A 56,568-nucleotide genomic window follows, 5' to 3' on the forward strand; every position below is an offset into this window, starting at 1 on the left:
AGCTGTACGGACGGTGAGGAGATATTTAGGGGTAATGATGCGGAGTGTCGGCCTTTTATGGGGTGACAATCGGAGGGGAAGGGATATAAGAAAGAAAAAAGGGCGTGAGACACGTCCTTTCGGGAGAGGGGTTATTCGCTCCAGCTGACCCAGCCCAGCATCCAAGTAAGGAGAATCAGACCACCAAATACAATACGGTAGTAGGCAAAAGGAACATAGTTTTTACTGGAGACAAATTTCAGCAAAGCTTTTACTGCCAATAAACCGGCGATAAATGCTGCGATAAAACCGATGGCAATTTGTCCGACATCTTGCAAGGTAAAGAGTTTGTAATTTTTTAAGATGTCGTAACCTGTTGCCGCAATCATCATTGGTACAGCAAGGAAAAATGAAAATTCGGTAGCCGTTTTACGTTCCAGTCCCCACAACATACCTCCCATAATCGTACTGCCTGAACGTGATGTACCAGGGATAAGGGCGCAAATTTGGGCGCATCCTACAACAAATGCGTCGATTGGACGCATATCGTCTACATGATTGACTTTGGGTTTAGCTGTTGTTTGGCGTTTTTCAACCCATAAAATGAAGAAACCACCGAGTACCAGCATGGTAGCAACGGTAATTGGGTTGAAAAGGTGTAATTTGATTTGTTTGCTGAACAAGAGGCCAACAACCGCAGCAGGTATGAAGGCAATAAATAAATTCAGTACAAAGCGATTGGCTGTCCGTTCTTTACCGAGTCCTTTTATGATATGGGTAAATCGTTGGCGGTATTCGAATACGACAGCTAAAACTGCACCGAGTTGAATAGCAATTTCAAATACTTTTCCGTTGCTTTGAAAGTTCATTAAGTCACCGAATACAATCAAGTGGCCGGTACTTGAAATAGGGAGAAACTCGGTTAAACCTTCGATGATACCGAGAATAAGTGCTTTAAATAAAATCAGAATGTCCATAAGTTTTCAGACGGCCTTGAGGCCGTCTTTCTTTTGTTGAATAGTTAAAGTGGTTTTGAGGGTTGTTCGCGGCGGACTTTGACGATGAGCTCATCTATGGTTTTCATACCGGCTTTCCAGTCGGTACCGTTGAAATTGACTTTGTATTTACCACCGACGATGACAGTTGGTGTGTTTTCAATTCGATAAGTTTCCGTCAATTGCTGCATTTTTGCAGCAGCCGATGCGGCAGCAGGACTGTTGTAGGCTTGAAGCAGTTTTTTACTGTCAAAACTCGTCTGTTTACCCACCCATGATCGGAATACATTGGTATCGGCCAGGTTGATTTTTTGTTCGTAAACTGCTTTGAAGATGACCGGATTGGCTTGATATTTCAAACCTGAAAGATTGACGGCTGCGGCAACTTTGGCTAAACCCAACATTTCAGGTATCCAAACGACGTGCTCTGTCCGTAAGGAAACATCTTTAGCGAAGGTTTTGCTGTGTTGCAACAAAACCGGATCGAGATGGTAACAATGGACGCAGAAGTAGCCGAAAAACTCAAGTACTTCAATTTTCCCGGTTTGTTGCTGCGGAATAGGGCGACTGAGGACAGTATAGTCCACACCCTCGGTAGCAGCTTGCGCACTCAGACTGAGCAGGCTTAGGCTGAGTGCGACAATGGTTTGTTTTATACGCTGCTTCATCAGTGATTCCATTATTTGCTAGAACGAATCAAGCTGTTGATATTATGGCTTTGCAGGTTTTTTTGCAGTTTTACAGCGGCTTCCTGCGGCATGGTATTACTTTGAACTCGGTAAACGGTTTTGTCGCCGTTTTGCGATTCAACCACTTTGGAAGAAACACCTAAAATAGCCAGTTTTGCACGTTGTGAGTCAGCGCTGGAGCGGTCTGCATATGAACCAAGTTGCAGGAAGGCTTTTTTACCGCTGTTGGCAGCTACTTCAGCTTTTTCTGCTGACTGTTTACTTGCAGCGTTGCTGCTTTCTTTTGTTGCAGAGGCATTTGCTGCTTTACGTGCTTTTTCGATGCTGCCGCTGTTGAGGATTTGCTCAGGTGTCGGCTTGTTTTGCTTTTTGGCTTCAGCCGCTTTTTTCTCAGCCAGTTTGCGCTCGGCACGCTCTTTTTGTTTGGCAGTCAGCTGGTCGGCTGCTTTTTTGTCTTTAGTAGCTTTATCGGCAGCTTCTTTTTCCGCTTTGGCTTTTTCTGCGCGTTTTTTCTCTAACTCGGCTTTCTTCTCCGCCAGTTTTTTCTTAGCAGCTTCTTTTTCTGCTTCAGCTTTTGCAGCTTTTTCTTTGGCTTCGCGTTCGGCTTTGTCGGCAGCAGTTTTGTCTGCTCTTTCTTTTGCTTCACGTTCGGTTTTATCGGCAGCTTCTTTTTCCGCTTTTTCTTTAGCTTCGCGTTCGGCTTTATCGGCAGCGGCTTTCTCTGCTTTTTCTTTGGCTTCACGTTCGGCTTGTTCAGCTTTCTCCTGAGCTTCTTTTTCCGCTTGAGCTTTTTCTTCAGCTTCTTTGGCAGCCTTTTCAGCCTCTTCTTTAGCTTTTGCTTCTTTCTCTGCCGCTTCTTTTTCTGCTTTGGCTTTTTCTTCATCTGCTTGGGTAGATGAAGTGTCGGTAGCCGGGCGTTTCTCTGTTTTGTCTTGAGGTTTCAGGATTTCAGGTTCTTCGCTTTGTTTAGGCTGAGTCAGCTCTTTGAAAACGTTTTGGTTGCCTTGGTTCAAGAAGAACAAAATACCGGCAATAATACCTGTTGCCAGTATCAGGCCTAAAAAGAAACCAGCCAAGCCTTTGCCATATTGTGTAGATTTTTTCATGACTTACCTTGTAATAATGGGTTCAGACGGCCTGAAAGGAGACTGTCTGAGTTGGATTCGATATTTTATCAATAACCGTTATAGACGGCAAAATCCTGATGCTTTGTTTACTCTAGTTTTACTTAAACATAAAGATTCAGGCCGTCTGACAAGTTAAAGGGCGCGACGGAAGCCGATGGCTTTCATCACATGGGTTTTGCTGACTTCTTCGTCGCCTGCCAAATCGGCAAGAGTACGGGCAACGCGCATGATGCGGTGGAAACTTCGTGCGGAAAGGGACAGTTTTTCGAGCATGGTTCCCAAGGCTTCTTGCGCTTCTTTTTGGATGCGGGCTTTGCCATCGAGCTCGCCGACACTCAATTCGGCATTAACTTTGCCTTGTCGGCCGTATTGGATTTTGCGCGCGGCGGTAACGCGTTCCAATACGGTGGCACTGGATTCGCCTGCTTCTTGTTGCATCAATTCGGCAGCGGAAAGGCTGGGTACTTCGATGGTTAAATCAATACGGTCGAGCAATGGCCCTGAAATTTTGTTGCGGTAGCGGGCAACACTTTCAGGCGTGCAACGGCAAGGTTTGGACGGATGGCCAAGATAGCCACAAGGGCAGGGGTTCATGGCGGCGACAAGTTGGAACTTGGCCGGATAAACTGCTTGGCGTGCGGCGCGGGAAATATGGATTTCGCCGTTTTCCAAAGGTTCGCGCAACACTTCTAATACTTTACGGTCAAACTCGGGCAATTCGTCTAAAAATAACACACCATGGTGCGCCAAAGAAATTTCGCCCGGACGTGGGTCTGAACCACCGCCTACCATGGCAGCCGAGCTGGCGCTGTGATGAGGGCTGCGGAAAGGGCGGTTACTGTCGAGTTGCTGTTGATGGTTGGGTAGGAGCGAACGTAATGCCCATACTTCGACCAATTCGTCTTCAGTTAAGGGCGGAAGGATGCCGGGCAAACGTTGCGAAAGCATGGATTTGCCCGTACCCGGAGGGCCCATCATCAACAGGCTGTGTCCGCCTGCCGCTGCGATTTCTAAAGCAAGGCGGGCGGTGTGCTGGCCTTTAACATCGGCTAAATCAGGTATTTTACTTTGTTCAGACGGCCTTTGCGTCAGCTTGCATTCAGTTTGTGTCAACGGTTCGATACCGTTTAAATGCGCGGCCACTTCGCCTAAAGAACGTGCACCATAAACCGCGATACCGCGCATGACGGCAGCCTGTTCGGCATTTTCTTGCGGCAAGACGAACGAACGGCCTGCCTGCATTCCCTGCCATGCCATAGCCAGCGCACCGCGTACGGGACGCAGCAGGCCGGACAGCGCCAATTCCCCGGCAAACTCATATTGCGAGAGCTTTTCAGGATTGATTTGTCCCGATGCGGCAAGAATGCCTAAGGCAATCGGCAAATCGAAACGGCCGGATTCTTTTGGGAGGTCGGCCGGTGCGAGGTTGACGGTAATTTTCTTGGCGGGAAAGTCGAAGCCGCTTTGGATAATGGCGGCACGCACACGGTCGCGGCTTTCTTTGACTTCAGTATCGGGCAAACCGACGATATTGAAATGTGGCAAGCCGTTGGCAAGGTGGGCTTCCACTTCGACCAACGGCGCATTCATGCCGCTTAAGGCGCGGCTGTAAACCAAAGCAAGCGACATGTTTCAGACGGCCTTATTCGGCAGCTTCGGTTTGTTGTTTGATTTCGGCAACAGCTTCTTCCGCAGCGGCTTCAGCAGCTTTCAAAGCAGCTTCTTCAGGCTCTTGAGCGGCTTCGAGTTTGGCCAAACGGGTTTCCAATTCGGCCAGTTTGGTACGGGTTTTAATCAAAACCTGTTGTTGGATGTCGAATTCTTCGCGGGTCACCAAATCCATGCGGTTGAACGCGCTGCCGAGCATGGCTTTAACGTTTTTCTCTATGTCTTTGGCAGGGCTGTTGGCGATGGTTTCGCTGATTTTGGAGCTGACTTCTTCAAAAAGTTGTTTGCCGAACATAATCCGTATCCTTTATTCAGAATGTATATAGAAATTCAAGTGGCTATTGTATAAGGAAAAAGGCCGTCTGAAAACGTTTTGCTTTTCAGACGGCCTCAAATGCGGAAGTTTACACGCCTGCGGCTGCTTTTAATGCGGCTGCTTTGTCGGTGCGCTCCCAAGTAAATTCAGGCTCCTCGCGGCCGAAGTGGCCGTAGGCGGCGGATTTTCCGTAAATCGGGCGCAGCAGGTCGAGCATTTGGACGATGCCTTTAGGGCGCAGGTCGAAATGTTCGCGAACCAGGGCAATCAGTTTTTCTTCGCTGATTTTGCCGGTGCCGAAAGTATCGATGGAAATCGAAGTCGGTTCGGCAACGCCGATGGCGTAGGAAACTTGGATTTGGCATTGGGTTGCCAAACCGGCGGCGACGATGTTTTTCGCAACGTAGCGGCAGGCGTAAGCGGCGGAACGGTCCACTTTGGACGGGTCTTTGCCGGAGAATGCACCGCCGCCGTGCGGAGCAGCGCCGCCGTAGGTATCGACGATGATTTTACGGCCGGTCAAACCGCAGTCGCCTTGCGGGCCGCCGATAACGAAGCGGCCGGTCGGGTTGATCAGGTATTTTGTTTCGGCAGTCAGCATTTCGGGTGGCAGAACGGGCTTGATAATCTGCTCAATCACGGCTTTGCTCAGTTCTTCATGGCTGATGGCAGGGTCGTGCTGGGTGGACAGGACGACGGTGTCGATGCGTTTTACCTTGCCGGTTTCGCTGTCGTAAACCACGGTCAGTTGCGCTTTGGCATCAGGACGCAGCCAAGGCAGGCGGCCGTCTTTGCGCAATTCGCTTTGACGCTGCATCAGGCGGTGGCTGTAATAGATGGCAAACGGCATCAGGGTAGGGGTTTCGTCGCAGGCATAGCCGAACATCAAACCTTGGTCGCCCGCGCCTTGGTTCAAGTCGATGCCTTCGCCTTCGTTCACGCCTTGGGCGATGTCGGGGGATTGCTGGTCGTAGTACACGCCGACTGCGCAGCCGTTGGCGTCAAAGCCCAGCTCGGAGGAGTTGTAACCGATGCGTTTGATGGTTTCGCGTGCGACTTTGATGTAGTCTACTTGGGCGGTGGTGGTGATTTCGCCTGCCAATACGCACAAGCCTGTGTTGACCAAGGTTTCAGCGGCGACACGCGCTTTGGGGTCTTGCGCCAAGATGGCATCCAAAATTGCATCGGATACTTGGTCGGCAACTTTATCCGGATGGCCTTCAGATACCGATTCGGAAGTAAACAGATATTCGCTCATTGCTATTCTTTCATTAAAAACAGGCTACTGTGTTTTCAGACGGCCTTTTATTTCGGACAGCGGAAATCATAACAAAAACTCCGCTTTTTCTCTATACAAGTGAGAAACATTCGCACTTGCCTGCTGTTTCGGAATCCTGTTGCGCGTTTCTTACAGGCAAAAAAATTCCCGCATTAAGCGGGTTTGGATTGCTCTGGCGAGCCACATCGGTTTTTCAACCGTCCACCTTACCTTTCCGTTTGAAAAGCAGGTTGGCATGGAATTCCCAACTCTTAATGCAGCGCGGATAGTAGCAGAAAAGCAGGTGCGCCGCAATATATTTGCCCGAAGTCTGTTTTGTTCAGACGGCCTGTTTCGTTTACAATCTGTCCACTTCATTTTGGTAAAACCTTATGCAAACGCTTGTTACCTTTGTTTTTAAATTTTTGGCCGCGCTGCCTTTGGCTTGGTTGCACAAATTAGGCAACCTGCTGGGTAGTTTGGGTTTTCGTGTGCTGTCGAAAGATCGCCGGCGTGTTTTTGAAAACATGAAACTTGCCGGTTTGAACCCGACGGACGAGGCGGTGAAAAAAGTTTTCCGTGAAACGGCAAAAGGCGGCTTGGAATTGCCGGTGGCGTTTTTCAGACGGCCTGAGGAAATTGAAAACCTGTTTGTCAGCGTCAACGGTTGGGAACATGTTCAGACGGCCTTGAGCGCGGGCGAAGGTTTGCTGTTTATCACGCCGCACATCGGCAGCTATGATTTGGCAGGCCGCTACATCAGCCAGCAGCTGCCGTTTCCGCTGACGGCGATGTACAAACCGCCGAAAATCAAGGCTTTTGATGCGGTGATGCAGGCGGGGCGCGTGCGAGGTAAAGGCAAGACTGCGCCGACCAGCATTCAGGGCGTCAAACAAATCATCAAGGCCCTGCGCGGCAGCGAAGCGACCATTGTGTTGCCGGACCATGTACCGTCTCCAGAGGAAGGGGGCGACGGCGTGTGGGTGGACTTTTTCGGCAAACCTGCCTACACCATGACGTTGGCGGGCAAGCTGGCGCAAGTTAAAGGCGTGAAGGCTTTGTTTTTCTGCGGTGAGCGTCTGCCCAACGGGAAAGGCTTTGTCTTGCACATCGAGCCATTGCGCGGCGAGTTGAACGGCGATAAGGAGAACGATGCGCGCGTGATCAATGAAAATACCGAATATTGGATACGCCGTTTTCCGGAACAATATTTGTTTATGTACAACCGCTACAAACATCCCGAAGGCGCGCCTTTCCCGCCGCCGGAAGTATAGGCTTGCCGAATGTAAAAAACCTGCTTGGATTCAAGCAGGTTTTGTATTTGGTCGGAATGAGAGGATTCGAACCTCCGACCCCTTCGTCCCGAACGAAGTGCGCTACCGGGCTGCGCTACATTCCGAATGTGGGGAATTATAGGATAGGAGAAGCCGGTTTGTACAGGGGGTCGATAAATAATTAATAATTGGCTGCCGATGGATTTGTTTTGTTTTAGGCCGTCTGAAGCGATGTGTTTCAGACGGCCTGTGTTTTTGTTTGCCGCTTCTGCTGAAGCATTTGTCCTAATGGCATTATAATGTAGGCAATTGTTTTTTAGATTGTCTGCTATGTTTTATCTTTATCAGTCCGACCGTTTGGAAGCGCTTGCCGAAATGTGCGCGCATATTCATCAGGCCTTGCCTTTGGATGCGGTATTGGCGCAGGAAGAAGTGGTGGTGCAGAGCCAGGGGATGCGGCGTTATCTGAATGTGTTTTTTGCGCGCAAACTCGGCGTGGCGGCGAATTTGAAGTTCAGCCTGCCGGCCGGTTTGGCGTGGCAGCTGATGCGTAAATTGGTTCCCGATGTGCCGCCGCTCAGCCCGTTTTCGCCTGAGGTCATGCGTTGGCGTTTGCTGGATTTGTTCCGCAGCGAAGCGTTTCAGACGGCCCCGGAATACGAAAACGTGCGCCTGAAGCTGGAAAGTTATTTGCACAGTTCGGCATCGGCGGATTATCAGCTTGCCGGACAAATGGCGGATATTTTCGACCAATATTTGGTGTACCGGCCGGATTGGATTGATGCGTGGCAGGCCGGGAAGCTGCTGGGTTTGGGCGATGATGAGGATTGGCAGGCGCGGCTGTGGCGTTATTTGGACGATGGCAGCCAATCGGCGCCGCACCGCGTGGCCTTGTGGGAAAAGCTGTTGGCGCAGTTGGATAAATCGGTCTTGCCGCAAAGGTTGTTTGTATTCGGCATTTCGACAATGGCGCCGATGTATCTGCAACTGCTGCACCAAATTTCCAAGCATTGCGATGTGTTTGTGTTTGCGCTCAACCCGAGCAGCCAATATTGGGGCGAGGTCATCGACGAGGCGCAGATTTTGAAAAGGGGCGATGAGGCGGATTTGTCGCAGGCAGGGCATCTGCTGTTGGCTTCTTTGGGCAAGCAGGGGCGTGATTTCTTTGATTTTCTGTCGGAAGTGGAAACCGAGCAGGATATTCAGGTTTATGAAGAGGGAAAAGACGATACCTTGTTGCATTGCCTGCAAAACGATATCCAAAACTTAATCATGCCGTCTGAACGCTTATACCAACAGGAAGAAGGCGAAGCAGGCGCGCAGCAGGCTTGGGTTCAGGTTCACGATGCGGACGGAAATTCAGTGTGTGTCGAGCCGGACAAGCTGTTGAATGACGGCTCGGTCAAAATCGTCGCGGCACACAGTCCTTTGCGCGAACTGCAGATTTTGAAAGAAGAGCTGTCGCTGGTGTTGCAAAATAATCCTGACTGGCAGCCGCACGATATTGCCGTTTTGACGCCGAACATCGAGCCCTACAGCCCGTTTATCGAAGCCGTTTTTGGACAGGAGCAGGTGGGCAGCCAGGCTTTGCCGTATTCGATTTCGGATGTAAAACTCAGCCGCCGTCAGCCCTTGCTGTATGCTTTGGCGCAAACGTTGGACTTGCTGGAAAGCCGGTTTGAAGTGGACAAGGTTTTACCTTTGCTGGAAAGCCGGTTGGTGTTGCAACGCTTCGGTTTGAGCGAGGAAGATGTGCCGCTGCTGCATGAGGCTGTTGCCGGATTGAATGTGCATTGGGGTTTGGACCAAACCATGCGCGAGGGTAAAGACAACCTCTTTACTTGGCAGCAGGCGGTAGAGCGTTTGGCTTTGGGCTGGATGCTGCCCGAAGGCGGCAACGGCATGTGGCAGGGCGTGAGCGCGTGGCATAGCAACGTCAACCAGTTGGATGTGTTCAGCGGTTTTGCCGAATTTATCCGTACTTTGGCCGATATGGCGGCGCAATGGCAAGAACCTGCCGATGTGGAAGGCTGGGTGCAGCGTTGCCGCGATTTGCTGGAGAAACTGTTTGCTCCGGATACGGACGACCAATACGCCAAGCAGCAGTTTGAGCAGTCTTTGGCGAAATGGCAGGAAGAGGCGCAGTTGGCCGAATTTGACGGATTGTTGCCGTGTAAAACCGTTATCCGCCATATCCGTCGTTTTTTGGACAGCGAAAGTCAAGCCGGATTTTTGAGCGGCGGCATCACTTTTTGCAGTATGGTGCCGATGCGCAGCCTGCCGTTTAAAATGGTTTGCCTGTTGGGTTTGAATGACGGCGATTTTCCGCGCAATACCAAAGCGGCGGTGTTCGACCTGATTGCCAAACATCCGAAAAAAGGTGACCGCGCCCGCCGCGACGACGACCGTTATCTTTTCCTCGAAGCCTTAATCAGCGCGCGCGAAATGCTGTATTTGTCTTATATCGGCCGCGATATACGCAATGATGCTGAGTTTGCGCCGTCTTCGTTAATCAGCGAGCTGCTGGATACCATTGCCGCCATGACGGGGAAAAGCGGGCGCGAGTTGGCGGAGAAATGGGTGAAACATCATCCTTTGCAGGCGTTTTCGCGCCGTTATTTCCAAAAGGACGCGCTTTCAGACGGCCTCTTCAGTACGCGCCAAGATTACGCCGATGCGCTGAACCAACCGCCAGTGCAACCGCAGCCGTTTTTCCTTGAGGCTTTAAGTCAGGAAGAGCCGGGCAAAACCATTCAGCAGGGTGAGCTTATCAGTTTTTGGCGCAACCCTGTCAAAGTTTGGCTGAAGAAAAATTTAAGCTGGGATCAGCCGTATTTGGACGGCGCATGGGAATCTGCCGAACCGTTTGAGCCGCAACATGAAGGCCGGATTGCCGATGCCTATTTGGATGCGCGACGCAAAGGTGAAGATTTTGAAGATACGGCCATTCGGCTGAATGCAGAAAGCCTGATGCCGGTAGGCGAGTTGGGCGGCTTGTGGCAGAAGCAGTATCAGATATCTGCGAAAAACGTAGATGCCGAGTTGATACGCAGCAACAAAAGGCCGTCTGAACCTTATGAATTACACTTTGACGACTTGGTTTTACAAGGCACCATCGGCAATCTTTATGAATGCGGCCGCATTGTGTTCCAAAACCAAAAAGACAATGCGCCCAACCGCATTGCCCGTTTATTGGAGCATTTGATTTTTTGTGCCGTCGCCCCTCAATCCGTTGCAAACCGACAAACCCATATCGTCAGCCTGGGGCAGACCGAAACCTATGCCACCATCGGGCAAGAGGCGGCGAGAGAGCTTTTGAAAGAATGGTTGGTATATTTCCGAATCGGACAAAATACCCCCTTGCCGTTTTTCGCCAAAACCAGCCTTGCCGCTGCGGAGGAGTACGGCAAGAAAGAAGATTGGGATGCCGCCTTGAAAAAAGCCTATGATGTTTTTAACGGCAATAAAATGAACAAAGCGCAGAAAGAATATACCGAAGTGAAGCTGGTGTTTGGGTATTCGGACGAAGTGCCGCTTGAAGAGCCGCTATTTGAAAACCTCGTCGTCAATCTGCTTGTTCCGCTTTTGAACAGCGCGGCAGGGAAAAACAATGCAACAGAACAGGAGTAAAGCATGGCCACTTATACAGAATATTTGGATTTTGATACCGAAGAAGACAAATTGAAACAGCAGCAGCTCTATCAGGCGACCGAGCTGTCGGCGCAAACGGCAGCGGCGGTCAAAAAGATCAGCCGTCCGCAAAACTGGCTGCTTGCCGCTGCGCCATATTGTCCCGATTGCCGCGTGTTTGTGCCGTTTATTCAAAAAATAGCGGAGCTGAACCCCAATATCCGTGTCAACTATATTGCCCGTAGTGATTTTGACGACAGTAGCCGTTTCGATAATCCGCGCCAACAGGAAATTGTCCGCACCAACCAAAAAATCCCTGCGCTGTTTTTAATCGGACATGAAGAGGATGGGCCTGTGTTTAGCGAGTTTCCGCAAGTGGTGTTAAACCAAATTGCGGCAGATGAAACCCGTCGCACAGAATTGCGCGATGCGTACCGTGCCGGTGAGTTTAATGCCGATATTGAGGCTCAGATTGTAGCGGCGTTGGCATGGGCAGAGCAGCGTTGTTGAGCAAATAGTGCTGGTGTGTGCGCCTATGTTTTGAATCGCTTTGATATTTGCGTTGTCATAAAAAGGCCGTCTGAAAAGATTTCAGACGGCCTTTTTTGATATTTAACGCTTTATCAAATCTCGATTTTATTCGGCGTAAAGGTTTGCCATTTGTTGCAGGCAGGGCAGTGCCAGAAGAAGACTTGGGATTTGAAGTGGCAGTTACGGCAGCGGTACATAACGCTTTTTTGCAGCTGGCGGCCGATAATGGAACGAATCATATCGGTATCGGCTTTCCACTCCGGATTCATATTGCTGAGTTTCAAACCAAGCAGGCGGTACACGCCGTTGAGGTCGGGTTTTTGGCGGACGAGTTCGACAGCGATTTGCGCCGCTTCGGTTTCGCCTTTGAGCAACAGTGCTTTCTCGTAAATGACGTTGATCAGGTCAAGATCGGGGAAGGTTTGCATATAGCCGATGAGGCGGTTGAGGCCTTCTTCCTGTTTGCCTTGCGCGGCATAGGCTTCATAGAGTTTCTCGCCGACCATGCTCAAATAGGCGTGGTTTTGCTGCTCAATGGCGGAATACGCTTCCACGGCGGCAGGGAAGTTGCCCTGACGGTATTCGATGTCGCCGAGAATGATGTTGGCGCGCGTACATTTTTTGTTGGCTTCGAGCGCTTTGCCGATGTTGTAGCGGGCGGCATCGAAGTTGGATTTAAACAGCGCGGCTTGGGCGATTTCGCAATAGAACTGGGCGATTTCAAACTGGTAGGTTTGTTCGTCATGGCTTAAGAGCTGTGCCATCTCGATGGCTTTTTCCCAGTCGCGGTCTTGTTGATAAATGCTCAAAAGGTGTTGGCGGGCTTCGCGTGCCATATCGCCTTCCTGCAAGCCTAAAAAGATTTGTTCGGCACGGTCCACCAAGCCTGCGCTTTGGTAGTTTTGCGCCAATTCAAAAAGCACGCGTGCGCGTTTTTCGTTGACGGTGTCGGGCGAATCGAGCAGGGCGCGGTGCATATTGATGGCTTTGTCGTTTTCGCCGCGTTGGCGGTAGAGCTTGCCTAAGGTCAGGTTCAAGTCGTATGACTGCGGCTGCTGGTCGATGACTTCCGCCAATTCGCGCGCGGCGCGGCCGCTGTTGCGGTCAACGAGGGCGTCAAGGCTTTTGTAAAAGCCTGCCGGTATGCTTTTGGCCTGTTTCAGGACGGTCTTCATATCGACGCGCGCGGCAAACCAGCCCATAGCGAAGAAAACGGGGAGGAGGACGATGGGCAGTAAGATGACCCACAATTCGTTGTCCATGGTATTCCTTTATTGATTGGTGGCGTTACGCTTTGGGAGCGGTTTCGGAAGCCGTTGCCGGTGTTTCGGTTTTGACCGGGGTCAGGTCTTTTTCGGAAAGGTGGGCGTATTTTTTCACTTCGGCACGCAGACGGTTGTTTTCGCTGCGCAGGATCAGCAGACGGCCGAAGAGGGCAAACATACCGAACACGATGCCGATAATAAATGCACCGAAAAGTACGACAATCAGCGGCAGATTGATGTTTTGGCCGGGCAGGTAGAAGAAGGATACGGTGTGGGTATTGGTGATGGCCAGCAGGAGGAAAACAAGAAGAATCAGGATTTTGATGATGGTAGAGATGAGTTTCATGGGTTACTCCGGGTTGGCTGCGATTGGGGCAGGCCGTCTGAAAAATGGTATCAGTTTAAACGATTTGCCGGATTTCGGATAGGACGGCATGTTTCAGACGGCAGGGGGCGGTGTCTTTATGCTGACGGGTACTTGTCAAACCTATATTGAAAGGCGTATTGTTCAGTCTTTAATTAATTAATTTATTTTGCACATCAGAATAAGAAAGGCAATCATCATGAGCAGAACAGTTCCAGCCGTATTCGGCAGCGTTTTTCACGCTGAAATGCCCGTTATCGCTTATCGTGAAGGTAAATGGCAGCCGGTAGAATGGCAATCTTCCACAGACCTGACAATCGCCCCTGGCGCGCATGCTTTGCATTACGGCAGCGAATGTTTTGAGGGTTTGAAGGCATTCCGTCAGGCAAACGGCAAAATCGTGATGTTCCGCCCGACCGCCAACATCGCGCGTATGCAGCAAAGCGCAGATATTCTGCACCTGCCTCGTCCTGAAACGGAAGCTTATTTGAATGCTTTGATCGAATTGGTCAAACGTTCCGCCGAGGAAATCCCTGATGCGCCAGCTGCGTTGTACCTGCGTCCGACTTTGATCGGTACCGATCCTGTGATCGGTAAAGCTGGTTCTCCTTCTGAAACTGCTTTGCTGTACATTCTGGCTTCTCCTGTCGGCGACTATTTCAAAGCCGGTTCGCCCGTTAAAATCTTGGTGGAAACTGAACATATCCGTTGCGCCCCACATATGGGTCGTGTGAAATGCGGCGGCAACTACGCTTCCGCCATGCCTTGGGTATTGAAAGCCAAAGCAGAGCACGGTGCAAACCAAGTGCTGTTCTGTCCGAATGGCGATGTTCAGGAAACCGGCGCATCTAACTTTATCCTGATTAACGGCGATGAAATCATTACCAAACCGTTGACAGACGAATTCCTGCACGGCGTTACCCGTGATTCCGTGCTGACTGTTGCCAAAGATTTGGGCTACACTGTTACCGAGCGCAACTTTACCGTTGATGAGCTGAAAGCAGCTGTGGAAAATGGCGCAGAGGCGATTCTGACCGGTACGGCTGCAGTTATTTCTCCGGTAACTTCTTTCGTGATTGATGGCAAAGAAATCGAAGTGAAGAGCCAAGAGCGCGGTTACGCAATTCGTAAGGCGATTACCGACATTCAATACGGTTTGACAGAAGACAAACACGGCTGGTTGGTCGAAGTTTGTTAAATAGGACGCATTTAATAAAAAAGGCCGTCTGAAATATTTTTTCAGACGGCCTTTTTTTATTGGATTTTAGATAGGGAAAGCAATAATAAAATGCTAAATTTTACAAATAAGCGGTAGCATTTTAAGATAATCGGTATATAATGCGCAATTATGTTGTAAAAATACACATTGAAAATATCGAATTTTATTGATTTTTCGATGAAGTTAAAAACATTTATAGATATTTATTTTGTATATTTTGTAAATTTAGTTAAATGGGGAATGCTAAAAACATATTGTGTTAGAATTCCCCTCCTTTTTGGCTTCGCGGGATTAACTCTGTCCGCCAAAAAAGAAAAACAATGCAAGATAAAACCATTTTTATTTTGCTATAAAAATCAAAAATAACTTAACTTTGGATGAACTAATCAATTAAAAAGGGACTCTGATACATTTTCCGTCAAAAATAACCGGACACATGGTGCGCGGACAGATTGCCTATAAAAGTCATCCAAGGGTTCTGTCCAAGCACCATTACCGTTTTCAATCAGAAAATCGGCAGAAGGGGAAACGCTGCCGAGTTTCTCAAAGTGGCCAGCTTTATACAGGCAATTGCTGTTACGACAGAATCCGTCTTACCTCTTTATTCATCGAACTTTTTTGTTGCACGCTTGTGCGGTGGGAAAGGACGATATTTGATACAAGGAAATACGCTGATTATGTCACATAAACTTGCCCCTCTTGGCCGTACCCATATCCGTCAAGGCTCCTCAACTCCTGAAACCACTTCCGAATCATCTTCTCCTCTAAAAGAATGGATACACACCCAAAATTTTGGGGGAAGTCCGTCTGTTTTTCCTGAACCCAAGCAATTAAGCGGTAAAAATACTGTAACGAAAGAATCGGTTCATGTGGCTGAGGCGGCAAGATTGAACAGTACCTCATCATCTTCAGACGGCGTTGTAACAAAAATGCGTGTCGTACGGGCTAGTGTTGCTTCTGCAGGCAGCGTTTCCAGTAAAAATACCATTGCGTCTAAAGTAACGGACAAACAGGTTGTTTCAAAAGAGCCGGTAAACAAACCGGTTAATCAATCGATGGAAAAAATTTTGGCTGAAAAGCAAAAAAAATACGAAGAGGCTAAAGCAAAAAAAATAGCCGAAGCCGCCACAGCCAAAGCAAACGCCGTCGAGCATGCAAAAGAAGCGCATAAAGCAGCAGTCGAAAAAGCGATTGCAGAGCGTAAAGCCAAACAAGACGCTGCCCGCAAAGAAAAAGAGGCAGAAGACAGAATTGCCGAAGGAAAAAAAACAGTCGAAATTGTGCATAAAAAGATTTTGAACGATTCAGACGGCCATAATAAAGTCGTGAGCGTTTCTTCCAGCAAAAAAACAGCCATGAGTCACGATAGCCACCTCAGTTCAGTCAAAGAAAACAAAATTGACGATCATGCCGAAAGCAGGGCTGTTGTATCTGGAAAATACCGCGTGTATCAATCTAAAGAGTACGGTAATTATGTTCGCGTGAATGATTTTGGTGCCGATGCGCAGGGTAAAAAAGACAGCCTTCAGGCATTTAAAGCGGCTTTAGAAGCGGCTCATAAAGAAAAAGCCATGGTCTTCTTGGATGGTACCTACTATATTTCCAACCAGATTGTGATGGATAAAACCGTTTCCGGTGCACGCGGTTTGTTTGGTTCGGGGATGGGCAAAACCAAAGTAACGTTTGATAAGGTGCAGACGGGTGTGTTCAATCCGAACACCAACCATGATGATATTCGCCAATTTGCCGGTATCTTGATCGATGGACAAAACAATAAAACCATTGCCAACTTGTCGGTTCAATATACCAACCCTGATTTTTACCGCAAAGGCTTAAGCTATTTTGGCAAGGTAAACGGCATTTTGGTAAACGATGCGGACAATACTTTAATCAGTAAAGTAGAAGTTTCCGGTGCCAATCGTGCTGGTGTGATGTTTACGTCGACCGCTTCTTTGGAAAAGGAAAAAGGTCAAAAGCTGACCTTTAAAGAGCGCGTACAAAGCGGCGAAATTGATGAAAAATATGAAGCGCTGCCTTTGGGTGAAAACAACCGTATTGTTGATTCGTATCTGCACCACAACCGCGTTGCCGGTGCGCTGATCGGTTTCCAACAAAACTTTATCGGCGAGGGCAACCGTTTGGATTGGAACGGCCACGAAGCGGACGGCGGTACCGGCTACGGTATGGCTGTGGTTGCGGGCAGCTACAATTACGGTGTCACATACCGTAAAAACACGACCAACCACAACTACCGCAAAGGCTTGGATGTGCATGATGGTACAGGCATTGTCATTGAAGACAATGTGTTAACAGGTGATCGGCTGTATGGTATTGCTGCTTACAACCGCCAGTTTTCTATGGATAAAGTCAAAATTACCGGCAATACCATTATTCAAGACCCAAGCTTCCGTTTGAATGTTGATGATGACTTGGGCAAGCACTACCACATGTATTCAGGTATCCAGGTGCAAACCAATACCCAATACAAAGATTTACACTCGGCTGATAAAGGCTATTTCGATATCAGCAATAATGTCATTAAAAATCTGACGGTTTATCAAAACAATATTCAGACTTACGCGATTGAGTTCCGTAACCATGAAAGCAAAATGGATTACACGCTCAATATGGCAAACAACAAGATCAGCGGCGAATCCACCAAATATCTGATTGCCGTCATCAACGATACCTACGACCGCGTTTTATCTAAAAACGGCATTGGTAGCGGTACCATTACCATCAGCGGCAATGATGCCGATATCGGCAAGATCATGAAAGGCGCAGTACCGGTTTATGTGGAAGAACACCATGGTAATGTCGCTATGCATGGTGCGGTGACAATTCACAACAACAAAATTTCCGTGCGTGAAGCATCTGATGGCTATGTCGAATTTGCTTATTTGAAAAGCAATGCCAAAGAGTACAACATCACCAATAACACATTGAAACTTGGTGGTGCCCTGGATGATGCTTTGGTAGACGTACACAGTACCAACCCTAAGGGCAAGGTATCTTTAAATGTAGCCAACAATAAAATCATGACGGACATCAAAGATGAACTGTATGATTCATGGCTGCGCTTTGAAAATAACATCAAAACGTATTCAGAAGGCAATAGCCATAATGGTGCAGCACTGACAAAGGTGAATACGACCGGCAGTAAAGTTGCCTTGAGCGATATCTTGTCAGAAGCCAACTATATTGTCGCAACAACTAAAGATGCTGTGTATCACCATACTAAGAACGTGTATACATCAGGAGTGGAAGAACATCATATAACGACAGGGATTTTGTAAACTGTTGAATTCATGATATTTATTTTTTAAATATCGATAAATAAAAAAGGCCGTCTGAAAATTTTCAGACGGCCTTTCATCTAACTCACATTATTTAGCCAGTTCGGCACGCAGTTTGTGGGTTACGTTCATCATCACTTGGAGTTGTTCCAGAGTTTCTTTCCAGCCACGTGTTTTCAGGCCGCAGTCTGGGTTAACCCACAGACGTTCAACCGGTACAACCTCGATGGCTTTGCGCAACAGATGCTCAACTTCAGCTTCAGTCGGTACGCGTGGGCTGTGGATGTCGTAAACGCCCGGGCCGATGTCGTTCGGATATTTGAACTCGCCGAACGCAGTCAAGAGCTCCATGTCGGAACGTGAAGTTTCGATGGTGATGACGTCAGCGTCCATGGCGGCGATGGCAGGCAGGATGTCGTTGAACTCAGAGTAGCACATATGAGTGTGGATTTGGGTGCTGTCTTCGCAACCGGTAGAGGACAGGCGGAAAGATTCACCGGCCCAGTTCAGGTAGGCATCCCAATCGGCACGTTTCAAAGGCAGACCTTCGCGGATGGCAGGTTCGTCAATTTGGATGACTTTGATGCCGGCTTTTTCCAGATCCAATACTTCGTCGTTCAGAGCCAGTGCGATTTGTTTGCACACGGTAGAGCGAGGAATATCGTTGCGGACGAAAGACCATTGCAGAATGGTTACAGGACCGGTCAACATACCTTTCATCGGGCGGTTGGTCAGGCTTTGTGCGTAAGTAGACCAGGCGACAGTCATGGCTTCAGGACGGCTTACGTCACCGAAGATGATAGGTGGTTTAACGCAGCGTGAGCCGTAGCTTTGTACCCAGCCGTATTGGGTGAATGCAAAACCGCTCAACAGTTCGCCGAAGTATTCGACCATGTCGTTACGCTCGGCTTCGCCGTGTACCAGTACGTCCAAGTCCAGTTTTTCTTGCTCTTCAACCACCAAGGCGATTTCTTTTTTCATCGCGGCTTCGTAATCGGCGGCAGACAGTTCGCCTTTTTTGAAGGCTGCGCGTGCTTGGCGGATTTCGGTGGTTTGCGGGAAAGAACCGATGTTGGTAGTCGGCAGCAGCGGCAGGTTCAACCATGCTTGTTGCGCTTTGATACGGTCGGCAAATGGAGATTTGCGTTGGTCTGCGTTGGCAGGCAAATCGGCCAGGCGTTTGGCAACGTCTGCACGGTGGATTTCGCTGCTGTTGGCACGGGAGTCGGCGGCAGCTTGGCTGGCGGCCAGTTCTTCGGCAACAGAGTCACGACCTTCGTTCAATGCTGCTTTCAGAACGCGCAATTCTTGGGTTTTTTGCAGGGTGAATGCCAACCAAGAGTACAGATCAGGTTTGTTGGCTTTCAGTTTTTCTTCAACTGACAAGTCAAATGGAGTGTGCAGCAGAGAGCAAGAGCTGGAAATCCACAAACGGTCGCCCAGTTTGGCTTGCAGAGGCTCAACAGTTTCCAAAACTTTGTTCAGGTTGGCGCGCCAAATATTGCGGCCGTCGATAACGCCGGCAGACAGAACTTTGTCGTAGTCGGCAAATGCGTCCAGTTGCTCGGGAGCGCGTACCAAGTCGATGTGCAGACCGTCAACAGGCAGGGATTTCAGCAAAGCAGCGTGTTCTGCAACAGAGCCGAAGTAAGTGCTCAACAGGATTTTGGCGTTTACTTTGCTCAAAGTGGCGTAAACGTCTTTGTAGGCTTCTACCCATTCTTTTGGCAGGTCGACAGCCAAAGCAGGCTCGTCGATTTGAATCCATTCGGCACCGGCTTCAACCAAAGCGTTCAGGATTTCAACGTAAACAGGCAACAGTTTAGGCAACAGGCTCAGACGGTCGAATTCGACAGCGCCTTTTTCTTTACCTACCCACAGGAAAGTCAATGGGCCGACGATGGTCGGTTTGGCTTTCAGACCCAAAGCTTGGGCTTCTTGCAGTTGTTGAACGTAGTGTTTAGCGTTGGCTTTGAATTCGGTATCGGCGTGGAATTCAGGCACCAAGTAGTGGTAGTTGGTGTCGAACCATTTGGTCATTTCGATAGCGAATTGGTCTTTGTTACCACGGGCCAGTTGGAAGAATTGTTCCAAAGACAGGTTTTGGCTGTCGAAGCCGAAACGGGCAGGGATGGCACCGGTGGCAACTTGCAGGTCGAGGATGTGGTCGTAGAAAGTGAAATCGCCTACGGCAACGTAATCAGCGTTGGCCGCGGCTTGGTGTTTCCAGTTTTTCTCGCGCAAGTCTTTAGCAACAGCCAGCAATTCTTGCTCGCTGATTTCTTTGCGCCAGTATTTTTCTTGTGCGAATTTCAATTCGCGGAAGGCACCGACGCGCGGGAAGCCTGAAAAATGCAATGTTGTCATGTTAACTCTCCTAGTTGGAATTTTGAATCAGGCCGGTATGGCCTGAATGTTCGATATTGTAAATCAGAATGGGGAGGCCGTCTGTTTTATTAACGCGGACGCACGCCCAAAATATGGCAGATGGCGTAAGTCAGTTCGCTGCGGTTGAGGGTGTAGAAGTGGAAGTCTTTGACACCTTCGCGCGAGAGGACTTTGACCATGTCGATGGCGATGCTGGCGGCAACAAGGTTGCGCGTGCCTTGGTCATCATCCAAACCTTCGTACATTTTAGACAGCCAGCTTGGGATTTTGACGTTGGTCACTTGGGCCATTTTGGTCAATTGTTTGAAATTGGTTACGGGCAGGATGCCGGGAACGATTTCAACGTCAATGCCCATCATCACGCAACGGTCGCGGAAGCGCAGATAGCTTTCCACGTCGAAGAAGAATTGGGTAATAACGTTGTTTGCACCCGCATCGATTTTGCGTTTCAGATTAATCAAGTCGGCTTGTGCGGATTTGGCTTCAGGGTGAACCTCAGGGTATGCTGCTACAGAAATGTCAAAGTCGGCAACGGAGCGCAACAGTTTGACCAAATCTTCGGCATAGAAAGGTTTTTTTTCGTAGCCGGGCGGCTCGTCGCCACGCAGGGCAACAATGCGGCGGATACCGCTGTCCCAATAATCTTTGGCGATTTGGCGCAACTCGTCAGGGCTGGCATCGATACCGGTCAGGTGGGGGGCGGCGTCAAGGCCGGTTTCTTGTTTGATGCGTTTGACGATACTGTGTGTGCGGTCGCGTTCGCCGGAGTTTGCACCGTAGGTTACGGAAACGAATTTCGGATGCAAGGTTTGCAGGCGATGGATGGAATCCCACAGCATGGTTTCCATTTGTTCGTTTTTCGGCGGGAAAAATTCGAACGAAACATTGATGTCGCCTTTCAAATCGGAAAGGCTGTTGTTTAAAGCAGCGATTTCTCGAGCATGATTCATGGTTATGCACCTTCTGCATATCTTTTATTTGTTGTCAGACTGCATAATAAGTTTGAGGTTGGTATGAGTCAATTTCGAAATTTTCCGAAATTGTATGAATAGATTTAATAAAGACCTCAGGCCGTCTGAAAAACAGCCTGAGGTCTTGTTTGATGAAAAGGGAAAAGGTTATTCCGCTTCATCTATCCAGGCTTGTTGCACGGCTTCGAGAATGCGTTCGCCGCAACGCGCCGGATCATCGTCAAATTCAGGCAGTGCCATAATCAAATCACGCAGTTGGGTAAAACGCACGGTTTTCGGGTCGATGCTGTCGCCGTGTAAATCGTAGAGTTCTTCGGCGATGCGTTGAGTATCTGTCCATTTCATGATGTGTTCCTTTATTGGGGTTCGACTATTGCCAATTATTTTAATCAAGAAGAAGTCGGACTGCCAGATTGTTTTACGGAAGATGGGCAGATAAATAATGATGTTATTTTTTAATAAAATAGCATATTTGCGTTAAAATACGGCAAGACACTTAAAACTTAAGGCATATTCTCTTTGAATCTGCTGCATTGCACTTTTTATTCCGTTTTGAATGATTTGGTTTTCATGCAAAATTTACATTTAGCTATGCAACCAAATTTTTTAGAATGGCTCTTAAGAAAATCCATCGCTTAAAAATAAAAGGAAAAAAGATGAATAACGCACTCAACGCCAAGCTGTCCAAACTGATTTACTCGCTTGCTTCCGATGATCCGGAGTATCTGGCTAAAGCAGACGCATTCGACCGTTTGCTGTTGTTGGTTCGCGAATTTTATCGGATGCTGGACGAAACAGAAGGTTTGAAACAGCTGGTGTTCCGTCTGTATTACGGCAAGCACTATGGCTTGATTAAACTGGATGCTGCTTCACCCAATGACGATGCAGGCGCATTGAGGTTGAAACGTTGGATGGTTTATTCGCGTATCGCAGAGCGTATCGAAAATTGTGGCAAGCATTTGTCGGTTGTGCTTGAAGATGCGGTGTTAGAAAATAGTGCGGACAAATCTCATTATATAGATGAAGCCAATGCTATCATCGCGCGTTTCGGTTTGGTAAGGGATGAAGCTGCACTTTCGGCCATCGAGGAAGAGGAAGCATTGAAAGCAGAGGCCGAACTGTCGGCAGCAAACAAGCCCCAGAACGCGGCTCCCCGTTATAACGGCAATATGCATCAAATCAGAATGCAAGAAAAAATTGAAAATTATTCAGCTACGCAGAAAGTGGCCTCCATGCAAATTTCGCGTATGCGTTTTATTTTTCCTCATATCAAATAGTTTGCTGCATCACCAAAAGGCCGTCTGAAAACCATGAATTTGTGGTTTCAGACGGCCTTTTTCATTAAGCCTTGTTCTAGTGGTCTTCACGCGCATGGTTGATCGTATATTTGGGGATTTCTACGACCAAATCTTCATCGGCAACGACTGCCTGACAGCTCAAACGTGAATCGGCTTCCAAACCCCATGCCTGGTCGAGCAGATCTTCTTCCAATTCGGTCGGCTCTTCCAGGCTGTCAAAACCTTTGCGGATAATCACGTGGCAGGTGGTGCAGGCGCAGGATTTTTCGCAGGCATGATCGACTTCGATATCGTGGTCGAGCAGTACGTCAAGGACGGTTTGACCTTCCGGTGCGTCTTCGATAACCGCGCCTTCGGGGCATAATGTCGCGTGTGGGAGTACGGTAATTTTTGGCATTTTTATTGTCTCGGTTGTTTAAGAGTGGTTGTGGTTAAAGTGGTTTCAGACGGCCTTGGGTATTCAATATTCAGGCCGTCTGAAAAATGGGTTTATAACATGATGCCTTTACTTTTTAAATTTTCCAGACATTCGTCCAAGTAAGCATCATCATGTTCGGCATAAATCGGCGAAGTGGCTGTTTCAGCCGCGTGCGAATGGTATGGGGCAACGGCTTTGCCGCGATATAGCGGATCTTTCCATAAAACATCCGGTTTGTAACCGCGCTTTTCCATCTCTTCCATAATCAACGCGTGATACAGATAGAGTTTGTAGGGTGAGTGGATAAAAACGTAATTAACCGTCGCATGCGGCCTGCCCCAGCCCGCTCCGCGTAAAGCAGCGCATTCGCGGTGTTGCCCCAAAAGCTGGGCACGGGGGAGTAGGGGGATAAGGGTTTGGTGCCAGAGTCTCATTGTGATTCAAATAATTTTGAATATTCTGCGTAAGCTTTCTCTAAATTTTCTTTTGAGTAGGTAGTATAAATATGAAGACCTTCTTCAATTTCAGTAGTTAGCTTTGTTCCACTTTTCCCAAAGTATTCGTCTTTATAGAGACGGACTTTGGAATTTTTAGGTTTATGTGTATTTTTCGAAGAGATGAGATTTCTTAATATAGAAGGATTTTGTTGGTGCTTTTCTTTGATAAAGGAGATAAATGCACTTCTGTCTATTTCAAAAATTTTTTCTTGATGATGTTCTTCGACAGTTTTTTCAAAACCCAACTCTGCTATTTCATTTTTAGGAAATACAATTTCGCCTCTTAATGAGAGAAAAAGCCTTTTCACAAGATTTTCATCAATTGCAAAAAGCTCAGTTTCTCCTATTCGGCTTTTGCCGAAAATTTCATGAAGTAAGGTTTCTTTTTCTTTATAGTTGTCGGTTTTAATGGCTAGAATGCGCTCTAACCCAGCAACGTTTGCGTAGCCGTTGTTTTCCAAATGGCGCATTCTAATTTCAAAATTATTTTCGTCAGTAATACCAATTTTATATACACCTTTGATGACGGTTTTCATCAGGTAGACAATGCCTGCTTTTTCCATTGTTGTTCTTTATTTTTATTTCTTTAAGAGGATATCTTTTCAGACGACCTCTCTATTTCCAAAGGCCGTCTGAAACCATTTGCCGTCAAATATTATCAACGCTTTGGCCTGTCAACGCGCGTTGGATGTTGCGGTTCATGCGTTTGGCGGCGAAGTTGTCGGTGCTGTAGCTGAGTTTGGCGACGGCGGCACGGATGTCTTCGGCTTTACCGTCTTTCAGATAGCTTTGCAAAGCGGCGATGTCTTGTTGAATCTGTTGCAATTCTTCGGCTTCCAATAAATCGCTGTCCAACTCAAGGGCGGCATTGACGGCGTCGGTCAGGCTTTCGGCTTCGATGACGGCTTCGGCACGGGTGCGTGCGGCCATGTCTTCGGCGGCGTTGCTCATGCTGTCTTTGAGCATTTGGGTAATGGTGCCGTCGTCTAAACCGTAGGAAGGTTTGACTTCGATTTGCGCCTGTACGCCGGTGCTTTGTTCTTGTGCAGAAATGGACAGCAAACCGTCGGCGTCAACTTGGAAGGTTACGCGGATACGCGCCGCGCCTGCGGCCATCGGCGGAATGCCGCGCAGGGTAAATTTGGCCAGGCTGCGGCAGCCGGAAACGAGTTCGCGCTCGCCTTGTACGACGTGTATCGTCATGGCAGTTTGACCGTCTTTGAAAGTGGTGAAATCCTGCGCGCGCGCGGTAGGAATGGTGGAATTGCGCGGGATGATTTTTTCGGCAAGGCCGCCGTAGGTCTCCAGGCCAAGTGATAAAGGTGTAACGTCAAGCAGCAGCCATTCGCCGTCGGTTTTGTTGCCGGCAAGGACGTTCGCCTGGATGGCGGCGCCGAGTGCGACGACTTCGTCGGGGTTGAGGTTGTTCAACGGGGTTTGTCCGAAGAAGGTGGCGACCGCTTGTTGAACATGCAACATGCGGGTCGAACCGCCGACCATAATCACGCCTTTGACATCTGCCTTGGTCACGCCTGCGTCTTTCAAAGCCTGTTTGACGGGTTCGATGGTTTTTTGTACCAGATTTTGGGTCAGATTGTGAAACTCTTGGCGGGTAATGACAGTATGGACTTTATGGCCGTCTGAAAGTGTGGTTTCGATAACGGCTTCGGTTTGAGTGGTCAGTTTTTCTTTGGTGGCACGGACAAGGGAAAGCAGAAGCTGGCTGTCTTGTTCGTTGAGTTTGGAAAGGTCGTTTTGTTCCAGCAGGTGGCAGAACAAGCGATGGTCGAAGTCGTCGCCGCCCAATGCGCTGTTGCCGCCGGTGGCTTTGACTTCAAATAATCCTTTGGTCAGTTGTAATACGGATACGTCGAATGTGCCGCCGCCCAGGTCGTAAACGACAAACGTGCCTTCCGAGGCGTTGTCCAGCCCATAGGCGATTGCGGCGGCGGTCGGCTCGTTGAGCAGGCGCAAGACATTCAAGCCTGTCAAACGCGCGGCATCTTTGGTGGCTTGACGTTGGGCATCGTCGAAATAGGCGGGAACGGTAATGACGGCGCCGACCAAATCGCCGCCTAATGTTTCTTCGGCGCGCAATTTAAGGGCTTTGAGGATTTCTGCCGATACTTCGATAGGCGTTTTCGCACCTTGACGGGTGTTTAATTCGACCACGCGCTCATTGGGTGTAAATTGATAGGGCAGGTATTGCGCGTCTTGTGTGAGGTCGGTAAGGGTGCGGCCGATCAGGCGTTTGGCGGAGCTGACGGTATTTAGCGGATCGGTTTTTTGTGCGGAAAGGGCGTTTTTGCCGACTTCGACTCCGCCATCCAAATAGCGGACAACCGAAGGCAGGGTAGTACGACCGTCTGAATCGGGCAGACAGACTGCGCTACCGCTGCGTACGGTGGCCACCAAGCTGTTGGTTGTACCTAAATCAATGCCTACGGCGAGGCGGTGTTGATGGGGGGCGGCGGACATGCCGGGTTCGGAAATCTGCAAAAGAGCCATGATTGTGTGCCTTCTGATGCTGTATTTATTAGGATGGGGCAGATTTTAGCAGATTTTTGGCAGATAGTTGAGTGGTTTGCTAGGAAATAACCCTAAGGCCTAATGTTGTTTTTTAATTGAAAAGAAAGTGGATTTTGAATCCGGACTTGTATTTTTTAAGAAATGCGGATAAAATTCAGCCTCTTTGCCTTGCCTTTTACTTCGCATGGTGAAAGGCTGTTTTTAATCATCCATAAGGAGATAACATGCGTCATTACGAGATCGTGTTTATCGTTCATCCTGATCAAAGCGAGCAAGTGCCTGCTATGGTTGAGCGTTACAAAACCATGATTACCGAAGCTAACGGTAAAATCCACCGTTTGGAAGACTGGGGCCGTCGTCAATTGGCTTACCCAATCAACAAAATCCACAAAGCACACTATGTTTTGATGAATATCGAAACTACTCCTGAAGTGGTTGAAGAGTTGGAAACTGCTTTCCGCTTCAATGATGCCGTACTGCGTCACCTGACCATCAAAACAAAACACGCTGTAACTGAAGCTTCCCCAATGCTGGGCGGCGAAAAAGCAAAAAACTTGCTGAACGGTGCGGCTGAAGAAGTTGCAGCAGCCGAATAAGATTGAATAATCTGATTAAGCTTACCGCCCGTATCTTACAGGTTCAGCCTTTGAGATATACGCCGGCAGGAATTCCTGTTTTAGATGTTGTGTTGCAACATGAATCTTGGCAGGAAGAAAACGGACAGAAATGTCTGGTCAAGTTTGAAATTCCCGCGCGGATTTTAGGTAAGCAGGCTGAAGAATGGCAGTATCGGCAAGATGCCGTCATCGAGTCGGAAGGTTTTTTGGCGCAACGCAGCCAACGCTTCCCCAAGCCGGTACTACGCATACAGAACATTAAAGAATATAAAGGTTAAACGACAATGGCTCGTCAATCATTCAAACGTAGAAAATTCTGCCGCTTTACGGCTGAAAAAATCCAAGAAGTTGATTACAAACAAGTTGATTTGTTGAAAGACTTCATCTCTGAAAACGGCAAAATCATCCCTGCCCGCATTACTGGTACTAAAGCACACTACCAACGTCAGTTGGCTACTGCTGTGAAACGTGCCCGTTTCCTGGCTCTGTTGCCTTACACCGATCAACACAAATAATTTTGGAGTTTAAATCATGCAAATTATTCTGTTAGAAAAAATCGGCGGTCTGGGTAACTTGGGTGATATCGTTACCGTTAAAAACGGTTACGCACGCAACTTCCTGATCCCTGCCGGTAAAGCAAAACGTGCAACCGAAGCCAACATGAAAGAATTCGAAGCACGCCGCGCTGAATTGGAAGCCAAACAAGCTGAAATCTTGGCTGATGCTAAAGCCCGTCAAGAAAAACTGGAAGGCCAAACCATTACTGTTGCTCAAAAAGCCGGTGTTGATGGTCGTCTGTTCGGTTCTGTTACCAATGCTGACATCGCTGAAGCGATTGTTGCTGCCGGTATCCAAGCTGCTAAAGCAAACGTACGTCTGCCTAATGGCCCATTGAAAGCTGTTGGCGAATACGAAGTTGAAGTGGCTCTGCACACTGACGCTGTTGCTAAAATTACCGTTGCTGTTGTTGCAGCCGCTGAGTAATTGATTCATTTAAGGCCGTCTGAAAATCAAGGGTTTCCTTGGATTTCAGACGGCCTTGTTTATGTGCTTGAGCCGAAGCAAATAGGTGTCGAGTTGCCTATATTTTGGGCTGATTAAAAAGTATGGCGGTTGGCATAGAGAGATGATGTGTTGGACGAATATTCTTTCGTACTCGGATTTGTCATAGTATTTAATAAAGAGATTATTTATGAATAAAATCAAAATCTTTGGGATGGGTCTGGCTGCTTTGGCTTTAGCTTCATGCGGCACTCCGCAAAAGCCTGCTGTTGATACGGCAAAACCTGTCGAGCCTGTTTCCTCTGCAAAACGACCTGTATTTGATGCTGCGGCTGAATCTGTTGCCAGCAGCGGTTTTAATGAAAACGTCAATGTTCAGCAGTTTATCCAATATGAAGTGAAAAACCGTCGTTTCAGTGCGGAAGAATTGCGTAACTTCTTTAATGGTGTGGTGTATAAAGGCAATATTATTACCATTATGTACCGCCCAAGCACTTCGCGTCCTTGGTATGAATTCCGCACCGGTAACTCCGGTGCAGCCAAATTTAACGGCGGCAGACAATTCTATGCGGCAAACCGTGCCGTAATTGATGATGCGGCACGCAAATACGGCGTACCTGCCGAATTGATTGTGGCGATTCTCGGTATTGAAACCAATTACGGCAAAAATACGGGCAGCTTCCGCGTTGCCGATGCCTTGAGTACATTGGCCTTTGATTATCCCCGCCGTGCCGAATTTTTCCAAAACGAATTGAGCGAACTTTTGCTGATGGCAAAAGAAGAAAAAGAAAATATCTTTGACTTCAAAGGCAGCTATGCCGGCGCGATGGGTATGCCGCAATTTATGCCTTCAAGCTACCGTAAATGGGCGGTGGACTATGATGGTGATGGTCATCGCGATATTTGGAATAATGTCGGCGATGTGGCGGCTTCTGTCGCCAATTATATGAAACAGCATGGCTGGCAGACCGGCGGTAAGATGGTTGTGCCGGTCAGTCTGACGATTACGCCGCACTTGCAGGCAATTATCGATGAGAAAACTGCTTTGACACGCACTGTCGCAGATTTCAAAGCCTTGGGCGTCGTGCCTCAAACTACTGTTGCCGATAATGAGAAAGCTGTATTGTATGCTTTGGAAACCAGTCCTGGCGTATTTGAATACTATTTGGGCCTGAATAACTTCTACACTGTATGGCAATACAACCACAGCCGTATGTATGTAACAGCGGTACGCGATATTGCGAATGCAATCAACAACAATGGCCTGTAAGCCATAAGAAAACCACCCTTCGGGGTGGTTTTTAGATATTGAGGATTTGTAAGGGAGTTAAGCCATCAGTCTGATTTTCATGGCGTAACGTTTTTTACTGTGCCCTGAAACAAATTGTCCGCCTCGGGCAGGGGATAAAAATGCATTGCCTTCTGCGGTTGGCTCTGCACAAGTATATTGGCCGTTTCGATCGCTCCAGAGTGCGTACACAGGCAGATTGTGGGTACGGATATCCAGTTTCAAGCCGTCAAATGCAACGTGTGCATCCTGGTCGGAGGAAACAAATTCGGTATGGGAGATATAGTCGGCATCGTATGGCGCGCCGTTGAAATCAAATTGTGTACCGGCGGCGGTAAAGTAGGGGTGGAATCCTGGAGAGGTGCGGACAGGCGATTCGCCGTAATTGCAGACGGTCAGGATGGCGATGGCTTCATTTTCGTTAGGCAGGCTGTAATCGAGCAACCATTCGACGTGTTCATAGCCTTTTTCTGTGCTGATTAATTTCAAGCCGATATCTGATTCATTTTGATGGCGGATTTCCCAGTCTGAGGTTCTGCCGAAACCATGTTGGGCCAGATGATTTTTGCTGTCAGGTCCGAATTGGGGTAGGCAGACGTGCATGCCACCGCGTAATTTTGTGTCATCGCCGACTTGAACGCTGGTTTTCGGAAATAAGACTTCCCGTCCTTTTAGAATCAGGGAATCAATATATCCGCCCATTGTATTGACTTGCATAGTGGCTGATTGTTTGCGTAGTATGATTTCAGACATGATGTTTCAAACTTCAAATTACTTATCATTTATGTAGCATTCTAACATTGCAATAACATGCTGTCGCCGTAGCCTTGATAGAAAATCCTTAATAAAAATCAAAAAAATGCTAGAATATATGCCATTTTCTGAGGTCGTCTGAAGAGCAGATCATTCTTTTCAGACGGCCTTCCGATTTATTTCCCGTAGAGAAACAACATGGCTTATCAAGTTCTTGCACGAAAATGGCGTCCGAAAACCTTTGCCGATTTGGTCGGTCAGGAACACGTCGTCAAAGCCCTGCGCAACGCGCTGGACGAAGGCCGTCTGCACCATGCCTATCTGCTGACAGGGACACGCGGTGTGGGTAAGACCACGATTGCCAGGATTTTGGCCAAGAGCTTGAACTGCGAAAATGCCGTGCATGGCGAACCATGCGGTCAGTGTGAAAGCTGTACGCAAATCGACAGCGGCCGTTATGTGGATCTATTGGAAATCGACGCGGCATCGAATACCGGTATCGACAATATCCGCGAAGTGTTGGAAAACGCGCAATACGCGCCGACTGCGGGTAAATACAAAGTCTATATCATCGACGAAGTGCATATGCTTTCCAAAAGCGCGTTCAATGCCATGCTGAAGACTTTGGAAGAACCGCCTGAACACGTTAAATTTATTTTGGCGACCACCGATCCGCATAAAGTCCCCATTACCGTATTGAGCCGCTGTTTGCAGTTCGTTTTGCGCAACATGACAACGCAGCAGGTTGCCGAGCATTTGGCGCATGTCCTGGACCGTGAAAACGTTCCTTATCAGCCGCAGGCCTTGCAGCTTTTAGGCCGTGCCGCCGCCGGCTCGATGCGCGATGCGTTGAGCCTTTTGGATCAGGCGATTGCCATGGGTTCGGGTAAAGTTGCCGAACAAGATGTCCGCCAGATGATCGGAGCGGTCGATAAACAATATTTGTTTGAATTGCTTGAAGGAATCATTAATCAAAACGGTGAGGCTTTGCTGGAAAAAGCTCAGGAAATGTCTGCCAGAGCGATTGGTTTTGACAGCGCATTGGCAGAATTGGCCATGCTGTTGCAACGTTTGGCTTTGATTCAAACCATTCCTTCTGCCTTGGCAAATGACGACCCTGAACGTGAAACCTTGCTTCGTTTAAGTCAGGCCTTGAGTGGTGAGCAGATTCAGCTTTATTATCAATGTGTTATTCATGGTAAACAGGATTTGCCGCTGGCTCCGGACGAGTATGCCGGTTTTGTCATGACGCTTTTGCGCATGCTTGCATTTGCGCCATTGGCCGCTTCGGGTTGCGATACGCAAAGTCAGATTGAACACACGGATTTGCATTCCGATTATCAGAAAGCTGAGGCTGAAAAAAAGCCTTTTCAGCTGCCGAAATCTGAGCCGATAGCAGCACCGGCGGTTGAGAAAGAGGCTGTTCCGACCAAACAGGATACCGTTGAAAGGCCGTCTGAAGAAACCGTTCAGCCAGTTCAGCAACAACAGACGGATGTACCGCCTTGGGAGGAAATGCCGAGCCAAGTATCGGCTGAGCCACCTCAAATTCAAGCGGCGCAGAAGCAAGAAGCTGCGGAACCATTGCCTGTTGCACAAGTTCAGAGGGCCCCTGAGCCGGAAGAATATCTGCACATGGATGAGGAAATTCCGCCTCCGTATTTTGATGAAGTATATGTATATGAAGATTCGCATCGTGCTGATGTAATGGAAGTACCGCAGCCGGGTGCATCTGCTGAGTCTGAAGAAGAGGAGGGGGATGAAGAAGAGCTTCAGTTCGCTCCTTTGCCTGAGTTTAAAACAGAGAATTGGCACAGCATTATCGAACGCTTCGCCCGTAAATTAGGCGCGGCGCAGATGTTGGCGCAAAATGCGGCATGGACGAGTTATGATGCGGAAGCAGGTTTAATCATGCTGTCGTTGACGGATGAGGCCAAAGCCACGGCCAATAAAGAGCGCTTGGATAAAATCTGCCAGACGTTGAGCGAGGCTTACCATCTTGGCAATTTAAGGCTGCAAACCGAGCCTTGGCAAGATGATAAAGGCTGGGAAACGCCGGTGATGCGCCGTAAACGTATTCAAGAAGAAGGGCGGCAGCAGGCGCAAGATTTGCTGGAAGCGGATACAACGGCGCAGAAAATCTTGCAAACCTTTGAAGCGCAATGGCTGCCGGATTCTTTAGAATTGGCAGGACATTCTTAACATACTGATATACAAGGCCGTCTGAAAGGCAATAGCGTTTTCAGACGGCATGAGTGAAACCCATTTATTCAAACCCATAGGAGTAAAACATGTTTGGAAAAGCCGGATTAGGCGGCCTGATGAAACAGGCCCAACAAATGCAGGAAAACATGAAAAAGGCACAAGCCAAGCTGGCTGAAACCGAAGTTGAAGGTGAGGCAGGCAATGGTTTGGTGAAAGTTGTGATGACGTGTTCGCACGTTGTCCGCAAACTTGAAATCAGCCCTGATTTGATTCAAGAAGCCGCTGACGACAAAGAAATGTTGGAAGATTTGGTATTGGCCGCCATCAATGCCGCTTCTGAAAAAGCCGAAGAAATGACCAACAAAACCATGGGCGCATTTACCCAAGGTCTGCCAGCAGGCATGGGAGATTTCTTCCGTTGATTTAAAATCAATAAAAGGCCGTCTGAAGCCAGATTTGGGTTTCAGACGGCCTTTTTTATTATGAGGATTCAGGGCTTTCTTTGGGGAAGAACAATCGTTCTTTATTGATGTAAAAAAGCCTGAACAGAAGTTCAGGCTTTTAAAATTTGGCTCCCCGACCTGGGCTCGAACCAGGGACCTGCGGATTAACAGTCCGTCGCTCTACCGACTGAGCTATCGGGGAATGGGGCGTATTATAATGGCTGGAAAAAATGTGTCAATCCATATTTTCAAGAAAATGGTGCAAAATATTTCAAATGTTTGAATGTTAAAAATATTTTGTAATCAAGTTTCACAGGCTTCCAGCCGTTTCAGACGGCCTTTAGTATTTGGCGTTAACCAATTTGCCGTTTTGGAATACTTGTTGCTGCATCACGGTGCCGTTGTAGGCGTAAGTGGTCAGCGAGCCGTTGCTTGGCGTGGCGCGGAACTGCATCAGCTGGTTGCGGCTGAGGACATAGGGGTCCGTGCGTTTTTGGCTGTTGTCGCTGTAAAAGTCTTGGACGACATATTCGTTGTTGCGTTTGCTGATCAGTTGGCGATGGAAGCCTCCTTTGACTGCGCTGTTGCTGGGTGTGCCGTGTGCATCAAAATAGGTCACGATTTGTTCTTCTGAGATACGGATGCCGTCTGAATCCGTGCCTTTGGTGGTTTTGTTTTTGTCCAAGCCGACAGGGATGTTGATGGATGTACCCAAGCCGACATGGCGGCCGATGCCGGTGCCGACGCCTAAGCCGACGGAAACACCTGGCGTGCCGACTGTACATGCGCTGAGTGAAGCGGCCAAAAGGGCAGGTAAGAGAACTTTTTTCATAATGTGTATCCTTGTAATAAGAAATGTTTGTAATGTTGGAAGTATAGTATTTTTGCGGGGTGGCTGGTGTTAGTATTGGTAAAAGGGCGCAAGGCCGTCTGAAAAACAAGATAGAAACGGATATATCATTCTGGTGTAGAATGTGCCGAAATAATGATTTAATAAGAATGTGAATGAATAATGAAAACTTTAAAATTTACGAAGATGCACGGCTTGGGCAATGATTTTATGGTGGTCAATGCCATCGAGCAGGACTTTGATCCGTTGGCTGCGCCGCTTGCTCAATGGGCAGACCGCTATCGCGGCGTGGGTTTTGATCAGTTTTTGGTAGTGGAGAAGCCTTCTTCTGATGCGGTCGATTTTCGGTACCGCATTTTCAATGCCGATGGTCGGGAAGTAGAGCAGTGCGGCAATGGCGCGCGTTGTTTTGCGCGTTTTGTCGCGGATAAGGGTTTGACGGATAAAACGGAAATTTTGGTCGAAACGGCCAAAGGGATTATTGTGCCGAAGCTGTTGGATAACGGTTTGGTTACCGTCAATATGGGTAAACCGCGTTTCATGCCGTCTGAAATTCCGTTTGTGCCTGCGCATGGTGAAAATGAAGATGCGCTGACACATATTGTCTTGGTCGGTTTGGAATCTGTACCGGTAAGCTGCGTGAATATGGGTAATCCTCATGCGGTGATTTTGGTTGATGATGTTGAGGCTGCGCCGGTGGAGCATTGGGGCGGTGCCATTGAATCGCACGAGCAGTTTCCTGAACGGGTCAATGTCAGTTTTATGCAGGTTGAAGATGAGTTGTCCGTCCGGTTGCGTGTGTTTGAGCGCGGGGTGGGGGAAACTCAGGCTTGCGGCACTGGAGCGTGTGCGGCCGTGGTGGCCGGCGTGCGCAATGGCCTGCTGAAAGCGAGGGCGCCTGTGCGTGTTACTCTGCCTGGGGGCGAACTGTTTATCAGTTGGGAAGAAGGGGGCGATGTGCAAATGACCGGCCCTGCTGAAACCGTTTTCGAAGGTGAGTTGCAGTATTCATGATGGTTTCTTTGGATTTTTGGTTTGCCATTGTGTATGCTGCGGTATCGTTGGCGTTTATTTTTCGTGCGCAGCGGTTTCAATGGTTTTGGGCTGCGGTGTTGTTGTGGCTGGGGATTTCGGCACTGGGCGCGCGCCTGTTGCCCGGAATGTGGGGCTTTACGCATACAGGCCCTTTGTTCATCCCTCATTTTTACCTGACCGCCGCCAGTGTTTTCTTCTTTATTGACGATTGCAGTAAAACGGAAGACAGAAAGTTTTGGTCGGCAGGCGAATATGCCGGTTTGACCTTATTTGCCGTTTCCAATGTCGTCATGACCTTGGCTTTTGTTTTCTTGGCTGTCGCGGTTTATTTCATCTTACCGCTGGCAGGCTCGGTTTTTGCATGGACGGCATTGCTGAAAATTTATGCTTTGAAACCCATTTATTGGTTTGCATTGCAGGGCGTCCTGATGCTGGTGTTTTATCTGCACAGAGTGGTTGTTTGCAAGCAGTCTGCCTCTCTTTTCAGTATGCGGCAGATGTGGGCAGGCTGGACGGTTGCCGTCGTGATGCAGGCTGTGGTTGCCGTTGCATTGATTTTTGAGCGCAGTGGATATTGACCGCGCTTGAACCAAAAGTTATAAAGAAAGAAATTTTCGATATTGGTTTTTCAGACGGCCTGAGTTTAATATGCAGGCTGTATTACATCTAAATCAGGAGCAGGAAATGAAAATTGCAAATAATATTACCGAGCTGATCGGCAACACACCTCTGGTGAAACTGAACCGCCTGACCGAAGGTTTAAAAGCGCAAATCGCCGTTAAACTTGAATTCTTTAATCCAGGCAGCAGCGTGAAAGACCGTATTGCCGAAGCCATGATTGAAGCGGCCGAGCAAGCCGGTAAAATCAATAAAGATACCGTTATCGTCGAGGCAACCAGTGGCAATACCGGTATCGGTTTGGCCATGGTGTGCGCGGCCCGCGGTTATAAATTGGCCATCACCATGCCTGAAAGCATGAGTAAAGAACGCAAAATGCTGCTGCGTGCGTTTGGTGCAGAATTGATTTTGACTCCTGCTGCCGAAGGCATGGCAGGCGCTATTGCCAAAGCCCAATCTTTAGTGGACGAACATCCGGGCACTTATTTCATGCCGCGCCAATTTGATAACGAGGCCAATCCTGAAGTTCACCGCAAAACCACTGCCGAAGAGATTTGGCGCGATACAGACGGTAAAGTAGATATTTTCGTGGCCGGTGTGGGTACTGGCGGCACGATTACCGGCGTGGGCGAAGTGTTGAAAAAATACAAACCCGAAGTTCAAATCGTGGCTGTCGAGCCTGAAGCTTCTCCGGTATTGAGTGGTGGCGAAAAAGGCCCACATCCGATTCAAGGTTTGGGCGCAGGCTTTATCCCCAGCGTTTTGAATACGACTGTTTACGACAGCATTGTCAAAGTACCTAATGAAGCAGCGTTTGAAACTGCACGCGCTATGGCTGAAAAAGAAGGCATTTTGGTAGGTATTTCTTCAGGTGCCGCAGTATGGAGCGCATTGCAACTGGCCAAAAAACCTGAAAACGAAGGTAAGCTGATCGTTGTCTTGTTGCCATCATATGGCGAACGCTATCTTTCTACGCCTCTCTTTGCCGATTTGGCATAATATAGGATTGTTGTTAAAAGGCCGTTTTCAGACGGCCTTTTTTGCGTATGGGCTTGAGATATCGTATGAAATCTGTTGTAATTCAGTTAATGAGCTTTGAATACCGTTATTCAAAAGTTGGTTTCTTCAACGAATCATGCTTATAATGCGCATCATGAAAAAATACATTCTTCCTATCCTTGCTGTGGCGGCACTTGCCGGTTGTGAATCAATTTATGTTCCAACATTGAAAGAAGTGCCAGTTCGACCAACCAACGTCAAGAAACCTAAGGCTGATTCACAAGTTTCAGCTACCGGTTATCATTTGGCTCCTTCGCATTGGGCAGATGTTTCCAAGATTCATGATGAAGCACGTCGCTTGAGTACCCAAGTGAGCCAAGGTAGTCTGACCAAAGTTCAGGCTGCACAATATTTGAACCGCTTCCGTATCCAACAAGTGGGACGCAACTCTGTCGATGACAGTATGTACGAAGTTTATCTGCGTTCTGCCGTTGACAGCCAACGTGGTGAAATTACTACCGAGCAATCCAAACAGTACATCCAAGGTGCTTTGCGCGGTTGGCAACAGCGTTGGAAAAACATGGATACCAAGCCAAGCAATCCTGCGTTTACCAATTTCCTGATGGAAGTTATGGGTATGCAGCCTTTGAAATAAAAAAGTCATAAACTGAGAAGGCCGTCTGAATATTCAGACGGCCTTCTTTTTGTATTTATATATGTGTAGTCGAATTGTATCCAATTAAGAACCAAACAACTTGTCAGCCGCTTGACGGGCTTTTTCTTGAATATCTTCGGTCAGATAGTTTTTCATCTGAGAATAAACCAGCGCAATGACGGCAATGTCATCGCTGAAGCCAAATGGAATCAGAAGGTCGGGAATGCTGTCGATAGGGCTGAGGAAATAAACCAGTGCGCCGACAATAATCATTTTAGCCCGTTTGGGCGTGTGTTCGGATTCCCAAAGGTAATAAAGTACATAAAGCTGTCGGACGACAGGTTTGCCCAGGCGGCCGGCAAAGCGTCCGAGTTTTTTCATAAAACCGGATGTGTCCAAGTTTCGACGGCGGAAGGAGGGGATGTAGTCTTCCGGATCGGGTGTGTTTTGATGAGGGGAGTGTGTCATGATGCAGCTTCCTTATAAGGTATGGAAACATTGTTGGTGTTGTGCTGTATTTTAGTCCATCTAGGGATAGATGAAATGTCTTTGAATGTATAACTATGTAAGAGTAGTAGTAATAATGCAATAGTAATAAGTTAAAAATGGCTTATGCCTTTGTAAAGATTAGGTATCAAGAGTGAGAATTTATCTCGCAATAGATACGATTCTCAAATCATAATGATGTTATTGTAAGTGCTTTGATGGGGAGATGGCTTAATTGCAGGAAAGTAACAAAAAAGGCTAGCCACGCAAAAAAAAATCTAAGAATGATTGTTTGATTTTATTAGTCTTTTGGTAAAAATCATTAGAGCATTCATAAATTGCACTGTTCAAAATGAGATAAAACAGGTAAATTATGGTTTATGTAGCTTATTGTAGTGCTGAGCTATAGGTTTTGAGCTGATAATAAATCTAGAGGAACTGACCATGTCCGCCAAATCACGCCCGGTATTTTTGGAAATTCCGAATATCCGATTGCCCATACCGGGGATTGTATCTATTCTTCACCGTATCAGCGGCGTCGGCTTATTTGTGATGCTGCCTGTTCTCTTGTATTTCTTCTCTGGAACGCTGGATCGCGAAGCGTCGTTTGAAGCATATCGTTCTGCTATTTCCAATCCGTTTGTGAAGCTGATCCTTATCGGTCTGTTGTGGGCATATCTGCACCACTTTTTTGCCGGTATCCGCTTTCTGTTTTTGGATGTGCATAAAGGCCTGGAATTAAATACTGCCCGTACTACTGCTAAAGTTGTATTTGCTTCTGCTTTGATTCTGACCGTCGTTTTGGGAGCTTTGTTATGGTAGAACGTAAATTGACAGGTGCGCATTACGGTTTGCGCGATTGGGCAATGCAACGTGCAACTGCGGTCATCATGCTGGTGTACACCGTGGTTCTTTTGGTTGTTTTGTTTACGTTGCCTAAAGAATATTCGGCATGGCAGGCATTTTTTGATCAAACTTGGGTGAAGGTGTTTACCCAAGTGAGCTTCTTGGCCGTATTCCTGCATGCATGGGTAGGTATCCGTGATTTGTGGATGGACTACATTAAGCCTTTCGGCGTGCGTTTGTTTTTACAAGTTGCCACCATCGTTTGGTTGGTAGGCTGCTTGGTGTATTCAGTTAAAGTAATTTGGGGGTAAATATGGGTTTTCCTGTTCGCAAGTTTGATGCCGTGATTGTTGGCGGTGGTGGTGCAGGTTTACGCGCAGCCCTCCAATTGTCTAAATCCGGCCTGAATTGTGCTGTTTTGTCTAAAGTCTTCCCAACCCGTTCTCATACTGTAGCGGCTCAAGGTGGTATTTCTGCTTCATTGGGTAATGTGCAGGAAGACCGTTGGGATTGGCATATGTACGATACCGTAAAAGGTTCCGACTGGTTGGGCGACCAAGATGCGATTGAGTTTATGTGTCGCGCAGCGCCTGAAGCTGTAATTGAGTTGGAACACATGGGTATGCCTTTTGACCGTGTGGAAAGTGGCAAAATCTACCAACGTCCTTTCGGTGGTCATACTGCAGAACACGGTAAACGCGCGGTAGAACGTGCATGTGCTGTTGCTGACCGTACCGGTCATGCGATGTTGCATACTTTGTACCAACAAAACGTCCGTGCCAATACACAATTCTTTGTGGAATGGACAGCGCAAGATTTGATTCGTGATGAAAACGGCGACGTAGTCGGTGTAACCGCCATGGAAATGGAAACCGGCGAAGTTTATATTTTCCACGCTAAAGCTGTGATGTTTGCTACCGGTGGTGGCGGTCGTATTTATGCTTCTTCTACCAATGCTTATATGAATACCGGTGACGGTTTGGGTATTTGTGCCCGTGCAGGTATTCCGTTGGAAGACATGGAATTCTGGCAATTCCACCCGACTGGTGTAGCCGGTGCCGGTGTATTGATTACTGAGGGTGTGCGTGGTGAGGGCGGTATTCTGTTGAATGCCGACGGCGAACGCTTTATGGAACGTTACGCACCAACCGTAAAAGACTTGGCTTCCCGTGACGTGGTTTCCCGTGCGATGGCGATGGAAATTTACGAAGGTCGCGGCTGTGGTAAAAACAAAGACCATGTATTGCTGAAAATCGACCATATCGGTGCAGAAAAAATTATGGAAAAACTGCCGGGCATCCGCGAGATTTCCATTCAGTTTGCCGGTATTGACCCGATTAAAGACCCGATTCCTGTTGTGCCGACTACCCACTATATGATGGGCGGTATTCCGACTAACTACCATGGCGAAGTTGTTGTTCCGCAAGGTGAAGATTATGAAGTGCCTGTAAAAGGTCTGTATGCGGCAGGTGAGTGCGCATGTGCTTCCGTACACGGTGCGAACCGCTTGGGTACCAACTCCCTGTTGGACTTGGTGGTATTCGGTAAAGCTGCCGGCGACAGCATGATTAAATTCATCAAAGAGCAAAGCGACTGGAAACCTCTGCCTGCTAATGCCGGTGAATTGACCCGCCAACGTATCGAGCGTTTGGATAATCAAACTGGCGGCGAAAACGTTGATGCATTGCGTCGCGAACTGCAACGCTCCGTACAACTGCACGCCGGTGTGTTCCGTACCGATGAGATTCTGAGCAAAGGCGTTCGAGAAATCATGGAGATTGCCGAGCGCGTGAAACGTACTGAAATCAAAGACAAGAGCAAAGTGTGGAATACCGCGCGTATCGAAGCTTTGGAATTGGATAATTTGATTGAAGTAGCGAAAGCGACTTTGGTGTCCGCCGAAGCGCGTAAAGAATCGCGTGGCGCACACGCTTCAGACGACCATCCTGAGCGCGATGACGAAAACTGGATGAAACATACCCTGTATCATTCAGATACCAATACTTTGTCTTACAAACCGGTACATACCAAGCCTTTGAGCGTGGAATACATCAAACCGGCCAAACGCGTTTATTGATGAGTTTTCAGACGGCCTTTATCTTAAAGGCCGTCTGAAACCTAACCATACCCACATTGAACTGCTTGAATTCATAATACAAAATCATTGGGCAGTTTATGAGAAAAGGAACACTTCTCATGGAAAAAATGAGTTTTGAAATTTACCGTTATAACCCGGACGTTGATGCCAAACCTTATATGCAACGTTACGAGTTGGAATTGGAACCAACGGACGTTAAACTTTTGGACGCTTTGGTGCGTCTGAAAGCACAAGACGATACATTGTCTTTCCGCCGTTCTTGCCGCGAAGGTATTTGCGGTTCTGACGGTATGAACATCAACGGCAAAAACGGCTTGGCATGTCTGACCGATCTGCGTGGTTTGAAACAGCCGGTTAAAATCCGCCCTCTGCCAGGTCTGCCTGTTATCCGCGACCTGATTGTGGATATGACCCAATTCTTCAAACAATATCACTCCATCAAACCTTACGTTGTCAACGATAACCCTATCGATGCGGACAAAGAGCGTCTGCAAACTCAGGAAGAGCGTAAAGAGTTGGACGGTTTGTACGAATGTATTTTGTGTGCTTGCTGCTCGACTGCCTGCCCGTCATTCTGGTGGAACCCTGATAAATTCGTTGGTCCGTCTGGTTTGCTGAATGCTTACCGTTTCATTGCGGATAGCCGTGATACCATTACTAACGAGCGTTTGGATAATCTGAACGACCCATACCGTTTGTTCCGTTGCCACACCATTATGAACTGCGTAGACGTATGTCCTAAACACTTGAATCCGACCCGAGCCATCGGTAAGATTAAAGAGATTATGTTGAAACGAGCCGTTTAAGAAATGATGGTTTTTGACGATATTGCCAAACGGAAAATCCGTTTTCAAACCCGCCGGGGATTATTGGAATTAGATTTAATCTTCGGCAGGTTCATGGAAAAAGAATTCGAGCACCTGAGTGATCAGGAGTTGTCCGAATTTTCCGAAATCCTCGAATTTCAAGACCAAGAGTTGCTTGCCTTGATTAACGGACATTCGGCGACGGACAAGAAACACCTGATTCCCATGCTTGAAAAAATCAGACAGGCATGACGTATTATAGAGCTTGTTTGCGATGCTAATCCGAACAAGCTCTTTCCATACTGAGGCCGTCTGAAAAAAAGGACCGTGCCGCTTGGGCGGCAACGAAAGCCCCAACTTACAAAGGAGTTTAAGAATGTCTAAATCAGTCAAGCTCACCACCCCAAATCAAGAGACCTTGGAACTGCCAGTATTGGAAGCAAGTATCGGCCATGATGTGGTTGATATTCGTGCTTTGACAAAAAATACAGGTCTGTTTTCATTCGACCCAGGATTCGTGTCAACTGCAAGTTGCGAATCCAAAATCACTTATATTGATGGCGATGAAGGTCTGTTGTATTACCGTGGTTATCCTATCGAGCAGCTGGCCGAAAAATCCGATTATTTGGAAGTTTGCTATCTGTTGATTTACGGCGAACTGCCTACCCCTGAACAGAAAAAAGAATTTGATGCCACAGTCGGTCGCCATACTATGCTGCATGAGCAGCTGACTTGGTTCTTCCGCGGTTTCCGTCGCGATGCGCATCCGATGGCGATGATGGTTGGCGTGGTTGGCGCTTTGTCTGCTTTCTACCAAGACAGCTTGGATATTGCCAATCCTGAGCACCGCAAAATTGCGATTTACCGCTTAATCTCCAAAATCCCGACCATTGCGGCAATGTGTTACCGTTATTCCAACGGCCTGCCGTTCAATTATCCAAAAAATAACCTTTCCTATGCTGAAAACTTCTTGCACATGATGTTTGCGACACCATGTGAAGAATACAAACCTAATCCAGTATTGGCTCGCGCGCTCGACCGCATCTTTATTTTGCATGCCGACCATGAGCAAAACGCTTCTACTTCGACCGTACGTTTGGCCGGCTCTTCTGGTGCAAATCCATTTGCCTGTATCGCTGCCGGTATCGCCTGTTTGTGGGGTGCTTCACACGGCGGTGCAAACGAAGCTGTGTTGAAGATGCTGGACGAAATCGGCGATGTGTCTAATGTTGCCGCATACATGGAAGGTGTGAAACAACGCAAATATCGTCTGATGGGCTTCGGTCACCGCGTATATCGCAATATGGACCCACGAGCCAACATCATGCGCGAAACCTGTTATGAAGTCTTGAAAGAATTGGGCTTGGAAGACAGTCCTAAATTCAAGCTGGCGATGGAATTGGAACAAATTGCACTGAAAGATCCATTCTTTGTTGAACGCAAGCTGTATCCAAACGTCGATTTCTACTCCGGTATCGTCTTGTCCGCATTGGGCATTCCAACTGAAATGTTTACCGTTATCTTCGCATTGTCGCGCAGTGTAGGTTGGATTTCTCATTGGCATGAAATGATTAGCGATCCGGCACTGAAAATCGGTCGCCCACGTCAACTGTATACCGGTGCAGAACGTCGCGATTACGTTCCGGTAGATAAACGCTAATAAACAATACATTAATATATTGTTGAAAAGTCGTTTGAAAAAATCGAATTACCGTTTTCAATGAGGTTGGTCGTAATTAATTAAGTTGATAGCAGGTAATTTGATTTGAAATAGGGTAGAATAAAGTGTCATTTCAGACGGCCTGAATTCCGTTCGGAGAACACGGGATTCTACCCTTTGTTTATATTTTAAAGAAAAGAGCTCACGCCATGATGGACGAAAAACTCAATTTCTCTTATCTGTTTGGTTCTAATGCGCCATACATCGAGGAGTTGTATGAAAAGTTTCTGGATAATCCGGAATCTGTCGATGAAAAATGGAAACAGTACTTTACCGATTTGAGTAAACAGCCGGGCGCAGTCGCTGTCGATGTTGCCCATACACCGATTCGTGAATCATTTGCCACTTTGGCTAAAAAGAAAATTGCCGCAGCCGTCGCAGGCGGTGTGGATGAGGCAATGATGAAAAAGCAAGTCAGCGTTTTGCGACTGATTTCTGCCTATCGTATCCAAGGCGTGGGTGCAGCCCAACTTGATCCGCTCAAACGTATTCCTCCTCAAAATATCGAAGCTCTCGATCCTAAATTCCACGGTCTGTCAGATGCCGATATGGCGCTTCAGTTCAATATGGGCGAGGGCGATTTTTCCGGTCAGAGCAAACTGCCTCTGTCCCAAATCATCAGCAACCTCAAACAAACCTACTGCGGCCATATCGCGGTAGAGTACATCTACATTCCAAATACCGAAGAGCGCCGCTGGGTTCGCAATTATTTTGAAAGCGTACTGTCTACGCCAAGCTACAACGTTGAACAAAAACGCCGTATCTTGAAAGAAATGACTGCTGCCGAAACTCTGGAACGCTACCTGCATACCAAATATGTCGGTCAAAAACGCTTTGGTGTAGAAGGCGGTGAAAGCGCGATTGCCGGTTTGAACTACCTGATTCAAAACGCCGGTAAAGACGGTGTGGAAGAAGTCATCATCGGTATGGCACACCGTGGCCGTCTGAATGTTTTGGTTAACATTTTGGGCAAAAAACCGGCTGATCTGTTTGCTGAATTTGAAGGCCGTGCCGAAATTAAATTGCCTAGCGGCGACGTGAAATACCATATGGGCTTCAGCTCCGACATTGCTACGCCACACGGCCCGATGCACGTTTCTTTGGCATTCAACCCGTCACACTTGGAAATTGTTAACCCAGTAGTGGAAGGTTCTGCGCGCGCCAAACAAAAACGTTTGGGCGAAAACGGCCGCGATAAAGTCTTGCCGGTATTGATTCACGGTGACTCCGCATTTATCGGTTTGGGTGTTAACCAAGCGACATTCAACCTGTCTAAAACACGCGGTTATACCACCGGCGGTACTGTCCACATCGTGATCAACAACCAAATCGGCTTTACCACTTCCGATACCCGCGATACCCGTTCTACCGTACACTGTACCGATATCGCAAAAATGGTTTCCGCTCCGGTTATCCATGTGAACGGCGATGATCCTGAACGCGTTTGCTTTGCCATCCAAGCTGCCTTGGATTACCGTAAAAAATTCCATAAAGACATCGTGATCGACGTTGTCTGCTACCGTAAATGGGGCCACAACGAGGGCGATGATCCGACCCTGACCCAACCGATGATGTACAAAAAAGTATCGCAACACCCGGGTGCGCGTGCTTTGTACACCGAGCAACTGATTGCCGAAGGCGTAGTCACCCAAGCTGAGGCTGACGGTTACATCCAAGCCTACCGTGATGCTTTGGACAAAGGCGAACATGTTGAACAAACAACGCTGAGCAACTTCCAACGCACACAAATCGACTGGAGCAAATACCAAGGCAAAGATTGGCGCGAAAAAATCGAAACCGGTTTGCCTGCCGCCGACATCGAGCGTCTTACTGAGAAATTCACCGCCGTACCGGAAGGCTTTGCCCTGCATCCGACTGCAAAACGTGTGATCGAAGCGCGTAAAGCCATGGCATCAGGCAAACAGCCTATCGACTGGGGTATGGCCGAAACCCTTGCATACGCAAGCCTGCTGACCAAAGGTCATGGCGTGCGTATCTCTGGTGAGGACTCCGGCCGCGGTACATTCTCACACCGTCATGCCGTTCTGCACGATCAAAAACGCGAAAAATGGGACGACGGTACTTATGTTCCTCTGCGCCATATGGGCGAAGGCATGGGCGAGTTCCTGGTTATCGACTCCATTTTGAACGAAGAAGCCGTGATGGCGTTCGAGTACGGCTTTGCCTGCTCCGCACCTGACAAGCTGACCATTTGGGAAGCTCAATTCGGTGACTTCGCCAACGGCGCGCAAGTGACTATTGACCAATTCCTGTCTTCAGGCGAAACCAAGTGGGGTCGCTTGTGCGGTCTGACCACCATCCTGCCGCACGGCTACGATGGTCAAGGCCCTGAGCACTCTTCTGCACGCGTAGAACGTTGGTTGCAACTGTGTTCTGAGAACAATATGCAAGTCATCATGCCGTCTGAAGCGTCGCAAATGTTCCACCTCTTGCAACGTCAAGTCTTGGGTTCATACCGCAAACCGCTGGTGATTTTCATGTCCAAACGCCTGTTGCGCTTTAAAGGTGCAATGAGCCCGCTGGAAAACTTCACCGAAGGTTCGACTTTCCGTCCGGTTATCGGCGATACCGCCGAACGCGCAAGCAACGATAGCGTGAAACGCGTGGTATTGTGTGCCGGTCAGGTTTACTATGACTTGGAAGCCGGCCGTGCTGAGCGTAAACTGGAAGATGATGTCGCTATCGTCCGCGTTGAGCAGCTGTATCCATTCCCATACGAAGAGGTTAAAGCTGAGCTGGCGAAATATCCGAACGCAAAATCTGTGGTTTGGGCGCAAGAAGAGCCGAAAAACCAAGGCGCGTTCTATCAAATCCGCCACCGCATCGAAGACGTTATCAGCGAAGAGCAAAAACTGTCTTATGCCGGTCGTCCAAGCAGTGCATCGCCTGCAGTGGGCTACTCAAGCAAACACATTGCTCAATTGAAACAATTGGTTGAAGACGCTTTGGCATTGTAAACCAAGTAGCATTCCGTCTGAGTCTGCTCAGGCGGAATGCCCATATGCAGAATTAAAAACACACAACAGGCCGTCTGAAAGGGCCATTGGAGACACAAAATGATTATTGATGTAAAAGTACCTATGCTGTCTGAAAGCGTATCTGAAGGCACGCTCTTGGAATGGAAGAAAAAAGTTGGCGAAGCAGTTGCCCGTGACGAAATCCTGATCGATATCGAAACTGACAAAGTGGTTTTGGAAGTACCTTCTCCACAAGCCGGCGTATTGGTTGAAATCGTAGCGCAAGACGGTGAAACCGTTGTTGCCGACCAAGTTTTGGCGCGCATCGATACAGCTGCTACTGCCGCTGCTGAAGCCCCAGCCGCCGCGCCTGCCGAAGCAGCCCCAGCTGCCGCTCCTGCTGCTGCACAAAACAACGCCGCTATGCCTGCTGCCGCCAAACTGGCTGCCGAGACCGGTGTTGACGTGAACGCATTGCAAGGTTCTGGCCGTGACGGTCGCGTATTGAAAGAAGACGTACAAAATGCCGCTGCCAAACCTGCCGCAGCCGCTGCTCCTGCTGTTGCACTTTCTGCCGGCGCACGTCCTGAAGAACGCGTACCAATGAGCCGCCTGCGTGCCCGTGTTGCAGAACGCCTCTTGGCTTCTCAACAAGAAAACGCCATTTTGACTACATTCAACGAAGTCAACATGAAACCGATCATGGACTTGCGTGCGAAGTATAAAGATAAATTCGAGAAAGAACACGGCGTAAAACTGGGCTTTATGTCCTTCTTCGTTAAAGCCGCTGTTGCCGCCCTGAAAAAATACCCGGTTGTGAATGCTTCTGTTGACGGCAAAGACATCGTGTACCATGGCTACTTCGACATCGGTATCGCGATTGGCAGCCCACGCGGTTTGGTTGTACCAATCCTGCGCGATGCCGACCAAATGAGCATTGCTGACATCGAACAAGCAATTGTTGATTACGCGAAAAAAGCCAAAGACGGCAAAATCGCTATCGAAGATCTGACTGGCGGTACATTCAGTATTACCAACGGCGGTACTTTCGGTTCTATGATGTCCACCCCGATCATCAACCCGCCTCAATCTGCGATTTTGGGTATGCACGCCACTAAAGAGCGCGCCGTGGTTGAAAACGGTCAAGTTGTTGTCCGTCCAATGATGTACCTGGCTCTGTCTTACGACCACCGTATCATCGACGGCCGCGAAGCTGTACTGACCTTGGTAGCCATTAAAGACGCGTTGGAAGACCCAGCCCGCCTGTTGTTGGATCTGTAATCGTTTCAGACGGCCTTTTATTTATTAATGAAAAGGCCGTCTGAATTTTTATTTAGATGTAGCATAATGTAGTATCGTGCTACAATAGGCTCAACGAACGATTGAGGCCGTCTGAAACATTTGATTCGAATGAATCGACAGATATGGACTTTCAGACGGCCTTTTCTTAAAACCATCAAAACGCAGTCATTCAAAATAAAAAAGAAACAAAAAGTATCGTTTTTATTTTGAGATACTGCGAAAAGCAAAGGATGACACGATGTCTCAATATGATGTAGTAGTGATTGGTGCAGGCCCGGGCGGATACGTTGCCGCCATCCGTGCCGCGCAACTGGGTTTCAAAACCGCTTGCGTCGACGCAGGCGTTAACAAAGCAGGCAATGCCCCTGCATTGGGCGGTACTTGCTTGAACGTAGGCTGTATCCCTTCCAAAGCCCTGTTGCAATCCAGCGAACATTTCCACGCTGCGCAACACGAGTTTGCCGAACACGGTATCACTGTCGGCGACGTAAAATTCGACGCGGCCAAAATGATTGAGCGCAAAGATGCCATCGTGACCAAACTGACCGGCGGCGTGAAATTCCTGTTCCAAAAAAACAAAGTAACCAGCCTGTTCGGTACTGCTTCCTTTGCCGGTAAAAATGGCGATGCTTACCAAATCGAAGTCGATAACAAAGGCGAGAAAACCGTTATCGAAGCCAAACACGTCATCGTAGCCACCGGTTCCGTACCTCGTCCGTTGCCACAAGTCGCTATCGACAATGTGAACGTATTGGATAACGAAGGTGCATTGAACCTGACCGAAGTGCCTGCCAAACTCGGCGTGATTGGTTCCGGCGTGATTGGTTTGGAAATGGGTTCCGTATGGAACCGTGTGGGTGCAGAAGTTACCATTCTTGAAGCTGCGCCGACCTTCCTGGCTGCCGCCGACCAACAAATCGCCAAAGAAGCCTTCAAATACTTCACCAAAGAGCAAGGTTTGAGCATTGAATTGGGCGTGAAAATCGGCGACATCAAATCTGAAGGCAAAGGCGTTTCCGTTGCTTACGAAACTGCTGCCGGCGAAGCCAAAACCGAAGTATTCGACAAACTGATCGTTGCCATCGGCCGTATTCCAAACACCAAAGGCCTGAACGCCGAAGCCGTCGGTTTGGAAAAAGACGAACGCGGCTTTATCAAAGTGGACGGCGAATGCCGTACCAACCTGCCTAATGTATGGGCAATCGGTGACGTGGTTCGCGGCCCGATGTTGGCACACAAAGCCAGCGACGAAGGTGTTGCCGTTGCCGAGCGCATTGCCGGTCAAAAACCGCATATCGACTTCAACAACGTACCATTCGTGATTTACACCGACCCTGAAATCGCTTGGGTGGGTAAAACCGAAGAGCAGCTCAAAGCCGAAGGCGTGGAGTACAAAAAAGGTACTTCAGGTTTCGGTGCAAACGGTCGCGCATTGGCAATGGGCAAAGCCAAAGGTACGGTTAAAGTATTGGCAGATGCCAAAACCGACCGTATCTTGGGCGTACACATGATTGGCCCGGTTGTCAGCGAATTGGTTACCGAAGGCGTGACTGCGCTCGAATTCTTCGCCAGCAGCGAAGACATCGCCCGCATTATCCATGCCCACCCAACCTTGTCCGAAGTGGTTCACGAAGCTGCATTGGCGGCCGACAAACGCGCTTTGCACGGTTGATAGACATTAAGGCCGTCTGAAACTTTTCAGACGGCCTTAAGGCCTCCGACAAATTGAATGTTTCGAGAGCTTCGTTTTCTGATTTATAATTCCGTCAGACAAACAAACAGCATTTACATTCATTATGAACAAAGAAATAGTCGGTATTTTCTTTATACCGATGGGCATCATCAGCATGTGTATGGCCGCATTGTGGCAAATGTATGTGATGATGGCCGAAACTTATACGCTCAACCGTTTCAAAGATAAAGAATTGGTTTGGCGCGTGGCATTGTTGTTTATCAGTTTCAGCCTTGCCGTTTATCTGCTCTGCCCGAATTCGCGTAAAAAAGGCATTGTCTTTTTTATTCTCGGAGGAGGCGGCGCAACCATGTATCTGCTGGCGCGGATGTGGTTGCCCTTCAGTAAATAGTAGGGCCGTCTGAAAATATGGGATTGGCCGCAGGGCGATTCCTAAAACCCACTCACCTTAAGGAGAAATCCATGAATTTACACGAGTATCAGGCTAAAGAACTGCTGGCTAGCTACGGTTTGCCCGTACAAGGCGGTATTTTGGCACACAACGGCGAAGAAGCCGCTGCAGCTTACGACAAATTGGGCGGCAAATTCGCTGTTGTCAAAGCACAAGTACACGCCGGCGGCCGCGGTAAAGCGGGCGGCGTAAAAGTCGTTAAAAGCCGCGAAGAAGCTAAAGAAGTGGCTGAAAGCCTGATTGGCACCAACTTGGTAACTTACCAAACCGATGCCAACGGCCAACCTGTCAACAGCGTTTTGGTTTGCGAAGACATGTATCCTGTTCAAACCGAGCTGTACTTGGGCGCAGTGGTTGACCGTTCTACCCGCCGCATTACATTCATGGCTTCTACCGAAGGCGGCGTGGAAATTGAAAAAGTTGCTGCCGAAACTCCTGAAAAAATCTTCAAAGTAACCGTTGATCCGCTGGTCGGCCTGCAACCTTGCCAAGCTCGCGAAGTTGCGTTCCAACTGGGCTTGAAAGACAAACAAATCAACGAGTTCGTCAAACTGATGACCGGTGCGTACAAAGCGTTTGTCGACAACGACTTCGCACTGTTTGAAGTAAACCCATTGGCAGTTCGCGAAAACGGCGCACTGGCTTGCGTGGACGGCAAAATCGGCATCGACAGCAACGCGCTCTACCGCCTGCCAAAAATCGCTGAATTGCGCGACAAATCTCAAGAAAACGAACGTGAGCTGAAAGCTTCCGAATTCGACCTGAACTATGTTGCCTTGGAAGGTAACATCGGCTGTATGGTGAACGGTGCCGGTTTAGCGATGGCCACTATGGACATCATCAAACTCAAAGGCGGCCAACCTGCCAACTTCTTGGACGTTGGTGGCGGCGCAACTAAAGACCGCGTGGTTGAAGCGTTCAAACTGATTCTGGAAGACAAATCCGTTAAAGGCGTATTGATCAACATCTTCGGCGGTATCGTACGTTGCGACATGATTGCGGAAGCCATCGTGGCAGCCGTTAAAGAAATCAACGTCAACGTTCCTGTCGTTGTTCGTTTGGAAGGTAACAACGCCGAACTCGGCGCGAAAATCCTGAACGAATCAGGTCTGAAACTGACTTCTGCAGACGGCCTGAATGACGCAGCCGAAAAAATTGTTGCAGCCGTAAACGCCTAAGGAGAAAAGAATGAGCGTATTGATTAATAAAGACACCAAAGTATTGGTTCAAGGTTTCACCGGTAAAAACGGTACTTTCCACTCCGAACAAGCTCTGGCTTACGGCACTAAAGTTGTCGGCGGCGTTACCCCAGGCAAAGGCGGTCAAACCCACCTGAACCTGCCTGTATTCAACACCATGAAAGAAGCCGTTAAAGAAACCGGCGCGGACGCATCTGTAATTTACGTTCCCGCTCCGTTTGTTTTGGATTCTATCGTTGAAGCCGTTGATTCAGGCGTAGGCTTGGTCGTTGTGATTACCGAAGGCGTGCCTACTTTGGACATGCTCAAAGCCAAACGTTACTTGGAAACCAACGGCAACGGTACCCGCTTGGTCGGCCCAAACTGCCCGGGCGTGATTACTCCGGGTGAGTGCAAAATCGGTATTATGCCGGGCCACATCCACACTCCAGGCCGCATCGGTATTATTTCCCGTTCCGGTACATTGACTTACGAAGCTGTGGCACAAACCACCAAACTGGGCTTGGGTCAATCAACCTGTATCGGTATCGGCGGCGACCCGATTCCTGGTATGAACCAAATCGACGCACTGAAACTCTTCCAAGAAGACCCAGATACCGACGCCATCATCATGATTGGTGAAATCGGCGGTACTGCGGAAGAAGAAGCAGCCGAATACATCCAATCCAACGTAACCAAACCTGTTGTAGGTTACATCGCAGGTGTTACCGCTCCTAAAGGCAAACGTATGGGTCACGCCGGTGCGATTATCTCCGGTGGTAAAGGTACTGCCGAAGAAAAATTCGCCGCTTTCGAAAAAGCCGGTATCGCTTACACCCGCAGCCCTGCCGAGTTAGGCACTACCATGCTGGAAGTGTTGAAAGCAAAAGGTTTGGCATAAGACTTAAGTCTTTAAGCTGAATGGAAAAGGCCGTCTGAAGTTTTCAGACGGCCTTTTTTAAATTTCATCGGGTTGTTTTCATAATAAGCACTTAATTTTATTTAAATTAACGTTTATTTTGGAATAAACGGTTATAATTTATTAACAGATAAATATTCTGTAACCATATCAACCTATATCAAGGAGAAAAGCATGAAAAAACACGATTTTGAAGCACGTCGCGAGGCTTTGCTGAAAGACATCCGAGAAGTGATGGATGATGTGGAAGAGTTGTACCGCGACGGTGTGGAAGCCGGTTCGGAAGAGGGCGGCAAAGCCCGGGCCAAATTGGAAGAAAAATTGGCCGCGGCCAAAGAGCGTTTGAGCCGTTTTGAAGAAGAGGCCGGCGAACGTTTGCGCCATCATGCCGAGCGTGCGCGTGAGAAATACGAGCAGTTTGAAGAGGCGGCCCAGGAGCGTTTTAAAGAAGGCAAAGAGCGCTTTGCCGAATTTGAAGCCGATACGGGCGAGCGTTTGAAACGCGGTGCCAAACATGCTGATGAAGTGGTGCATGAAAAACCATATTATGCGATGGGTTTTGCCGCATTGGCCGGTTTGGTTGTCGGTGTGTTGTTGAACCGCCGTTAATGTGAATATGTTAAGGCCGTCTGAACAGGTGTACACATGAAATCATGGATTTCATTGCGCCGTACAGACGGCCTTAGCCTTATGTTTCCTGAGAAAAAGGATAATCGAGATGGGGATTCGCCAACGTTTTGAACATGGCAAGGCTTTGTTGAATCAGGGCGCGGATTTGCTGCTGCTGCGTTTGCAGGTGTTGAGCTTGGATTTGACGCGTCAGGCGGAGAATGTGTTCCGTTTGGCGGTTTGGCTGGTGTTGTCCGGCGCGCTGTTGATGGTGGGCTTGGTCGGTTTGCTGTTCGGCTTGAACCGCGTGTTGTCGGATGTGGCGGCGTTGTGGGTATTTTTTGGCATTTTCTTCGTGAGCCTGCTGATTATTGCCGTATTGTTCCGCAAAGTATCGGCGGACTATCGGGAGCAGGGCAGTCGTGTGGCTGAAACCTTGCAGGATATTCGGACGGACATTGCGTATTTGCGCGGTGAGATAGACAAGGGTGCGGACGATGAAGCAATAGGTGCATAGAGTTTTTTAAGAATATTAGAGCATGTTAATTTTATTGCAAATGCCGTTATAGATAGACATAAAAATATTCTCGTAGCTTTTAAGATACTCTTGAAACCTTAGTTAGGCACTTGCTATCTAATGATAAGGGATTGTCCTCGAATAATCAGTAAAGAGAGATTTGTTCTGGTTATCTATAGCAGGGTAGTTCCAGTAATATTAATTTGGGGATAGAGTTTTATCAGTATATGAAGGTTGTTAGAAAATTTAAATGATAGGCAATCACCATTTTCATCCAAATATAGCTCCGACAGATCTTCTAGATAAAGATCAATGACAATATAATCTTTTCTGTAAAACAAGAATCTGACAGAATTTACTGTCAGATCAAAGCTTAAAGTAACTCGTTCATCACCGTTAACAAACTTAACGGTCTGAATAACATCGTCTATTTCGCAATCAAACCCATAAATAGACATAAACTCATTACAATTTGGAATCACTAATTTAGCATTATTCATTCTGGTTCCCTCCTTTGAGTATTATGGTAGCAGAAGATCTCGAGTTGTTATTTCTTATTGGAAAAAGACTCTCAAATTTTTAACTTTTTAGGACAGTTACATCTTCTTTTGTTTAATCATTTTGTTTTCCTGAAAAGAGATAATTGAGATAACGTTGTTAAATCTGGTGGCTTTGAGGATATTTTTAGGTATTTTTATGAAGCTGTTGATTATACTGTATCATTTTAAACAGTATCGGCAGATTATCGGGAGCAGGGCAGCCGTGTGGCTGAAACCTTGCAGGATATTCGGACGGACATTGCGTATTTGCGCGGTGAGATAGACAAGGGGGCGGACGATGAAGCAACAGGAGTATGAAGAAGCGCGTGAGCTGCTGCTTTTGGAAGCCAAGCTGGTGCGGCTGCGGATTGAGGCGGAAAATTTGAAACTGCGTAAAGTGGAAGAACGGGAGGCGCGGCAGGCCGATCGTTTGATGATGTTGGCCGATGTGGCGTTTCAGTTGAGCCAAACGCGTTTGCTGTCTCAACGCGCTTTGTTTTCTACATCACGCCGGCGGCATTGGATTTGGTTGGTATTGGCGGTCGTGTTGGGCTTGTCGAGATAATCGAGGGTAGAGGGGTAGTCTAAACATTGTCTGCGGCGAGGTGTCGGATTGTGTGAGCCGCTTGTTTAGGACGCTGTGTTGTTGTGTTGCCGAGATTTAAACTTTATCTATGTTGAGTATTTTTTACAAAAGACACCGGCCGTCTGAACATTTCAGACGGCCTCAATGTTTGGAGTTTCAGATATAATGGCGGCAATTTTGAAATTATTAAATGAAGGATAAGTAATGAACCGTTTGTATCCCCACCCGATTATCGCCCGCGAGGGTTGGCCGATTATCGGCGGCGGTTTGGCTTTGAGCCTGCTGGTGTCGATGTGCTGCGGCTGGTGGTCTTTGCCGTTTTGGGTGTTTACCGTATTTGCCCTGCAGTTTTTCCGCGACCCTGCGCGTGAGATTCCGCAAAATCCTGAAGCGGTATTAAGCCCGGTTGACGGCCGTATCGTGGTGGTCGAGCGCGCACGCGATCCGTATCGTGATGTCGATGCTTTGAAAATCAGTATTTTTATGAACGTGTTCAACGTGCATTCGCAAAAATCGCCTGCCGATTGTACGGTAACGAAAGTGGTTTATAACAAAGGCAAATTCGTGAATGCGGATTTGGACAAGGCCAGTACGGAAAATGAACGTAACGCGGTGTTGGCGACTACGGCTTCAGGTCGTGAAATTACTTTTGTTCAAGTGGCCGGTTTGGTGGCGCGCCGTATTTTGTGCTACACCCAAGCCGGTGCGAAACTGTCCCGTGGCGAACGCTATGGCTTTATCCGCTTTGGTTCGCGCGTGGATATGTATCTGCCTGTCGATGCGCAGGCGCAAGTGGCGATTGGCGATAAAGTAACCGGCGTCAGCACTGTATTGGCGCGTTTGCCGCTGACTGCGCCGCAAACTGAATCTGAGCCTAAAGCCGCAGCTTCTCAAGCAGCCCCGGCTGAAACAGTGTCAGGTCAATCTACCGAACAGCAGCAAATCGAAGCGGCGGCGGCTAAGATTCAAGCGGCTGCGCAAGATGTGTTGAAAGATTAATAGTCAGTTTTAAATGATTGGTTAAAACAAGAAAAAGGTTTTCAGACGGCCGTCTGAAAACCTTTTTTGTTTATCTATCTGATTTTAAAACTTCACGTTCACACCGCCGGTAAAGCTGCGACCCATTTGCGGCGTATCAGAGAGGAAGCTGCTGTGGGCGTAAACGGACTGATTGAGCAGGTTGTCTGCTTTGACGTACCAATTCCACTCGCCATAGCGCGTATTGCGGCGGTAGTTTGCGCCGAGGTTGAGCATATGGTGTCCGGGTGTGCGCGTTTCGTAGTGGGCGAGTTTGTTTTGGGCGAACACGCGGTAGTAGTCCAAATTGACATCGATGCGGTCGTTCAGCGCGGCTTTCAGGTGGACGCCGAGGCGCGCAGCCGGAACGCGGGGTGCGTTTTGGTCGTCCTGCGCGATGAAAGGACGGTTGCCGTAGGCATCTTCCCTGCCGGGCAGCGATGGCAGGTTTTTCAGACGGCCTCGTACATAGTCGCCGGAAACGCCGATGCGGTAGCGCGGTGTCGGTTTGAAGTAGATTTCGCCTTCCGCGCCGTAGAAGTCGGCGCCGGATTGGTTATAGCGTACGAGCTTCATTTCGCTGTCGTCTTCGATGGATTTGGGGCCGCGTCCGTCGTTTAGGGTTTGGGCGTAGATGTAGTTGCCGAAGCGGTTGCGGTAGAGTGCCAGATTGTATTGCCAGCGATCGCCTTCGTAGCCCAGCGCGAGTTCGATGTTGTTGGAACGCTCTTTGTTGAGGTGTTTGTTGCCGACTTCAAAGGTATTGGTGGCGACGTGTTTGCCGTGCGCGTACAGCTCTTGCGTTGACGGCAGGCGTTCCTGATGCGAGGCGGTCAGGCTGAGTTTATGGTGTGGCGTGAAATACCAGTTGCCCGAAAGTGCGAACGAGCGGGCGGTTTGGCGGTGTGCGCCGAGGTCGGGCAGGGGCTGGTTGTAGTAGTTTTCCCGATCAATCAATGCTTTGTCGTATTGGATGGAGGCTTTTTGTTTTTCCACGCGTACGCCGCCTTCAAGCGAGAAGTTGTCCCAGTTTGCCTGTTCTACACCGAAAAAGCTGTAATGGTGTACATTGTTGTCAATCAACATCGGTTGTTGGACGGTTTCGGGAATGGCGGAGAGCGCGCTGGATTTTTGTCCCAAATATTGCACGCCCCAACTGCCCCTCAGACGGCCTATGGGTTGGTGGCGCAACTCGATACGGGCGTTGTGTGTTTTGTTGTTGAAGAAGTTTTCTACTGCATCGCCTGCTTTTTCGTTGTGGTGGTAGTCATTGCGGTTCAGGTGTACGCGCAGGGCTTCGAAACCGGGGAATGGTTGCTTCCATTCGGCGCGGAGTTCGTAGCGTTTGTTGCGCAGGTCTATCCACGGTTTGCCGTTGTGGACATGGGCGTGTGCATTATCGTCGTCATGAAAGCCGCAGCTCAAGCCCGGGTTGTCGTAATCGATGTCTTCTTCGGTCAGCAGGTGCGGATAAAGCTGCAAATAGCGTTTGTTAATCAAACTCTTCTGCCAGATGATGTCGGCGTGGCAGTCGTCGTAGAGATGGCTGTGGGCAGGCAGGCCGTAGCGGTCGCGACGGTCGCTGTACGCCACGCCGAGGAAACCTTTCTCGCCCACCCAAGACAGGCCGATGCTGCCGGTTTTTGAATCGGCATGGCTGTCGGGCAGGCGTTTCAGACGGCCTTCTTCTTTTTGATAGCGCGGTACGGCGTAATCGCCTGATTTGCGGTACAAGCCTTCGGTATGCAGCACGAAGTGGTTGCCCAAGCCGATATTGATGCCTGCGGATGTCAGTTTTTCCAAATTGCCGCTGCTCAAACGCAATCCGGCTTCGCCCGATACGCCGTTTTCAGGCATTTTTTCGGGGATTTTTCCATCGGCAACATCGACCAAACCGGCCACATTGCCCGAGCTGTACAAGAGCGTAACCGGGCCGCGCAGGATTTCGACCTGTTGCGACAAGGCGCTGTCCACCATCAGGGCATGGTCGGGCGAGAAGTCTGCCATATCGCCCGTTTCGCCGTGATGGTTCAACACTTTAATCCGTCTGCCTGTTTGACCGCGTATCACAGGCGCGGACGCGCCGCCGCCGTATTGCGAGGCATGAATGCCCGGTACGCCGTCCAAAGCATCGCCCAAGTTGACGGCTTTTTGGCGCAAGGTATCGCCGCTGATGATTTTGTCGGAGGCGGTCGAAGCATGCAGCAGCCCCGACGTTGCACGCGGACGGCTTTTACCGACGACGGTAACTGCTTCCAAGTCAACCGACTGCTCGGTTTCATGCGCTTGGGAGAGAATAGGGGTGCTGATTAAAAGAATAGATAAAACAATGGGTTTGAGTGTGGTTTGTGTCATTTTAGTTTCTCATCATATTTCGAAAGGCTGTTATTATATAACATTTCATTATTAATATGATAAGATTTTTGAGAAAAAAGGCCGTCTGAAAACGAAGCGTGGTTTTCAGACGGCCTTTGGCTTGTATGCAGGTTTAAATGAAAACGGAACAATCTTTCTGCTGCCTGGTTTGGGTAAGGCAGAAAGTCACGGCAGATAGTTTGCTTTCATTGAAAGCATTACTTGGTTTCGGCGGCTTTAGCGCCAGCGGTCTCGGCAATCAAATCTAAGAATACCAGCGGCTTTTTGCCG

At 48.4% G+C, this 56,568-nt stretch carries 54 protein-coding genes, 2 tRNA genes and 1 riboswitch (1 of these 57 only partly in view); of the genes, 33 read left to right on the forward strand and 23 right to left on the reverse strand.

Going from position 1 to position 56,568, the window contains the following annotated elements:
* Positions 1 to 131: 131 nt before the first annotated feature.
* From HMPREF2675_RS05130 to metK, 6 genes are all read right to left on the reverse strand, one after another.
* A complete protein-coding gene (locus tag HMPREF2675_RS05130; protein ID WP_070583696.1) occupies positions 132 to 956 on the reverse strand; it encodes an undecaprenyl-diphosphate phosphatase in 825 nt (274 codons plus the stop codon).
* A 44-nt stretch (positions 957 to 1,000) separates the two neighbouring features.
* On the reverse strand, positions 1,001 to 1,642 hold the full coding sequence (locus tag HMPREF2675_RS05135; protein ID WP_070814478.1) for a thiol:disulfide interchange protein DsbA/DsbL: 642 nt from the start codon (positions 1,640 to 1,642) through the stop codon (positions 1,001 to 1,003).
* Between the two features lie 11 nt (positions 1,643 to 1,653).
* A complete protein-coding gene (locus HMPREF2675_RS05140) occupies positions 1,654 to 2,769 on the reverse strand; it encodes an SPOR domain-containing protein (RefSeq protein ID WP_070814287.1) in 1,116 nt (371 codons plus the stop codon).
* Between the two features lie 153 nt (positions 2,770 to 2,922).
* Positions 2,923 to 4,419 carry a YifB family Mg chelatase-like AAA ATPase gene (locus HMPREF2675_RS05145; protein ID WP_070814288.1) on the reverse strand — a complete coding sequence of 499 codons (1,497 nt, stop codon included), beginning with the start codon at positions 4,417 to 4,419 and terminating at the stop codon, positions 2,923 to 2,925.
* 13 nt (positions 4,420 to 4,432) lie between these two features.
* Entirely contained in the window at positions 4,433 to 4,753 is a 321-nt protein-coding gene (locus HMPREF2675_RS05150; RefSeq protein ID WP_070814289.1) for an accessory factor UbiK family protein, read from the reverse strand.
* Positions 4,754 to 4,862: 109 nt separating this feature from the next.
* Positions 4,863 to 6,032, reverse strand: coding sequence for a methionine adenosyltransferase (metK, locus tag HMPREF2675_RS05155; RefSeq protein ID WP_070814290.1), 1,170 nt, complete (start codon positions 6,030 to 6,032; stop codon positions 4,863 to 4,865).
* Positions 6,033 to 6,205: 173 nt separating this feature from the next.
* Positions 6,206 to 6,316, reverse strand: a riboswitch (SAM-I-IV-variant riboswitch).
* A gap of 108 nt (positions 6,317 to 6,424) precedes the next feature.
* Here metK and HMPREF2675_RS05160 point away from each other — a divergent pair.
* Positions 6,425 to 7,306 carry a lysophospholipid acyltransferase family protein gene (locus HMPREF2675_RS05160; RefSeq protein ID WP_070814291.1) on the forward strand — a complete coding sequence of 294 codons (882 nt, stop codon included), beginning with the start codon at positions 6,425 to 6,427 and terminating at the stop codon, positions 7,304 to 7,306.
* A gap of 48 nt (positions 7,307 to 7,354) precedes the next feature.
* Here the strand turns inward: HMPREF2675_RS05160 and HMPREF2675_RS05165 are convergent.
* Positions 7,355 to 7,431 (reverse strand) — tRNA-Pro (locus HMPREF2675_RS05165).
* Between the two features lie 205 nt (positions 7,432 to 7,636).
* Between HMPREF2675_RS05165 and recC the strand changes: the two genes are divergently transcribed.
* A complete protein-coding gene (gene recC / locus HMPREF2675_RS05170; protein ID WP_070814292.1) occupies positions 7,637 to 10,936 on the forward strand; it encodes an exodeoxyribonuclease V subunit gamma in 3,300 nt (1,099 codons plus the stop codon).
* Between the two features lie 3 nt (positions 10,937 to 10,939).
* The gene (locus tag HMPREF2675_RS05175) at positions 10,940 to 11,446 is read left to right on the forward strand and encodes a thioredoxin family protein (RefSeq protein ID WP_070814293.1); all 507 of its coding nucleotides are present in this window, start codon (positions 10,940 to 10,942) and stop codon (positions 11,444 to 11,446) included.
* A gap of 113 nt (positions 11,447 to 11,559) precedes the next feature.
* Here the strand turns inward: HMPREF2675_RS05175 and lapB are convergent, their stop codons facing one another.
* Entirely contained in the window at positions 11,560 to 12,729 is a 1,170-nt protein-coding gene (lapB, locus tag HMPREF2675_RS05180) for a lipopolysaccharide assembly protein LapB (RefSeq protein WP_049330690.1), read from the reverse strand.
* Positions 12,730 to 12,754: 25 nt separating this feature from the next.
* A complete protein-coding gene (locus tag HMPREF2675_RS05185; protein WP_070814294.1) occupies positions 12,755 to 13,078 on the reverse strand; it encodes a LapA family protein in 324 nt (107 codons plus the stop codon).
* Positions 13,079 to 13,295: 217 nt separating this feature from the next.
* On the opposite strand from HMPREF2675_RS05185, the gene ilvE reads away from it, so the two are divergent.
* Together ilvE and HMPREF2675_RS05200 are read left to right on the forward strand one after the other, a co-directional pair.
* On the forward strand, positions 13,296 to 14,294 hold the full coding sequence (ilvE, locus tag HMPREF2675_RS05190) for a branched-chain-amino-acid transaminase (RefSeq protein ID WP_070814295.1): 999 nt from the start codon (positions 13,296 to 13,298) through the stop codon (positions 14,292 to 14,294).
* Between the two features lie 698 nt (positions 14,295 to 14,992).
* Entirely contained in the window at positions 14,993 to 17,611 is a 2,619-nt protein-coding gene (locus HMPREF2675_RS05200) for a right-handed parallel beta-helix repeat-containing protein (RefSeq protein ID WP_349251540.1), read from the forward strand.
* Between the two features lie 90 nt (positions 17,612 to 17,701).
* Here HMPREF2675_RS05200 and metE read toward each other — a convergent pair whose 3' ends face one another.
* The 3 genes from metE to iscX all read right to left on the reverse strand — a co-directional run bounded on the left by metE (position 17,702) and on the right by iscX (position 21,315).
* Positions 17,702 to 19,978, reverse strand: a complete 2,277-nt coding sequence (gene metE, locus HMPREF2675_RS05205) for a 5-methyltetrahydropteroyltriglutamate--homocysteine S-methyltransferase (protein ID WP_070814297.1) — start codon at positions 19,976 to 19,978, stop codon at positions 17,702 to 17,704.
* Positions 19,979 to 20,067: 89 nt separating this feature from the next.
* Positions 20,068 to 20,949: a methylenetetrahydrofolate reductase gene (gene metF / locus HMPREF2675_RS05210; protein ID WP_003745556.1), complete on the reverse strand. Its 882-nt coding sequence runs from the start codon at positions 20,947 to 20,949 to the stop codon at positions 20,068 to 20,070.
* Between the two features lie 168 nt (positions 20,950 to 21,117).
* Positions 21,118 to 21,315 carry a Fe-S cluster assembly protein IscX gene (gene iscX, locus HMPREF2675_RS05215; RefSeq protein WP_003682097.1) on the reverse strand — a complete coding sequence of 66 codons (198 nt, stop codon included), beginning with the start codon at positions 21,313 to 21,315 and terminating at the stop codon, positions 21,118 to 21,120.
* 311 nt (positions 21,316 to 21,626) lie between these two features.
* Here iscX and HMPREF2675_RS05220 point away from each other — a divergent pair, with 311 nt between their 5' ends.
* Entirely contained in the window at positions 21,627 to 22,247 is a 621-nt protein-coding gene (locus HMPREF2675_RS05220; RefSeq protein ID WP_070814298.1) for a hypothetical protein, read from the forward strand.
* A gap of 76 nt (positions 22,248 to 22,323) precedes the next feature.
* On the opposite strand, the gene fdx is transcribed toward HMPREF2675_RS05220, so the two are convergent.
* From fdx to hscA, 4 genes are all read right to left on the reverse strand, one after another.
* Positions 22,324 to 22,665, reverse strand: coding sequence for an ISC system 2Fe-2S type ferredoxin (gene fdx, locus HMPREF2675_RS05225; protein WP_003686005.1), 342 nt, complete (start codon positions 22,663 to 22,665; stop codon positions 22,324 to 22,326).
* Positions 22,666 to 22,757: 92 nt separating this feature from the next.
* Complete coding sequence (locus HMPREF2675_RS05230) at positions 22,758 to 23,120, reverse strand: TIGR02328 family protein (RefSeq protein WP_070814299.1); 363 nt, start codon at positions 23,118 to 23,120, stop codon at positions 22,758 to 22,760.
* Positions 23,117 to 23,746 (reverse strand): GIY-YIG nuclease family protein, encoded by a 630-nt coding sequence (locus HMPREF2675_RS05235; protein WP_070814300.1) that lies wholly within the window; start codon positions 23,744 to 23,746, stop codon positions 23,117 to 23,119. Before HMPREF2675_RS05235 ends, HMPREF2675_RS05230 begins: the two co-directional genes overlap by 4 nt.
* 85 nt (positions 23,747 to 23,831) lie before the next feature.
* The gene (gene hscA / locus HMPREF2675_RS05240) at positions 23,832 to 25,691 is read right to left on the reverse strand and encodes a Fe-S protein assembly chaperone HscA (RefSeq protein ID WP_070814301.1); all 1,860 of its coding nucleotides are present in this window, start codon (positions 25,689 to 25,691) and stop codon (positions 23,832 to 23,834) included.
* Between the two features lie 245 nt (positions 25,692 to 25,936).
* On the opposite strand from hscA, the gene rpsF reads away from it, so the two are divergent.
* From rpsF to mltB, 5 genes are all read left to right on the forward strand, one after another.
* Positions 25,937 to 26,308 carry a 30S ribosomal protein S6 gene (gene rpsF / locus HMPREF2675_RS05245; protein ID WP_004519252.1) on the forward strand — a complete coding sequence of 124 codons (372 nt, stop codon included), beginning with the start codon at positions 25,937 to 25,939 and terminating at the stop codon, positions 26,306 to 26,308.
* A complete protein-coding gene (priB, locus tag HMPREF2675_RS05250) occupies positions 26,305 to 26,607 on the forward strand; it encodes a primosomal replication protein N (RefSeq protein WP_191620531.1) in 303 nt (100 codons plus the stop codon). Before rpsF ends, priB begins: the two co-directional genes overlap by 4 nt.
* Positions 26,608 to 26,613: 6 nt before the next feature.
* Entirely contained in the window at positions 26,614 to 26,844 is a 231-nt protein-coding gene (rpsR, locus tag HMPREF2675_RS05255) for a 30S ribosomal protein S18 (protein WP_003678863.1), read from the forward strand.
* A 16-nt stretch (positions 26,845 to 26,860) separates the two neighbouring features.
* Positions 26,861 to 27,313 carry a 50S ribosomal protein L9 gene (gene rplI / locus HMPREF2675_RS05260; RefSeq protein ID WP_003678862.1) on the forward strand — a complete coding sequence of 151 codons (453 nt, stop codon included), beginning with the start codon at positions 26,861 to 26,863 and terminating at the stop codon, positions 27,311 to 27,313.
* 208 nt (positions 27,314 to 27,521) lie between these two features.
* Positions 27,522 to 28,601 carry a lytic murein transglycosylase B gene (mltB, locus tag HMPREF2675_RS05265; RefSeq protein ID WP_070814302.1) on the forward strand — a complete coding sequence of 360 codons (1,080 nt, stop codon included), beginning with the start codon at positions 27,522 to 27,524 and terminating at the stop codon, positions 28,599 to 28,601.
* A gap of 57 nt (positions 28,602 to 28,658) precedes the next feature.
* On the opposite strand, the gene HMPREF2675_RS05270 is transcribed toward mltB, so the two are convergent.
* Complete coding sequence (locus HMPREF2675_RS05270; RefSeq protein ID WP_070814303.1) at positions 28,659 to 29,372, reverse strand: aldose epimerase family protein; 714 nt, start codon at positions 29,370 to 29,372, stop codon at positions 28,659 to 28,661.
* A gap of 198 nt (positions 29,373 to 29,570) precedes the next feature.
* Here HMPREF2675_RS05270 and dnaX point away from each other — a divergent pair, with 198 nt between their 5' ends.
* Complete coding sequence (gene dnaX, locus HMPREF2675_RS05275) at positions 29,571 to 31,574, forward strand: DNA polymerase III subunit gamma/tau (protein WP_070814304.1); 2,004 nt, start codon at positions 29,571 to 29,573, stop codon at positions 31,572 to 31,574.
* Positions 31,575 to 31,663: 89 nt separating this feature from the next.
* Complete coding sequence (locus tag HMPREF2675_RS05280; protein ID WP_070814305.1) at positions 31,664 to 31,999, forward strand: YbaB/EbfC family nucleoid-associated protein; 336 nt, start codon at positions 31,664 to 31,666, stop codon at positions 31,997 to 31,999.
* A gap of 147 nt (positions 32,000 to 32,146) precedes the next feature.
* On the opposite strand, the gene HMPREF2675_RS05285 is transcribed toward HMPREF2675_RS05280, so the two are convergent.
* Positions 32,147 to 32,222, reverse strand: a tRNA-Asn gene (locus HMPREF2675_RS05285).
* 138 nt (positions 32,223 to 32,360) lie between these two features.
* Entirely contained in the window at positions 32,361 to 32,852 is a 492-nt protein-coding gene (locus HMPREF2675_RS05290) for a NemA protein (protein ID WP_070814306.1), read from the reverse strand.
* Positions 32,853 to 33,032: 180 nt separating this feature from the next.
* Between HMPREF2675_RS05290 and dapF the strand changes: the two genes are divergently transcribed.
* The 4 genes from dapF (at position 33,033) to HMPREF2675_RS05310 (ending at position 36,177) form a co-directional block, all read left to right on the forward strand.
* Positions 33,033 to 33,884, forward strand: coding sequence for a diaminopimelate epimerase (gene dapF, locus HMPREF2675_RS05295; RefSeq protein WP_070814307.1), 852 nt, complete (start codon positions 33,033 to 33,035; stop codon positions 33,882 to 33,884).
* A complete protein-coding gene (locus HMPREF2675_RS05300; protein WP_070814308.1) occupies positions 33,881 to 34,483 on the forward strand; it encodes a hypothetical protein in 603 nt (200 codons plus the stop codon). Before dapF ends, HMPREF2675_RS05300 begins: the two co-directional genes overlap by 4 nt.
* 106 nt (positions 34,484 to 34,589) lie before the next feature.
* Positions 34,590 to 35,522, forward strand: coding sequence for a cysteine synthase A (gene cysK, locus HMPREF2675_RS05305; protein WP_100066632.1), 933 nt, complete (start codon positions 34,590 to 34,592; stop codon positions 35,520 to 35,522).
* Positions 35,523 to 35,667: 145 nt separating this feature from the next.
* Complete coding sequence (locus HMPREF2675_RS05310) at positions 35,668 to 36,177, forward strand: membrane lipoprotein lipid attachment site-containing protein (RefSeq protein ID WP_049344413.1); 510 nt, start codon at positions 35,668 to 35,670, stop codon at positions 36,175 to 36,177.
* 84 nt (positions 36,178 to 36,261) lie between these two features.
* Here HMPREF2675_RS05310 and HMPREF2675_RS05315 read toward each other — a convergent pair whose 3' ends face one another.
* Positions 36,262 to 36,645 carry a YkvA family protein gene (locus HMPREF2675_RS05315; protein ID WP_039861948.1) on the reverse strand — a complete coding sequence of 128 codons (384 nt, stop codon included), beginning with the start codon at positions 36,643 to 36,645 and terminating at the stop codon, positions 36,262 to 36,264.
* A 462-nt stretch (positions 36,646 to 37,107) separates the two neighbouring features.
* On the opposite strand from HMPREF2675_RS05315, the gene sdhC reads away from it, so the two are divergent.
* The 14 genes from sdhC to HMPREF2675_RS05385 all read left to right on the forward strand — a co-directional run bounded on the left by sdhC (position 37,108) and on the right by HMPREF2675_RS05385 (position 51,780).
* Positions 37,108 to 37,485: a succinate dehydrogenase, cytochrome b556 subunit gene (gene sdhC / locus HMPREF2675_RS05320; protein ID WP_004519263.1), complete on the forward strand. Its 378-nt coding sequence runs from the start codon at positions 37,108 to 37,110 to the stop codon at positions 37,483 to 37,485.
* On the forward strand, positions 37,479 to 37,820 hold the full coding sequence (sdhD, locus tag HMPREF2675_RS05325; RefSeq protein WP_004519264.1) for a succinate dehydrogenase, hydrophobic membrane anchor protein: 342 nt from the start codon (positions 37,479 to 37,481) through the stop codon (positions 37,818 to 37,820). The genes sdhC and sdhD overlap by 7 nt, the downstream gene beginning before the upstream one ends.
* A gap of 2 nt (positions 37,821 to 37,822) precedes the next feature.
* Positions 37,823 to 39,586: a succinate dehydrogenase flavoprotein subunit gene (gene sdhA, locus HMPREF2675_RS05330; RefSeq protein ID WP_070461322.1), complete on the forward strand. Its 1,764-nt coding sequence runs from the start codon at positions 37,823 to 37,825 to the stop codon at positions 39,584 to 39,586.
* 119 nt (positions 39,587 to 39,705) lie between these two features.
* Entirely contained in the window at positions 39,706 to 40,413 is a 708-nt protein-coding gene (locus HMPREF2675_RS05335) for a succinate dehydrogenase iron-sulfur subunit (RefSeq protein WP_002241462.1), read from the forward strand.
* A 3-nt stretch (positions 40,414 to 40,416) separates the two neighbouring features.
* Entirely contained in the window at positions 40,417 to 40,665 is a 249-nt protein-coding gene (locus tag HMPREF2675_RS05340; protein ID WP_003678830.1) for an FAD assembly factor SdhE, read from the forward strand.
* A gap of 124 nt (positions 40,666 to 40,789) precedes the next feature.
* Positions 40,790 to 42,073 (forward strand): citrate synthase, encoded by a 1,284-nt coding sequence (gene gltA / locus HMPREF2675_RS05345; protein ID WP_070645446.1) that lies wholly within the window; start codon positions 40,790 to 40,792, stop codon positions 42,071 to 42,073.
* Between the two features lie 209 nt (positions 42,074 to 42,282).
* Positions 42,283 to 45,111, forward strand: a complete 2,829-nt coding sequence (locus tag HMPREF2675_RS05350) for a 2-oxoglutarate dehydrogenase E1 component (RefSeq protein ID WP_070814309.1) — start codon at positions 42,283 to 42,285, stop codon at positions 45,109 to 45,111.
* Positions 45,112 to 45,210: 99 nt separating this feature from the next.
* On the forward strand, positions 45,211 to 46,392 hold the full coding sequence (odhB, locus tag HMPREF2675_RS05355) for a 2-oxoglutarate dehydrogenase complex dihydrolipoyllysine-residue succinyltransferase (RefSeq protein ID WP_070814310.1): 1,182 nt from the start codon (positions 45,211 to 45,213) through the stop codon (positions 46,390 to 46,392).
* 259 nt (positions 46,393 to 46,651) lie between these two features.
* The gene (lpdA, locus tag HMPREF2675_RS05360; protein WP_002225317.1) at positions 46,652 to 48,085 is read left to right on the forward strand and encodes a dihydrolipoyl dehydrogenase; all 1,434 of its coding nucleotides are present in this window, start codon (positions 46,652 to 46,654) and stop codon (positions 48,083 to 48,085) included.
* Between the two features lie 124 nt (positions 48,086 to 48,209).
* Complete coding sequence (locus HMPREF2675_RS05365) at positions 48,210 to 48,497, forward strand: hypothetical protein (protein WP_070814311.1); 288 nt, start codon at positions 48,210 to 48,212, stop codon at positions 48,495 to 48,497.
* Between the two features lie 17 nt (positions 48,498 to 48,514).
* Positions 48,515 to 49,735 (forward strand): ADP-forming succinate--CoA ligase subunit beta, encoded by a 1,221-nt coding sequence (sucC, locus tag HMPREF2675_RS05370; RefSeq protein WP_314052182.1) that lies wholly within the window; start codon positions 48,515 to 48,517, stop codon positions 49,733 to 49,735.
* Between the two features lie 10 nt (positions 49,736 to 49,745).
* Entirely contained in the window at positions 49,746 to 50,636 is an 891-nt protein-coding gene (gene sucD, locus HMPREF2675_RS05375) for a succinate--CoA ligase subunit alpha (RefSeq protein ID WP_002221113.1), read from the forward strand.
* Positions 50,637 to 50,828: 192 nt separating this feature from the next.
* A complete protein-coding gene (locus HMPREF2675_RS05380; protein ID WP_070814312.1) occupies positions 50,829 to 51,263 on the forward strand; it encodes an ElaB/YgaM/YqjD family protein in 435 nt (144 codons plus the stop codon).
* Between the two features lie 109 nt (positions 51,264 to 51,372).
* Positions 51,373 to 51,780 carry a phage holin family protein gene (locus tag HMPREF2675_RS05385; RefSeq protein WP_070814313.1) on the forward strand — a complete coding sequence of 136 codons (408 nt, stop codon included), beginning with the start codon at positions 51,373 to 51,375 and terminating at the stop codon, positions 51,778 to 51,780.
* Positions 51,781 to 51,953: 173 nt separating this feature from the next.
* On the opposite strand, the gene HMPREF2675_RS05390 is transcribed toward HMPREF2675_RS05385, so the two are convergent.
* Positions 51,954 to 52,280 carry a hypothetical protein gene (locus HMPREF2675_RS05390; protein WP_083323883.1) on the reverse strand — a complete coding sequence of 109 codons (327 nt, stop codon included), beginning with the start codon at positions 52,278 to 52,280 and terminating at the stop codon, positions 51,954 to 51,956.
* A gap of 337 nt (positions 52,281 to 52,617) precedes the next feature.
* Between HMPREF2675_RS05390 and HMPREF2675_RS05395 the strand changes: the two genes are divergently transcribed.
* Entirely contained in the window at positions 52,618 to 52,884 is a 267-nt protein-coding gene (locus HMPREF2675_RS05395) for a hypothetical protein (RefSeq protein WP_070814314.1), read from the forward strand.
* A 225-nt stretch (positions 52,885 to 53,109) separates the two neighbouring features.
* Complete coding sequence (locus HMPREF2675_RS05400) at positions 53,110 to 53,904, forward strand: phosphatidylserine decarboxylase (protein ID WP_070814315.1); 795 nt, start codon at positions 53,110 to 53,112, stop codon at positions 53,902 to 53,904.
* Between the two features lie 84 nt (positions 53,905 to 53,988).
* On the opposite strand, the gene znuD is transcribed toward HMPREF2675_RS05400, so the two are convergent.
* Both znuD and HMPREF2675_RS05410 read right to left on the reverse strand, forming a co-directional pair.
* Positions 53,989 to 56,277, reverse strand: coding sequence for a TonB-dependent zinc receptor ZnuD (znuD, locus tag HMPREF2675_RS05405; protein ID WP_070814316.1), 2,289 nt, complete (start codon positions 56,275 to 56,277; stop codon positions 53,989 to 53,991).
* Between the two features lie 218 nt (positions 56,278 to 56,495).
* Positions 56,496 to 56,568, reverse strand: partial view of a cupin domain-containing protein gene (locus tag HMPREF2675_RS05410; protein WP_070814317.1) — the 3' portion only. 410 nt of this gene lie beyond the right edge of the window; only the last 73 of its 483 coding nucleotides appear in the window; its start codon lies off the right edge, out of view; its stop codon occupies positions 56,496 to 56,498.

The organism is Neisseria sp. HMSC061H08, assembly GCF_001836795.1.
In the GTDB taxonomy this organism is placed as follows: Bacteria; Pseudomonadota; Gammaproteobacteria; order Burkholderiales; family Neisseriaceae; genus Neisseria; species Neisseria subflava_A.

Bases quoted from the DNA above. Each gene is read 5' to 3' on its own strand.
- HMPREF2675_RS05130 (WP_070583696.1), bottom strand. From the start codon at position 956: ATGGACATTCTGATTTTATTTAAAGCACTTATTCTCGGTATCATCGAA.
- HMPREF2675_RS05135 (WP_070814478.1), bottom strand. From the start codon at position 1,642: ATGAAGCAGCGTATAAAACAAACCATTGTCGCACTCAGCCTAAGCCTG.
- HMPREF2675_RS05140 (WP_070814287.1), bottom strand. From the start codon at position 2,769: ATGAAAAAATCTACACAATATGGCAAAGGCTTGGCTGGTTTCTTTTTA.
- HMPREF2675_RS05145 (WP_070814288.1), bottom strand. From the start codon at position 4,419: ATGTCGCTTGCTTTGGTTTACAGCCGCGCCTTAAGCGGCATGAATGCG.
- HMPREF2675_RS05150 (WP_070814289.1), bottom strand. From the start codon at position 4,753: ATGTTCGGCAAACAACTTTTTGAAGAAGTCAGCTCCAAAATCAGCGAA.
- metK (WP_070814290.1), bottom strand. From the start codon at position 6,032: ATGAGCGAATATCTGTTTACTTCCGAATCGGTATCTGAAGGCCATCCG.
- HMPREF2675_RS05160 (WP_070814291.1), top strand. From the start codon at position 6,425: ATGCAAACGCTTGTTACCTTTGTTTTTAAATTTTTGGCCGCGCTGCCT.
- recC (WP_070814292.1), top strand. From the start codon at position 7,637: ATGTTTTATCTTTATCAGTCCGACCGTTTGGAAGCGCTTGCCGAAATG.
- HMPREF2675_RS05175 (WP_070814293.1), top strand. From the start codon at position 10,940: ATGGCCACTTATACAGAATATTTGGATTTTGATACCGAAGAAGACAAA.
- lapB (WP_049330690.1), bottom strand. From the start codon at position 12,729: ATGGACAACGAATTGTGGGTCATCTTACTGCCCATCGTCCTCCTCCCC.
- HMPREF2675_RS05185 (WP_070814294.1), bottom strand. From the start codon at position 13,078: ATGAAACTCATCTCTACCATCATCAAAATCCTGATTCTTCTTGTTTTC.
- ilvE (WP_070814295.1), top strand. From the start codon at position 13,296: ATGAGCAGAACAGTTCCAGCCGTATTCGGCAGCGTTTTTCACGCTGAA.
- HMPREF2675_RS05200 (WP_349251540.1), top strand. From the start codon at position 14,993: ATGTCACATAAACTTGCCCCTCTTGGCCGTACCCATATCCGTCAAGGC.
- metE (WP_070814297.1), bottom strand. From the start codon at position 19,978: ATGACAACATTGCATTTTTCAGGCTTCCCGCGCGTCGGTGCCTTCCGC.
- metF (WP_003745556.1), bottom strand. From the start codon at position 20,949: ATGAATCATGCTCGAGAAATCGCTGCTTTAAACAACAGCCTTTCCGAT.
- iscX (WP_003682097.1), bottom strand. From the start codon at position 21,315: ATGAAATGGACAGATACTCAACGCATCGCCGAAGAACTCTACGATTTA.
- HMPREF2675_RS05220 (WP_070814298.1), top strand. From the start codon at position 21,627: ATGAATAACGCACTCAACGCCAAGCTGTCCAAACTGATTTACTCGCTT.
- fdx (WP_003686005.1), bottom strand. From the start codon at position 22,665: ATGCCAAAAATTACCGTACTCCCACACGCGACATTATGCCCCGAAGGC.
- HMPREF2675_RS05230 (WP_070814299.1), bottom strand. From the start codon at position 23,120: ATGAGACTCTGGCACCAAACCCTTATCCCCCTACTCCCCCGTGCCCAG.
- HMPREF2675_RS05235 (WP_070814300.1), bottom strand. From the start codon at position 23,746: ATGGAAAAAGCAGGCATTGTCTACCTGATGAAAACCGTCATCAAAGGT.
- hscA (WP_070814301.1), bottom strand. From the start codon at position 25,691: ATGGCTCTTTTGCAGATTTCCGAACCCGGCATGTCCGCCGCCCCCCAT.
- rpsF (WP_004519252.1), top strand. From the start codon at position 25,937: ATGCGTCATTACGAGATCGTGTTTATCGTTCATCCTGATCAAAGCGAG.
- rpsR (WP_003678863.1), top strand. From the start codon at position 26,614: ATGGCTCGTCAATCATTCAAACGTAGAAAATTCTGCCGCTTTACGGCT.
- rplI (WP_003678862.1), top strand. From the start codon at position 26,861: ATGCAAATTATTCTGTTAGAAAAAATCGGCGGTCTGGGTAACTTGGGT.
- mltB (WP_070814302.1), top strand. From the start codon at position 27,522: ATGAATAAAATCAAAATCTTTGGGATGGGTCTGGCTGCTTTGGCTTTA.
- HMPREF2675_RS05270 (WP_070814303.1), bottom strand. From the start codon at position 29,372: ATGTCTGAAATCATACTACGCAAACAATCAGCCACTATGCAAGTCAAT.
- dnaX (WP_070814304.1), top strand. From the start codon at position 29,571: ATGGCTTATCAAGTTCTTGCACGAAAATGGCGTCCGAAAACCTTTGCC.
- HMPREF2675_RS05280 (WP_070814305.1), top strand. From the start codon at position 31,664: ATGTTTGGAAAAGCCGGATTAGGCGGCCTGATGAAACAGGCCCAACAA.
- HMPREF2675_RS05290 (WP_070814306.1), bottom strand. From the start codon at position 32,852: ATGAAAAAAGTTCTCTTACCTGCCCTTTTGGCCGCTTCACTCAGCGCA.
- dapF (WP_070814307.1), top strand. From the start codon at position 33,033: ATGAAAACTTTAAAATTTACGAAGATGCACGGCTTGGGCAATGATTTT.
- HMPREF2675_RS05300 (WP_070814308.1), top strand. From the start codon at position 33,881: ATGATGGTTTCTTTGGATTTTTGGTTTGCCATTGTGTATGCTGCGGTA.
- cysK (WP_100066632.1), top strand. From the start codon at position 34,590: ATGAAAATTGCAAATAATATTACCGAGCTGATCGGCAACACACCTCTG.
- HMPREF2675_RS05310 (WP_049344413.1), top strand. From the start codon at position 35,668: ATGCGCATCATGAAAAAATACATTCTTCCTATCCTTGCTGTGGCGGCA.
- HMPREF2675_RS05315 (WP_039861948.1), bottom strand. From the start codon at position 36,645: ATGACACACTCCCCTCATCAAAACACACCCGATCCGGAAGACTACATC.
- sdhC (WP_004519263.1), top strand. From the start codon at position 37,108: ATGTCCGCCAAATCACGCCCGGTATTTTTGGAAATTCCGAATATCCGA.
- sdhD (WP_004519264.1), top strand. From the start codon at position 37,479: ATGGTAGAACGTAAATTGACAGGTGCGCATTACGGTTTGCGCGATTGG.
- sdhA (WP_070461322.1), top strand. From the start codon at position 37,823: ATGGGTTTTCCTGTTCGCAAGTTTGATGCCGTGATTGTTGGCGGTGGT.
- HMPREF2675_RS05335 (WP_002241462.1), top strand. From the start codon at position 39,706: ATGGAAAAAATGAGTTTTGAAATTTACCGTTATAACCCGGACGTTGAT.
- HMPREF2675_RS05340 (WP_003678830.1), top strand. From the start codon at position 40,417: ATGATGGTTTTTGACGATATTGCCAAACGGAAAATCCGTTTTCAAACC.
- gltA (WP_070645446.1), top strand. From the start codon at position 40,790: ATGTCTAAATCAGTCAAGCTCACCACCCCAAATCAAGAGACCTTGGAA.
- HMPREF2675_RS05350 (WP_070814309.1), top strand. From the start codon at position 42,283: ATGATGGACGAAAAACTCAATTTCTCTTATCTGTTTGGTTCTAATGCG.
- odhB (WP_070814310.1), top strand. From the start codon at position 45,211: ATGATTATTGATGTAAAAGTACCTATGCTGTCTGAAAGCGTATCTGAA.
- lpdA (WP_002225317.1), top strand. From the start codon at position 46,652: ATGTCTCAATATGATGTAGTAGTGATTGGTGCAGGCCCGGGCGGATAC.
- HMPREF2675_RS05365 (WP_070814311.1), top strand. From the start codon at position 48,210: ATGAACAAAGAAATAGTCGGTATTTTCTTTATACCGATGGGCATCATC.
- sucC (WP_314052182.1), top strand. From the start codon at position 48,515: ATGGGATTGGCCGCAGGGCGATTCCTAAAACCCACTCACCTTAAGGAG.
- sucD (WP_002221113.1), top strand. From the start codon at position 49,746: ATGAGCGTATTGATTAATAAAGACACCAAAGTATTGGTTCAAGGTTTC.
- HMPREF2675_RS05380 (WP_070814312.1), top strand. From the start codon at position 50,829: ATGAAAAAACACGATTTTGAAGCACGTCGCGAGGCTTTGCTGAAAGAC.
- HMPREF2675_RS05385 (WP_070814313.1), top strand. From the start codon at position 51,373: ATGGGGATTCGCCAACGTTTTGAACATGGCAAGGCTTTGTTGAATCAG.
- HMPREF2675_RS05390 (WP_083323883.1), bottom strand. From the start codon at position 52,280: ATGAATAATGCTAAATTAGTGATTCCAAATTGTAATGAGTTTATGTCT.
- HMPREF2675_RS05395 (WP_070814314.1), top strand. From the start codon at position 52,618: ATGAAGCAACAGGAGTATGAAGAAGCGCGTGAGCTGCTGCTTTTGGAA.
- HMPREF2675_RS05400 (WP_070814315.1), top strand. From the start codon at position 53,110: ATGAACCGTTTGTATCCCCACCCGATTATCGCCCGCGAGGGTTGGCCG.
- znuD (WP_070814316.1), bottom strand. From the start codon at position 56,277: ATGACACAAACCACACTCAAACCCATTGTTTTATCTATTCTTTTAATC.